Raw genomic sequence first — 57,132 nt, 5'->3', positions numbered from 1 at the left:
GACTCTGGACGCCGACACCGGCGCCGACCTGCCGTCCCCGGTGGTCATCGCCGGAGCCAGCCGAGGCGCGCTGCGGGACAGGCTGCCGGCCGCGCAACGCGCCGAAGTCCTCGAGCTCGGGTCCGTCACCGACCTCACCGGCGGACGCGGTGCGCACGCGGTGTGGGCCCGGCGCCGGCTGCCGTTCCTCTCCGCCGACGACGTCCGGAAGATGGTGGTATCGCTGCCGGAACCGCGCAGGCACGCCAATCTCGCGAACTGCGTGTACCTCATCACCGGGGGGCATCCGGGGGCGACGGCGTTCCTGCTCGACGCGGCCGGCTCCCGCACGCCGCCCGGCGTCGACCCCGAGCACCTGCTCGATGCCGCGCACGGCGCATCGACCGTGCGGAGCGCGCTGACCGAGCACCTGCTCACCGGCTTCGGCGAAGACGAGATCGACATCCTGGTCACCTGCTCCGCGGCCCGAGACCGCCACGACGGCCAGCGGCTGCTCACCCGCGTCACCACCCGCGCCGACGGTCTCGACCTGCCGCGCACCCTCTGGGACCACACCGCCACGCAGCCGACGACCGTCCTGCGGGCACTGCTGCTGCGCCGGCTCGCGGCACGGCCCGATGACCACCCGTCGAGCTGGCGCCGGACGTTCGAGTTCCTGGCCGCACCCGGGCAACCCGACGACGCCGCGTCGGTGCGCCGGCTGCACTACGCACTGGCGCTCGGCCAGACCGAGGCGGTGCTGGATGCACTCAGCCTCAGCCTGGGCACCCGAGCACTGCCCGAATGGCTGGCCACACTGCTCGACGTCACCGCCGCACCGCGGCGCGGCGAGCCGACGGCGGCCACGGGCAGCTGGCCGGCGTTCTTGCCGTCGCTGGTGAACCGGCTGCAGACCGCCGCCGACCCGTTGTCCTGCACCCACCGCCGGACGCTGCACACGCGCATCGCGGGCGGCCTGGATGAACTCGCCACCCACCTGGACGACACCTGCGACGAGCTGTCCGACCTGGTTACCACCCACCGGGCGCACGCCCGCCGATGGCGCCCGGCTCGCTCCCACACCACCACGACGCCGGGCACGCCGGCGCGCTCTGCCGAAGGAGCTTTGTGACCGACTCCGACTACACCTATCCGCGCAGCAAGAAGACCGGAGCGCGAACACGCCGTCGAGTGCTCGTCGTCGTCGCCGTAGTCATTCTCGCGTTGGGCGGCGTGACGTGGTGGGTTCTCGGTGGCCTCGCCGACCAGGCCGCGCAGTGCACCGGTGTGCCGGCACGGACCGGCGACGGCTACAGCCTCAACCGCCAGGAGACGGATGGGCAGTGTGTCGGCTGGCTCACCGACCTCGACTTCGCGTTCGGCTCGGACGACCCCGTGATGACGAAGGTGGTCGGCAAGATCGTGGCGGAAAATCGGCGTGTCGCCGGTTCGGGGCAGCCCTACGTACGGGTGGCGGTGATGATGCCGATGACCGCGAAACCGGACAGCAAGCTCAGCGCCGGCCCGATCGCGCACGCGCTCGAAGGCGCCTACACCGCGCAGATCTACAGCAACGGCGGCCCCACGCCCTACGGCGACCCCAAACCGCAGATTCAGCTGGTGCTGGCCAATATCGGCAACGATCAGGGAGCGTGGCCCACCGTCGTCACCGGACTGGGCACCCTGACCACGGGTGAGCACCCGCTGCTCGCGGTCGCCGGCATGGGCGTGAGCGTGCCGCAGACCCGGGACGCCGCGAAAGAACTGAACACCCGCTGGCAGCTCCCGAGCATCGGCAGCGTCCTGACCGCCGACACCATGACCACCCGGAAAGCCGACGGCGGTGCCGAGAAACCCGGCCTGTTCAAGGTGTCCCCGTCCAACCACGCCTACGTCCGGTCGCTGGCAGAGGCGCTCGGCAGCTCGGCCACGACCGGTTTCCTCGTGCGGGACCGCAATCCCGACGACTACGTCCAAACCCTCGGCGACGACTTCGTCGACGTGTTCGCCCCGCTCTCGCTCAACAACCACCAATCCTGGTTCAACGGCAGCACTCCGCCCAGCACCGGCTCGACCGCGCTCTTCCAGGAAGCGGTCGAATCGATCAGCATCGAAAACCCCGCGGTGGTCTTCTACGCCGGTCGTGACGCCGACTTCCCGCGGCTCGTGCGAAGCCTGAAGTTCCGCCGCGGCGCCAGCGCGGCACGGCAGCTCGTGATCGCCGCCGGCGTGACCGGCCTCGTGGTGGTTCCGGGCGACCAGCCGGGCACCGATGCCGCTCCGCTGACCACCCGCGACCTGGCCGACGCCAAGGTCACGATCTTGGCCGCGTCGTCGACGGCGCCCGACGACTGGGCGCAGGGCAAGTCCGCGCCGAGCCAGTACGCGGTCTTCCGCAACGCGTTCATGACCGGCGCAGCGGGGTTCCCGAAGGACGACCTGGCTGACGGTTACGCGGTCATGCACCACGACGCGGTCGCCGCGGCGGTCACTGCCATCCGCTCGATGTACGCGCAAAAGCAGGCGCTTCCCGTACCTGCGGACATCCGCGACCAGCTGACCGGGTACCGCGACAAGCCCATCCGCGGCGCGGCGGGCGAATTCTATTGGTCCGAGCAGCAGCCGCTGAACGACCTGTGGCCCATCGGCCGTCCCGTTCCCATCCTGGCCTTTCCCGGGGGAGTGGCCCAGGGAGCTGTCTACGCCACGCAGTGCCAGCGGCTCGGCAACCCGGGTAATCGTGAGAACTACCAGGTGCTCGACTGCGCGAGTTGAGGCCGGCGTGGTGAGGCGCGCCAGCCGTGTTCGAGGATGGCGAACGCGGCTTCGACGGTGCGGGCCGGATCTTCGGCGCGGATCGCGAGTGCCGAGGTTTCCAGCGCGAAGTGGGCCAGAGCGGCGCATCCGGGATCGGTTTCGGGGCCGCAGGGCCGCGTCGGCCAGCGCCTGGTGGGTAGCCGCCTTCTTGCGCTCCCGCCGGCTCGTCCCGGTAGTCACGGATGTTCCGGTTCTGATCAGCGGCGCCGACATCGCCGGGTTGACCGCCGCCGCGCCGCGAAGGGGTGGATCCGGTGCTGGTCGAGAAGCACGCCGGTGTATCGCCGCAGCCGAAGGCGCGCCGGTCCAACCCGCGCAGCACCGAGGTGTTCCGCCTGCTCGGCCTCGCGACCGAGGTCGCCGAGGCGAGTGCGCCGCTGGCGTCGTTCACCGAAGTCCTGGCCGGTCCGACACACTGGCCGCCGCCCGGGTACGGGAAATGACCGGCACCATGCGGCAACGGCGACTGCAGCAGGCGAGGATTCCCGAGCTGAGCCCGGGACTGAACGTGCTGTGCCCGCAGGTGTGCTGGAGCCGATCCTGCGCCGGGCCGCGACCGACCGGGGCGAACCGTACGAGTTGAGCGCGGACGACCTGATCGCCGCCGACGGCGCACGCAGTCCCGTCCGCACCGCATTGGGTATCGACCGCAGCGGCCACGGCCACCTCACCGACAACCTCGATCTTTATTTCCGCGCCGATCTCACGGATTTGGTGCGGGAAAAGCCGTTCAACCTGTGCGAGATCAGTAATCCGGTCGCGTCGGGCGCCTTCCTCTCGGTCAACGGCACGGACCGGTGGCTGTTCTCGACGGCCGATTTCCCGGAGGCGTCCACGCTCGGCGATGGCGACTGGCACGACCTCCTGCACATCGTGATCGGCCTGCCGGATCTCGACGTCGAACTGCTCAGCCGCTCGCCCTGGGAGTCGGCGATGCGCGTGGCCGACCGGTTTCGCGACGGCCGCGGCCGGAGCCAACACCGCCATCGCCGACGCGGCCAACCTCGCCTGGAAGCTCGCGGCCGTACTGGCCGGGCAGGCGGCGCCCGCCCTGCTCGACAGCTACCACGCCGAACGCCATCCGGCCGGCTACGCGATCGCCGAAGCCTCTAGCACGGTCCGCGGGCACGTCGGCGACATGCTGGCCGCCTTCACCCAGCCCGACAGCCGGCACGACGCCCTGCCGGCCACGATGTTCGGCACCCAGTACGCGGAAGGCGCGTTCGTGCCCGACGGCCGCGGCCCCGCGCCCGTCGACCACTACGCCCCGGCGGGCCGTCCCGGCACGCGCGTGCCCCACGCCTGGCTCGACGCCGAGACGTCCACTGTGGACCTCGCCGGGCCGGCCTGACCCTGCTCACGCCGAGGTCTGCCTGCCCGCCGACGGCGCTCTGCTGCTGCGCCCGGACGTCATCGTCGCCTGGCACTCGGCATGCCGCACGCCACTCGCCGAGGCAGTGACCCGAGTGCTCGGCGCCGTCCCCGCATGACGGGCAAATCAGCTCCAGCGGAATCAGCCGTCGGTCCGGTTGTTCTCGAACGGCAGCGCCATCAGTGTTGGAGCGCCGCGGCCTTGCCCGTCGTCACGCTTGGTCGAGGCGTGGATAGAGCACCTCCTTGACCAGCAGGAGGACCGCCGCGGCGACGGGGATGGCGACCAGTGCCCCGATGATGCCGAGCAGCGCGCCACCGAGCAGGACGGCGACGACAGTGACCAGAGCGGGCACCTTGAGCACGTTCCCGATGATTTTCGGCACCAACAGGTAGTCCTCGGCGAGCCGGTAAACGACGAAGAACCCCACCGTCGCCAGGCACACCGGAAGTGAGACGGTCAGCGCGACGAGGCTCACCAGGACGCCGCCGATCACGGAGCCGATCACCGGGATGAGGTCGAGCACCGCGACCGCGATGGCCAGGAGCGCGGCGTAAGGGACGCCGAAGATCAGCGACCAGACCAGGGTGAGGACGCCGGCGATGACGGAGACGGCCAGGTTGCCCAGGACGTACCCGCCGACCTTGGAGAAGATGTCGTCGCCGATGAGGATCGCGCGCGGCCGCCGGGAGTGCGGGATGAGCCGGTACATCGTGGCGCGGATGCGCGGCAGGTCGGCGACGAAGTAGATGGTGAGGACGACCACGATCAGCGCGTCGGTCACGACGTTGAAGACCGCTTTGCCGGCGCCCAGCACCCCGCTGGTGAGGCCGCCGCCGGAGCTGAACGCCGACTCGATCGCCTGCTGCAGGTGGAAGCGTTCGTTGAGCCGGCCCAGGAAGGTGTTGTGGTCTTGAGCTTCGCGGAGGTACTCCGGGGCCTGCTTGACCAGCGCGGCGGCTTGTTCGACGATGACGGGTATCGCGGCGGCGAGGAATCCGCCGACGGCACCGAACGCGACGAGGAACACGGTGGTGACGGCCAGCCAGCGCGGAAATCGGCGGGTGACCAGCCACGACACGGCCGGTTCCGCGCCGATGGCGAGGAACAGCGCAAGTCCCACCAGGACGAGGATCTGCTCGGCGCCGGCGAGGAGCCGGATCAGGCCGTAGGTGACGGCGACCCCGGCCGCGGCGGTCATGCCGATGAAGAACGGCGATCGGCGGTCGATCCGCTTGCCGATTCCGCCCAGCGGTCGTTCGGGAGTGCGGATTTCCGCGGCTTCGGCTTCGGCCTCGGCGACCGTGCCCTCTTCGTCGTCGCTGTGAGGCTGCCCGACCAGCGGGTGGTGTCCTTCGGCGGCGGGATCGGATGGTGAAGTCATGGGCACCGCGCTGTCTCGCACCGAAGGTGCGTGGAGGAAGGCCGGCGCGACCCGTGGTGACGGAATCCGCGCGCGAGTGATCGGCTGTGTGTTCAACCGCGGGCAGGGTAACCATCGGAGCCGGGTTTGAACCGTAGGATGGGCTTTCACCCGAACAGTACTGATTCGAATGCGGTTCGAGTCGTCGCCCCCCGCAGCGCCGCCGGTTTCGGCGATCGCGACTCCGCCCCGTCCACGCGTGAGGCGGCTCCGCCGCACGGGCCCCGTCCGGCGATGGTGGTCGCCGTCGCCGCACTCTCAAGTCTTACCCGCGTGCGACGGCCTCTTCCTCAACGAGGTCCGGCGATCGGGTTGAGTAACGTCAACACCGGAAAGTACCTGGAAGTGGTCTGCAAGTTCATCGGGGAGCTCGGATGACACGTCGGGGAGCCAAGCAGAAGTATCGTGAAGGCGATTGGTTTACGGTTCCGCTTCGGGACGGGCAGCACGCGATCGGACTTATCGCCCGAACCACGACGAAGACGCCTTCGATCCTCTTCGGGTACTTTTTCGGGCTGGCGCGCGAGGTTGTACCGGAGCTGGCGGACACGGCCGGGCTGCGCCCTGGTGCCGCGGTCTGGGTGCACAGGTTCGGAGACGCCAGTCTGCACGACGGCACTTGGCAGGTGCTCGGGCAGACGCCGGACTGGCAGCGTGATGTGTGGCTGATGCCGGGGTTCGTCCACAAGGACTCGTTGGATCCGAACGCCGCGGCCCAGGGCATGGCCAACCAGCAGGGCATGGCCAACAACAACGGTGCGGCCGACAGCGGCCATGGCATGGCGACCCAGAACGGTATGGCCGCAGACCAGAATGGTGCGGTCGCCGACAACAGCGCCGCCGCCAACGGTGCCGATTGCGCTGCCATCGCGGCCTGCCTGGCCAACGCCGCTGCTGATCCCAATGCCGGGGACAACGGAATGGCCGCCGATCAGAACGGCATGGCGAACAACAACAGTATGGCCGCCTAGAACGGTATGGCGAACCATAGTGGCATGGCCGCCGATCAGAACGGTGCGGACGCCGACAACAACGTAGTCAACGCCGCCGACTGCGCTGCAATCGCGGGCGTGCCAGGTGACCGCCGTCGCCGCTGACCCGAATGCCGGCGCCAACGGGACGGCTGCCGACCAGAACGGCATGGCTACCCAGAATGGTATGGCCGACCAGAACGGCATGGCGGCCAAGGACAAGAAAGCCACCAAGGACGCCGCCAAGAACAACAAGGACGCCGCGAAGGACAAGAAGGCCGCCGCCAAGGACAGCGCCGCGTCCGCGGACCCGAACGCCGCGGGCGGCGGAGCGGCTGCCGTCGCCAGTTGTGCCACGGCGGCAGATGCAGGTCTGGCACAGGCAGAGAGCACGACGGACCAGTCCCCCGCCGCGGCCACGGGGGTGACGTTGTCGGCAAGGCTCGACCGTGACGCTGTCCGGAGAGCAGGGCGCGTCCGCCGCGTCGAGCAACCAGTTCCCGGCCGGCACCATGCTGAAGGTCACCAACCTGGACAACGCCAAGTCCATCACCGTGCCGGTGACCGCCAAGTCTGGCAGCTGCGCTCTGTTGAACAACTCGGCGTTCGCGAAAGGCGAAGATCGAGAAGGTCGGCTGACGACACTGACCGCGGGCACAATCCTCCGGTGTCCAGGGGATGCCGGTGATACCGCCGCGGATGACGGGTTCAGGGCCGACCTGTCATCCGCGGCGGGGCTCAGCGTTCGATGGGGAGCCGGGACCGGGTGAGCAGGCCGGCGCCGAGCATGGCGATGAGGGGCACGACGACGAGCGCCGCGCCGATGTTGAGCCAGGGCACGATGATCGGCAGCAGCGGCTGCGCCGGCCACATGTCGGCGGTGGCCTGGTTCAACGCGACCAGGACGGCGATGGCGGTGCCGAGGCCGGCGAGGGTGCCGAGGAACGAGCCGAGCCCGGCGATCACGCCGGCCTGGCTCAGCAAGAGGGCCCGGCGCAGGCGCGGTGAGGCGCCGAGCGCGGCGAGGGTGGTCAGGTCGGCGCGTCCGTCGGCCGCGGTCAGGCCGGTGGCCAGAGCGGCCGCGGCGAGGGTGACGACGGCCGCGACGATGGCCAGGATCATCAGGGGCTGACCGTCCTGCTGGGTGCCGCGGTCGACGCGGACCTCGAACTCCTGCCCGAGGACGGCTTGGAGCCGGTCTTGTTCGTCGGCTGTCGGCATCCGGCTGGTGGTTGCCGCGACGGTGTACGGGATGGTGCCGAGCCCGAGGGTGGTCGCCGTGGCGGTGGTCAGCAGCGCAATCGGTGCGCGGGGCGGGTGGGGGAGGACGAAAGCCGGTGCCGTCGCGGTCTGCTCGACGGGGCCGTTCTGCGGGGCGACGGCCAGCGTCACCTGTCCGGCGTCGACGTAGCGGGCGTCGCTGACCACGATCGCGCCGGCCCGGAGGGCGGCGGCGGCCTGGCTGCCGTCTCCGGCGGGTACGTGGGCCACGGCGGTCACCGCGGTGTCGTCGACGACGAAGACGACGGCGTCGTTCGCGGTGAACGACCGGGAGCCGCGCAGGCCCACCGCGGAGCCGCCGAAGTAGCTGGACTTGCCCCCGACGCCGGTGCAGCGCGGATCGGCCCTGGCGGCGCGTTGTTCGTCGGCGGAGGGCTGCGGCGGGCGGTTTCCGGGGTGGAAGTACGGACACGCCTGTGCGGCCGGGGTCTGGACGGTGACCAGGCACTGGCCGCCGGTGGCGCAGGTGGGCAGCCGGACCTCGTGGAGTTCCCGCACGGGCATCGTGGCGCGCAGCGCGCTGATCACGTCGGGCGGAATCGCCTGCCGGGCAGGTCCTTCCCCGGTGGCGTACAGACTGACGTCACCGGGCTCGGACAGGGAATTCCCCGCGCCGGAGGCGGATTGCGCGCTCAAGATGACGCTGACGGCCAGGCTGCCGATCACGACGGCCATCACCGCCGAGATCGCCGGTGCGGCCGCGGTGCGGTTGCGGGCGGTGTCGCGCAGCGCGATCCGCACGGCCGGCGGCGTCCAGCGAGCCAGCCGGGCCACCAGCCCGACCAGGACGGGGGTGCACAGGACGAGACCCAGCTCCACCGCGATCACCCCGGCGAGCACGACGACCAGGTCGTCGCCCGCCGCGCCGGCGACCGTGCCCGCCGCCCCCGCCGCGGCGAGCGCGACGCCGAGGGCCGGCCACCGTCGCCGGGACCGGGTGATCCCGCGGCGTCCGCGCAGTGCGGCCACCACGTCCTGGCGGGCGGAGATCGACGCGGGGACCAGCGCGGCCAGCACCCCGGTCAGCACGGCCAGACCGAGGACGGTCGCCTGCGCCGCGGGGTAGATCCGGAACGCGCCGGCGCGCTGGCCGAGGAACGTTTCCAGCGGCGAACGCAGGACGGCGGCGAGCGCGATGCCGAGGACGACGCCGGTGCCCGCGGCCAGCCCGCCGAGGACCAGCCCGTCGGCGAGCACGATCCGGCGGACGTGGGCCGGGGTGCCGCCGGCGGCCGAGACCAGCCCCAGGTCCCGGCGGCGCCGGCGGGCGCCGACCGCGAACGCGGGCCCGGCGAGCAACACGATTTCCAGCACGGCGAGGCCGGCGATCAGCGCGAACGTGCCGGCTGGCGGGCCGTCGTCGTTCTCCAGCACGTCCGGGTACCGGTCGGCCGGGCTCGGCGGGGTGGCCAGCACCTGCCGGGAGACGGCGGTGATCCCGTGGGTGTTGAGCGCCTTGACGGCGTCCCAGCTCAGGGGCGCGGGGGTGGCGACCAGCCAAGTCGGACCGCCCGGCCCGCCGCCGGGCCGGCGCACGATCGTCGCGGCGGCGAGGTCGCCGGGCTGTTCCACGGTGCCGACCACGCGCAGGGTGTCGCGACCGTCGGCGGAGGTGACGGTGTCACCGACCCGCGCGCCGGTGCGCGCGGTCGCGGCCGGAGTGAGTGCCACTTCGTCCGCGCTCGCGGGTGCGCGCCCGGACAGCTGGTGGAGTATCCCCCGGGCCAGCGGGTCGGTGTAGTCCAGCGCCAGTGTCGCCAGGGTGCCGACGCCGGCCGGGGTCCGGACGGCCTCCTCGCCGGTCGCCTGCGGGATCGCGCGTGAACCGGGTGGCAGAAACGCCAGCAGCCGCTCGGCGCTCGGCCGGGGCGCGGGGCCCGGCGTGCCGGTGGTGTAGGGGGTGAGCCGGTCGGGGCGCTGCTGCACCGGCGTCGAGGCGGTCCAGCTGAGCACGGCCTGTCCCGTCCCCATCATCCGGTCGGCCTGCTCGCCGGGGTTCAGGGTGAACGTGTCGTAGCCGGCGGCGGTGAAGGCCAGCGCCGTGACCGGCAGCGCGATCAGAGCCAGCACCAGTGCCGCGCGGCCCTTGGCCCGGCGGGCTTCCCGGCGGGCGATCCGGATCGCGGGGCGCCAGCTGCTCATCGTTGACCGTCCCGAGTGGACAGCAGGTCCTCCGGCCGGTCGAGTGGCCCGGTGGTGTCGACGATGCGCCCGTCCCGCAGGAACACCACCCGGTCGGCCCACGCGGCGTGCCGGGCGTCGTGGGTGACCAGCACACCCGCCGCGCCGCCGTCCACTTTGGAACGCAGGAGCCGCAGCACCGACTCGCCGGTGCTCGAGTCCAGGGCGCCGGTGGGTTCGTCGGCGAGCACCAGCCGGCGCCGGCCGATCAGCGCACGGGCGATCGCGACCCGCTGCTGCTGACCGCCGGAGAGCTCGTCGGGGAACCGGCCACCGAGCCCGTCGAGGTCCACATCGGACAGCGCGGTCTCCGCCAGTTCGCGCGCCCGGCGGCTTTTGACGCCGTCCAGTTCCAGGGGTAGCGCGACATTTTCCGCCGCGGTGAGGGCGGCGAGCAGGTTGAGGTCTTGGAAGACGTAGCCGATTCGCTGCCGGCGCAGCGCGGCCAGTTCTCGCCGCCGGCAGCCGGCGAGCACGATGCCGTCGACCGTTACGGTGCCTTCGGTGGGGCTGTCCAGGCCGCCGCTGAGGTTGAGCAAGGTCGATTTTCCGGACCCGGACGGCCCCATCACCGCGACCAGCTCCCCGGCGCCGACCGTCAGGCTCACGCCGTCGAGCGCGGTCACCGCGGTCTCGCCGCTGCCGTGAACGCGGCGGACTTCGTGCAACGACAACACGGTCATCGGGTTCTCGCCTCCTCGGCCGGGTCTTGCGCGGGCGACGACGTGGGCAGCGGGGCGGGGGAGTGGCGGACCAGCGTCGCCTCGCAGTGATCCAGCCACCGCACCTCGGTTTCCGCCTGGAACAACATCGAATCCAGGACCAGCCCCCACGCCAGGTCCCGCGGCCCGCTGGCTTGCGTCTTGAGCCGGGTCAGCTCCTGCAGGGTCTCCATCGTCGCCCGCCGCTGGACCTGCATCACCGCCTGGACGTCCACGCCCGGCGTGGTCAGCGCGAGGGCGAGCTTGATCGCCAGTTCGTCTCGCGGACGTTCCCGGCGAGCCGCCGGAGAGGCGAACCAGCCGGCCACTTCGACCCGGCCGGCGTCGGTGATTTCGTAGGGCCGCTGACCACCGTCCTCCTCGGGTAGTGCCCGCACCAGCTCGTCGCGTTCCAGCCGCGACAACGTCGTGTAGACCTGCCCGATGTTGAGTGGCCAGGTGCCACCGGTGGACTCCTCGAACGCCATCCGCAACTGGTAGCCGTACATCGGACCCCGCTCCAGCAGGGCCAGCAGACCGTGTTTGACCGACATGGATACCAAGTATGCATACCCGGTATGGTCGCGGCAAGGGTTGCTCCCTCACCTGTCGCGCCACGCGGACCTCAAGACGAACCGTGCCGGCGGTAGCGGTTCGCGGAGGTGGTCGTGCTCGACGACTCCATGGCGCTGCGAACGGGTGCTGCCCGGCGGGCCGAACCGGCTCGGGGCCGGGCCGGTCGGACGGCGGAGGTGGTGCCGTCGCCGGGGCGTCAAGCGGGCGGCGACGGTGCCGCCCGTCGGCCGTGACGAGTTTCCTTGACCACGGCGAGCCCAGGAATCGGGGGCCCGCCGGCCGCGCCGGCGCCGTTCGAAGACGTGCGGTTTCTCGGCGGCGCATTCTGAGTTCCGGCGGGGGGCCTGGTGGCCACGAAGGACCCGATCATGGGCCGCCGGACAGGACCTGGTCCGCAGCCGGTGGCTGCGGACCAGGTCCTTCCAGACGGCGGACTATCGGGTCAGCGTGCCCGAGTCGGCCTGGGCCGCCGGCTGCGCCGTCTTGGCGGCCACTTTGCCGCCGGAGGCCAGCACGCTCGTGTCGAAGGCCATGTCGACCACCATGGTGGCGAATCCCCGGGAGATGAACGTCATGACTTTCGGATCGTTGTTGGCGAGGTTGTCGCACCAGCGGAACGGGTTGTCGACGCAGCCGCCGTCGGTGCCCGGGACGTTTCCTTCGAAGTTGCCGAGCGAGCCGCCGAAGAGATCGACGTCCGATTGCAGCTTGCAGCAGTCTTGCCCGGTCAGCACTCCGCTCGCGGGAATTCCCGCCTGGTTGAAGCTGAACGCGTCGGTGCCGACCGGCGAGAACAGGATGTTCTTCTTCCCGATCGAGGTGAAGTACCCGATGCCCTGGTCTCGCGCGACCTTCGAGGGCTCGTACACCTGGGGCGGGAACTGCGTGGAAACGGTGCGGCCGAACAGGTCGACGCCGGCCGGGTCGAGGACGCCTACGACGTAGTTCGGCGTCGCGGTCACGTCCGCGTCCAGGTCGTAGCCGATCTTGGAAAGTTCGGTCGGGCTGAGGTTGTTGACGTAGAATTTCGAGCCCAGCAGGCCGAGCTCCTCTCCGCCGAACCAGATGAACCGCAGCTTGTTGCGCGGCTTGACCTTGTGCATCATCTGGGCGATGTCGAGGATCGTCGCGGAGCCGGACGCGTTGTCCAGCATGCCGGCGCCGTAGATCGCGTCGAGGTGCGCGTCGACGACCACGACGTGGTTCGGGTCCCCGCCCCGGGATTCGGCGATGACGTTGTAATCGTCGGCGTTCGGGTTGACGACCGCCTTGACGGCGAGGTTGATCACCGGCAGCGCGGTCCCACCCTGGACCGCGGTGGTGTATTGGCCGAGCAGGTCCTGGCCCGTCGCGAACGAGGTGAACGAAACCGGGATCGTCGGGACGATCCGGTTGCCGGCGGCGTCGGTCAGGTTGCCGTTCAGCACTGCCGTCCGTCCCGGGTTGCCCTCGTTGAAGATGACCACACCGGACGCCCCGGCCGCCTGCGCGTTCTGGACTTTGACACCGAAGGGGCACGTGCCCCGCTGGATCAGCGCGACGCGGCCGGCGACGAACCCGGCGAAGTCGCTCGCCGTGCAGCCGCTGGCAGAGCTGGGTGCCGGCGTCGGCGGGATGACGATGCCTCCGGCGGGCTGCAGGGCCGCAGTCGTGGACCCGGTGGCCTGGCCCGGGTTCCAGTCGGTGACGACGGTGTAGTCGTGCGCTGTGGGAGATGTTTCCCTGAACACGGGCAAGGCTGTGTAGGCGAAGTAGAAGAACTTGTAGGTTTGGATCTTGACGTCATAGCCGGCTTGGCGCATCACCCGGGCGACGTAGTCCGCCGACGCCTTGTAACCCGGCTCGCCGGAGTTGCGCGACGGATGACCGTCGGGCCCCGGATTGGCGTTAGCGATCGCCTGGAAGGCTCGCATGTGGTGCCAGAGATCGTCGGTTCTGATGCAGGGCACGAGCTTGCGTGCTGTGTTGTTGACCCGGTCGGCGCAGCCGGCCGAACTCGGCCCCTCACCCCCGTTCGGTGTGGCCGCCGGCGCGGGCGCCGCCGTGACTCCGGCGACAAGCGCGGCAACTGCAGCCACGACTGTGACTCGACCAGATAATCCTCGCAAGAATCCGGACATTCGGCGCTCCCATCGTAAGCGACCCAAATTCGCGAACCCGACCGAACCTTCCCACCGTCCCACACGCCGGACAGCGTGACCAGATGCACACTTCGTAACGAATGGTCACTACATGAATTCGCGTGTCCGAGGTGTAGTTATTGCGATCGTCCCGCGTGATCAATGGATGTTCCGAGCGCACTGCGATGTCGAGTGTGCGTAGCTGCGATCATGATTTGAATGTGTGTCAAATGTGGGTTATGACTGCTTTGGCGGCTCACTTTGACCTATTTGCCCGTTCCGTCGCGCGGTGGGTCAGGCGTTGCCGAGGTCCGCGATCATGGAGCGCAGGGCGTTGGCCGGCAGTCGACCGCACCTGATGGGCGCACTCTCGCTCAGCTCGAGTGCATGGTGTTGTCCACGGGGAGCGGGATCGCTGCGCTGGCTTCTTGTTTCGCCGGTCCGGCGCAGCAATGCGGCAAGAAAATTCCGCAAAGCTGGACTGGTTCGTTGGTGCATTACCCATACTATCGGCTGAAACAACGCTTCTTCGGCGGCGTCAGCACCATTTCTGCCAGCGGGGTTCGATGCGCAGTCCGGCTGCCTCCTGGTGCGAGCACGGGTCGCCGGGGCGGGCGGTGCTCCGACCCGAGCCCAGAACGCGGCCGCATCGGCATCCTCCGGCGGATTGGCACTCCAGCTGAACCCGCCGCCGCTGCGCGAGCGAGCACGCGCCCGACACCGCGTCGCCAATGGCGGGGCTCGACGGGTAGGCCCAGCAGCAGACCGCGCCGCTCAACCGGGCACAGCGACAGCTCGATCTGGCCGTAGATCGTGGCACCCCACCGCAGCTGGATCAGCCCGACGCCGCACGGACGGCAGGTGGGACGACGACCAGCTGCAGCCGTCGCGGCTGCACGCGGTCTTCGGTGATCTGCGCGGCGGCCGAGGGGTCGATCAGCGCCCACCGGCCGCTGCCGGACTGGTTTTCGCAGTGCCGGCAGAGTTGTGCACTGCCGGTCATGACCCGATCTCGTGCCACGTCCGGCGGTGGACGTCTGCAACATCCGGGTTCGCTCAGGCGACGTAGACGAACATGACCGACGACACGACGCAGCCAGCACAGTCCATCGGCAAGAGGTCCACGCAGCCACGATGGTTCACCAGGACCGGGTGGCCCGCGCCGCCGATCACGATGCCGCCCAGCGGCGGCTGAGCTTGCTGTACCTCAAGGCCGTCGAGCAGCTCGGGGCGCCGCAGGCCGCGGTCCGCCACGGTGGCCTTTACGCGCTCGGCCGAATTCGTCGACTGGCTTCTCCGTACGACAAGACGGGCGGGCGCCACTTCGCCGTCCGAATGATCCGCGGGCCACTGGCCGCCTGGGCCGCGCGGAGCCGACGAGCTACCGCGTGCCGGAGCACACTGGCGGTGTGGGCCCGCTCGGTCGGGTCGACGATGGAGCCGACGAGTTCGTGATGGTCGCGTCCCTTCGATCCCGTTGGCGAGGAGCGCGAAGCCGTCGGTCATCGGCCAGGCGTAAGCCGCGGTGCAGTCGTTCTTGCTCGACCATATGGTAGATCTTCGCCGGGTATGCCCAGCACACGCTCCACGAACCCCACGGCGCCACGTGGTGTTGGCAAACCGGACGCCTATGGCGCGAAGCACCGCATCGAGGTCACCAAGGGACCGGGCTCACGCGCGGCCGGGCCGGCGATGGCGGTCAAGGACCGTGGCGCGCGGTCGGCGCGCCCCACCTGGTCGCCGGCGCCGGCGGCTGATGGTTGAGATCGGTCGGGAGCCTGACTGGCTCGGCAGGCTTCCCCCGCGCTCGCACGGGAAACGGGTCGACGCGGTCCGCGCCGGTCGCGTTCAGGCTGCGACTGGAGAGGCCCAGTTGTGGCTTGACCCCGGGGTCGTCACCTCCGGTTCGCGCAGCTGATGCAGATCCGCGTGGCCGGCAGGGCGAGCAGGCGGTCCTCCGCGATCGGGCCGCCACAGCGTTCGCAGACGTCGTAGACACCGGCTTCGACCCGTTCGGCGGCCTTCCCGAGCGCCGCGAGGTCGTCCTGCGCCTGCCGCAGCAGGGCCTGGACCTGTGCCCGCTCGAAAGCGATGGTCGCGCCTTCGGGGTCGTGTTCGTCGTCGCCGCTGTCGAACTGCGACGCCGCCACGATGTCGTCGCGTTGCCGCGCCAAGGCCGTGACCAGCCGCTCGGTCTCGGCGCGGGCCCCCTCGATCAACTCCGTCGCGACGCGCTTCTCCACGCTTCCGACGATACGCCCTGGCGCCCGGTGGCCTCCGACCTCGAGCGCCAGAGGTGAAGACGCCGAAGTGCTCGGCGATCAGCGACCGGGTGAGACGGCGGTGCCCCTCGGACCTGACCTGGTCCGAGGGGCACCGCGGTTCTCACGTGCAGTTGTGCGACGCGCTGACCGTCGAGCCGACGGTGATGTCGACCAGGCTGCCGGTCAGCCCTGGCAGCACGATGTGCACCGCGGTCTCCGCCAGTCCGAAGTCGGCGTCCGGCACCGGTTTCTGCTCGTTGACCACGATACGCCCGCCACCCGCCAGGGGGATCGTGCTGTTCGGCTGGGTCGGCACGGTCACCTGCTCCCCGGCGACGGACAGCCGCATCGTCGCCGAGCCGCTCGCGCCGGCGCAGGTGCTGACCGAGGTCGCGGTCAGCCCGGCGATGTCGATCACCGGCAGGCCGGGTAGCCCCACGTGGACGTCGTCGACGCGCACGGTGGCGGTGATCGTGCCCGGTTTGAGGGTGGTGGCGACCTGCGGGCACAGCGCGTGCGCGTTGACCACCAGAACGCCGAGCGATGCGGTGCACGGCGTGCTCGTCCGGGACGTGGTGGCGGTGCGGACCGGCCCGGTGTCCGGCGCCGGGCCCAGTTCGAGCGGGAGCAACGGCAGGTTCACCGCGGCCTCGAGCCCGACGGCGCGTCCGGTGTAGTACTGCAGCCGGGCCGTCGCCGAGTCGCTGGAGGGCAGGTAGAACGCGTCGCCGGCGAAGCTCGCCCCGACCGGCACGGTCGCGGTGTCGTTCAGCGGCTGGTCCGCCGCCGGGGTGTCGCACTGCGCGGTCCCGGCGGCGTCCGACGTCGCGTCGCACGCCTGTTGCGTCGCGCCTTGGCCCAGGGTGAGGTGCACCGCGCGGCCCTCGAGCGGGCCGGTCAGGCGCCCGTTCTCGGTCAGCACGGCGGCCAGGTGGGCGGGCTCGCCGTTGGCGATGTGCTTGGTGCCGGTGTAAGCGAGTTTCGTCGGTGCCTTGGTGATGGTGAAGGGCGCGCTCGTGGAGCTGGGGAAGAAATCGGCCGTACCCCCGTAGCTGACGCGCATCGTGGCCGCGCCCGGCGTGTCCGTGACGTCGAGCGCGCACGACGCGGTGCCGGACGGGCTCACGCCGGCGACGCAGCTGCTCCGGCCGAGCGCGAAGGTGACCAGACCGGCGCCGACGGGCGTTCCTTCACTGGTGACCTTCGCCGAGGCGGTGACGGAGTCGTGGTAGGCGGCCGTGGCCGGGCCGGTGTAGGCGACGTTGGTCGCCTTCCGAACCGGCGGCGGCGGTTCCTGCGGCGGGCCCAGTTCGAGCAGTGCGTAGTACGGGTAGAAAGAGGCCTCGAGCCGGGCCCGGCTGCTCCCGCTGTTCGCCGCCTCGATCTTCTGACGGCAATCGGGATCCAGCCGCGTTTCGCAGCGCCAGTAGAAACCTTGGGCGAACGGGACCGTGAGCTTGTACTGGCCGCTTTCCAGATTCGTGCAGTCCTTCGCGCTGCGGTGCCAGTGAAAAAGGATGTTGTGCTGGTGCGCGCCGTAGTTGGCGTACATGACCTGGCCCTTGGGAATGATCGCGTGGAAGGGCAGTTCGACGGTGTAGGTCATGTCGTTCGTGACGCCTTCGGTGATGGTTCCCGACGCCGATGCCTTGAACTGCCCGACGGCGAATTCCGCGCCGACCGAGGCGGACGTCGACGCCGTGATGTGCGTGCCGACGCCCCTGGTCACCTTCCAGTCCCACGGGCCGGCGAGGCCTTCGGTGCTCTGCTGCGTGTCCTGGATCTTCGTCCAGTCGTCGTCGAGGACCTGGTCGATCCGCATCTCCAGCGGGTCGGGATCGCAGAGGCCCTCGGTCAGCTGCGTGTCCCACAGCTGCTCGTCCAGCCCGATCGGGGCGTAGGCGTGCACCGCGTGCTCGTCGACGGCGCTGACGGCCAGCAGGGTCTTCCGGTTGCCGACGACGTGCTCGCCACCACCGCCCCACTGCTGGTACTCGCCGTTGTTGCAGACCAGCGTGTAGACGTCGCCGGCGTCGTTGCTGTCCAGGCACCGGCCCGTCTGGACGTTCACCAGCGTGTGGCCGACCGCCTGCCACTGCTGGTAGTAGTTCCGGGTGCCGCAGGTGTTGAGGTAGACGTTGCCGTTGTAGTCGCTGTCGAGGCAATTGTGGTTTGCGCGGTTCACGATGGTCGCGACCACCGCATCCCCGATGGCGTTGCCGCTGAAACCGGCCGCGGCCGCCGGCTGCACAATGGTGAAGGTTCCGGTCAATGCCAGTAACGCGGCCAATAGAATGGCCATGGGAAAGCGTTTCCGATGGAACAACTCCACTACCCCCTAGTGGCTGTATTCAGTTAGCGCACGACAGCGTGCTGGATCCCCCATGCGCCCCCGGCCGGGCCCCTCGTCCGGCATTACCAGGCAACGCGTGCACCCGGTCGGCGGTCAACACGGTTCAGCCGCTTCCACCCGGATGGACCAGCGGGGCTGGCCGGATGCCGGAGCGTTAGGCTGCTGGTGACCAGGACATCGGGAGGGGCCGATGACAGAGGCCGGGCCGCGGTGGCGGCGGTGGTTGATCGGGGGCGCGGCGCTGGCCGTCGTCGTGGTCGGTGCCGCGTCCGCTGTGGCCCTCCGTCCATGGCTCAGCCCGTGGTGGCCGGGCCGGTACGAAGCGGCGACGCTGCCCGCCGGCTGTCCCCGGCTGCCCGGCTTGCCCGACGCGGGAACGCCGGTCCGCCTGACGGGCCCCGGTGACGTCGAGGGCGCGGACTGCGTCTGGGGTGGCTCGTCCGCGGTCGAGGCGCAGTATTCGCTGTACCGGCGGGCGGGGAACACGAGTGGCACAGGCGAAGCCGAACAAGAGGCCGCGTCGAGGGTGACCCGCTACCACGGGCCGTCCGCGGGGTACACGCTCGGCGCGGACACCCCGGTGCGCGGACTCGGTGAAGAGGCGAGGATCAGTGCGCACGGCAGTCTGGTGACTCTCGTGGCGCGGAAGTCCAATGTGGTCTTGGTGGTGAACCGGACTTCCGCGGCCCACGAAGGAACCGATCAGGCCGAGGCGGCTGTGACGGGTTACGCGCGGACGCTCCTGGACCTGGTCGAGCTTTCTTAGCGCGGGGTGAGGGCTCAAGTCCACTCGGACAGTGTTACCCCACGGATCGCGAAACGCGATCTTGGAGCTGGGCGGAGTCCGGGCGTCGTCGGCGGGTCGTGCCGCTCTGCAGCGCGGCGAGGAGGTCCTGCTCGGTGACGAGTGCCGGATGGGCGACCGTGCGCAACGTCCAGCCGCCGACGACGACGCCGGTGGCGGCTGTGGCGATCAGTTGGCGTGCGAATCGCCGGTCATCGCTGTGCCTCCAGCAGCACGGGTCGGTCCCTCGGGCGACTGCGACGACCGTGGCTCGCACATTGCCACCACCGCGCGGGCGTGCGGCGCTACCGGAACTCGTCGGCGCGAGCAACCCCGGCTCACCGCACTGCCGATCTCGCTCGACCTCGTCGGGATCACCCTCGCGGCCGGACGTCGGCTGAGCCCGGCCTCGGAGGCCATGATGCAGTCGCTCGTCACGGTCACGGTCGCGGATTCGGTGCGACCGCGGCCGCGGTGGAGGGCACCACGGTGAGGGCCGCGGGACCGACCCGCAGGATTCCGTCGTCGAGAGGGGTGCAACGCACGCCGCCGTGCCCGCGCAGCCCGCGGAACGCGCCGGGCGCCAGCACCACGTCCATCCAGGCGCACGGGTGGGCCGGGCGGTAGGCCTGGAACCGGACTTCGCCGGCCCCGGAGTCGACGCCGAAGACGGCTCCGGTCCCGCCACGCGGCGCGGCCAGCTCGTCGACGGGAAACCCGCGCACGACGATGTTGCGTCGCGGCAGGTGCGGGTCCGGCACGGCGGCGAGGCCGAGGTCCCGCGCGAGAACGTCGAGTGACTCGGCGGCGAAGAGGGTGACGGCGGCCCGGCGGTGGGCGGGCTGGTTGAAGTACCGGTCACCGACGAGCCCGAGCCCGGCGCGCACGGTCACCTCGTCGCGCTCGACGGGTTCGGGGTCGGGCCGCGGGCCGTCCGCGGGACGGCCTTCGAAGGCGTGCACGGGGGAGAGCAGCAGCGCGACGATCTCCACCAGGGCCGAGACCGTGGCTGGCATGGGCTCTCCTCGGTCGGGCCGGCGCACGAACCGCAGTTCGCGCGCCGGTGTCCTCACTTGCCGTCGGTGTCGCTGGTGAACAGGGTGCGGTAGTCGCCGTAGCCCGCGTCTTCCAGGTCGTCGAGGTGGATGAAGCGCAACGACGCGGAGTTGATGCAGTAGCGCATTCCGCCCTTGTCGAGCGGGCCGTCATTGAAGACGTGGCCGAGGTGGCTGTCCCCGCTGAGCGAGCGGACCTCCGCCCGGATCATGCCGTGGCTGAAATCTTCCCGCTCGACGACGTTCGCCTTGTCGATCGGCTTGGTGAAGCTCGGCCACCCGGATCGGCTGTCGTACTTGTCGACCGAAGCGAACAGCGGCTCGCCGGACACGACGTCGACGTAGATGCCCGGCTCGTGGTTGTCCCAGTACGCGTTCGCGAACGGGCGCTCCGTGCCGTCCTGCTGGGTCACGCGGTACTGCTCCGGATCCAGCCGCGACACGGCTTCCGGGTTCTTGTGGTACTCGGCATGCTGAGGCACAGCTCTCCCTTCCCCGCCTTGCGGCGCGAAGCTGGGGCGCCAGGTGAAACGCACCTGGACGTGCAGATGTACCTACGCGCGGCGCATCCGCGCTATTCCGCGGGCGGCCGGTCGGCGCGGGCGCCCGCCGATCACCCCCACCACGCCGCCCGCCGGCTGCGGTGGCGTCGCGACCCGGAGTGCCCACGTGCGGAACGATGTTGTCTCGTACAACAGTCACAAGTGGACGTCCAAGTGGTACTCCACCGGCGCGGAGCCGGGAGACCCGGGCTCCTGGGCGATCCGGGGGCGCACGTGCCGGATGTCAGGCTGCTTCGAGTGTTCAGCCGAGGGAATTCCGGCCACGGTGGCGGCGTCGGGCGATCATCGCCGCGGCCGCGGCCGCCACGATGACGGCTGCGGCACCCGGCGGCCACCAGCGGGCCAGCGTCGACCCCGCGGCGGGAGCAGCCGCCGGGTGAGCTGCCACCTGCTTGTCCGCGTATCGGTCGTGGACCTGGCGCTGGTAGTCGGCCAGGGAGACGAACGCTCCCACCGCGCTTTGCGGCAGGCTGGCGCGCAGCAGGCGGACGCCGGTCGCGCCGAGCTCGTACCAGCCGTTGATCTGGGGTTCGTTCAGCAGCACCGTTCCCGGGTGCAGCTGCCGGGCCAGCCGGGTCTCGTCGTCGCCGGAGAGGACGCTGTCGACGCGCCAGCCGGAATCCGGCCGGGCGGCCGTCGACGGGGCGGCCTCGATCGTGCTGGTGCGCCCGTCCGGGGTCCGCGCCACGACCGCGACGTAGCGCAGGACCGCCGCCGGGCCGGTCCCGTCGCGGACGAAAGCCGGGGCGAGGGTGTAGGCGGGGATTCCCGTGTCCGCAACGGTGATCCCGGCGGGGTCCGGCTGACCAGGTCTGCGCAGGTTCGTCCGCGCGTAGCCGAGCGCTCGCGGGGTGTGGGCCGCGACGACGGCCGCCGAGAGCTGGCTCGCCGTCGTCGGTTCCCACGCCGGTGCCGCGGCCGCCGCCGGGCCGGGCACGCCCAGCGCCAGCACTGCCGCCGCCACCACGGACCACGCAGACCTGGCCACGGCTACCTCACCGTCCGCCGGCGATGTCGACGACCGTGTCGCCCCACGTGAAGTCGCTGTTCTGCAGGTAGCTGTCGTAGGACTGGGTGCGGTAGCGCTGGTAGGTGGGCCACGGGTCGCCGACGTCCATCGACTGGTTGGCCGCGTCGTAGCCGTAGATCACCTCGGCGTGGCCGCCGCCGGAGGTCCAGTAGATCCCGGTCAGCGCCGGGTTGCCGGCGTCGATCTGCTGGGTGATCGTCGAGTAGGACACCGCGCCGCCGGCGCTGTCGGCGGAGAAACCGGTGCCGTGGAACCCGTTGACGATTTCGTCGATCTGCGCCGCCTCGTTCGGGCAGTACCCGGGGGTGGCCCCTTTCCCGGCCGCGCAGAAGGCATCCTGGGACGTCGCCGCGCCGTGGAACTGCTCGATGCTCGCGCCGTCCGCGGCCCAGCACCATTCGTCGTTCTGCTGGACCTGCTGGCTGTAGTTCAGGCTGACCGCGGCCTTGGCGGCCCGCGCGCTCATCGCGCCCAGCTTGAAATGGCTGTTGTCGGCGAGCGGGTGGGTCAGCGTCAGGCCGTTCGGCACGGGAGCGCCGTGACCGTTCACCGTCGCCGCACCGGCGGCCGGGCTCAACGCCAGCGTGACCGTCGTGGCGACGACGCCGCACGTCAGCGCCATTCCCATCAATTTCTTGTCGAGTGCGATGGCCATGGAATTCTCCTTCACGCCGAAAGGGGACTCGTTTATTCGGGGAAACCGTGTCCGATACTGTGCGGCGGTGGGAAATTTCCGACAACCGACGAAGGTCGGTTAGTGCCGATGTTATGGCAAGAGTTATGCCGCCGATCCGGCTGTCCTTCTCGGTCCTCTCCGTTCGTCTAGAAGGTGAATGACCAGAGGTACGAGGAGGGACTCGGATCATGCGACTCCACAGAATGGCCATCGTCGCGGCCGTGGCCGGCGCCGTCATCAGTTCGACCGCCGCGGCCACCTGCGATGTGACGGTGTCCGACGCCCATGTCGTGGCGCACCTCGACGAGAGCGCCGGGCAGACGCCCGAGGCCGTCGCGGTCGAACCCGACGGCTCGGCGGACATCTCGTTCTCGGCCGCCGGCCAAGTGGCCCGGGTGACGCTCGGCGGACAGGTCCAGGTGCTCGGTCGGCTCCCGCGCACGGGCAACTGCCCGGTGGCCGGCGCCCCCAGCAGCATGGGGCTCGCGCGCTCGTCGGACGGCGCGCTCTACGTGCTCGACTGCACCGGTGACGCGAACACCGGCGTCTGGCGGATCAGCCGCGGCCAGGCGCCCGTCCAGCTCGCCGCGCTGCCGCCGAGCGGGTTTCCGAACGGCATGGTCCTCGACCAGCTCCGCGGGCAGCTGTACATCGCCGACTCCACGCTGGCGACCGTGTGGCGCGTCCCGATCGGCGGCGGAACGCCCGTGGCCTGGGCCACCGATCCGGCGCTGGCGAGGACCTCGTTCCTGGGCGCCAACGGCATCAGCCTGCACGGTGGCGCCGTGTGGGTCAGCAACACCGACCACGGCACGATCCTAAGGATCCCGATGCGGCCTGACGGCAGCGCGGGAGCCGTGCAGACCGTCGCCAGCGGGTTGGGGCTGGTCGACAACTTCACCTTCGTGCCCGGCACCGATCTCATCCTGCTGGCGCTGCCCCTCGCCGACCAGGTCGTCCTCGTCCACCCGGACGGCCAGGTCCGCACGCTGCTGACCGCCGCCGACGGCCTTTCCGGCCCGACCGCGGTCAAGGTGTCGAACGGCACCGTGTACGTGTGCGACGGGGCGGTGGTCAGTCACACCGATCCGAACCTGCTCGTCGCGCACATCGACTACTGACGCCCGCGCTGTCGCCACACTGTTGGATACGACAACAGTTCGTCGGTCCCCTCGCTGTTTGACCGACGCGTCCCGGGTACTCGTCTGTACAGCCGCCGGGAGAAGGGTTCGAGATGTGTCGTCTGTTCGGTTTGTCCGCCGCGCCACAACGGGTACACGCGACGTTCTGGCTGCTCGAAGCCCCCGACAGCCTCGCCGCGCAGAGCCGGCGAGAACCGGACGGGACTGGCCTGGGCGTCTTCGACTCCCAGGGCCGGCCGCACGTGTGGAAGCAGCCGCTGGCTGCTTACGCGGATGAGAAGTTCGCCTACGAAGCCAAACAATGCGAGTCGGTGACGTTCCTCGCACACATCCGCTACGCCTCCACCGGCGGCCTGGAACTCCGCAACACCCACCCCTTCGTGCAGCGCGGCCGCCTCTTCGCGCACAACGGCGTGATCGGCGACCTGCCGGGCCTGGAGGAACGGCTCGGCGACCAGCGGGACCTCGTCGAAGGCGACACCGACTCGGAGCGGTTCTTCGCCTTGATCACCAAGGAGACGGACGCGCGCGGGGGCGACGTCGGCGCGGGAATCGCGGCTGCCGCCCGGTGGGCCGCGGAGCACCTGCCGATCTACGCGCTGAACCTGATCCTGACCACCGCCACCGAGCTGTGGGCGCTGCGCTACCCCGACACCCACGACCTGTTCGTGCTGCGGCGCGCGCCCGGCGGCCCGCACGGCGACCGCCACCTCGAGCACACCAGCACGGCAGGCCGCATCCGGGCCCGGTCCGGCCCGCTGGCCCACCACCGCGCCGTCGTCGTGGCGAGCGAACGGATGGACGAGGACCCCGGCTGGCAGAACCTGGAGCCCGGGCAGCTGCTGCACGTCGGCGCCGACCAGGTCGTCACCCGCCGGACCGTCCTCGAGCACCCGCCCCGCCACCAGCTCACCCTCGACGACCTCGGCACGCACGCCGCAGCGTCCCAGCACGGCCGGTGACCCCGGCGCAACGGTCCGTCGGCCGCGGGTTTCGACAGCGGGGGCCGCGGAAATCGCGACGGGGTTCACGAGCGGGTTGGCATGGCGGCGACACCCGAATGGCCATCGCCCAGTGCTTCGGCGCGCTCATCGGCGCGGGCAGTCCCTGGAGGAGAACGCCCGACCACTGTCGGCGTCCGGCCGTCGTGGCCGCCCTCGCGCTCAAGGCGCGTCCTCCCCGTTCTCGACGTAGTGCTCACCGGCACGCGGAGTTCAGGCACCGGCCCGCGGCAGTGGCCGTGACCAGGCCGGTAAAGCGCCGCTAAGGACTTCCTACGGCTCGGCCGGGCACCTTGATCGGCGGGCTGCCGCTGGGCAGCACCGGTGAGCCAACCGGGCCGGCCGCTTCGGCTCCGGCTGTCCGGATGATCCGGTTGGCATCGAGAAAGGGGAGAACATGAGACGCGGTCTGATCCGTGCGGTCACCGCCGTTGCCGTCGCCCTTGCCGCAGCGGCCGGGGTCGCGGTCCCGGCGACGGCGGCGACCTCCGGGAAGGTCTCGCCGGCCGGGGTCGTCGCCGACGGCACCTATCGGTGGGCCAACGTCAACAGCGGGCTGTGCCTGGCCTACGCCCCGGACGCGCGGGGCGCGAACCGTCAGGAGGGCTGCGACAGCGGCGACTACACCATCTACTGGGACGCCGTGAACGTCGGCGGCAACAACTACCGGCTCGTCAACGAGCACAACGGCCAGTGCCTGTCCATCTGGCGCGGCGACACCAACGACAACGCCCAGGTCGGCATCTACGCCTGCGTCGACACCCCCGCGGAGGTCTTCACCCTGGTGCCGGCGACCTCGCCGGCTTTCGCGGGTTCCTACCAGTTCGTGAACGTCAACAGCGGCAAGTGCGTGGCGGTCGGCGGTGGCCGGACGAACAACGGTGCCTGGGTGATCCAGTGGAGCTGCGCTCAGAGCGGCGAGTTCATGTGGCGCCCGTACAACTGAGCGGTCCGCGTCGGGGGCCCATGAAGGTGTGAACCAGCGGACGAGGATCTCCACGACGCGTGGTGGAGATCCTCGTCAGCGGCCGGCGTGGTCGTCGAGGGCTTCCAGGCGCTGTCGGACCTGGGCTGCGTCGGCGTCGCGTCCGTGCGCGCCGTACAGGTCCGCGGCTTCCCGCCACACCACCCGGGCCTGCTCGTGGCGGCCGAGCGCGGTGTAGGGGTGGCCGAGCCGGTCGAGGGTGGCGGCGGATTCGTAGGTGTTGCCCAGGCGCTGGAAGAGCGCGAGCGCCTCCCGGTAGTTTTCGATGGCCCGGTGGTGCCGGCCGGTCAGGTGGTCGATGTACCCGAGGCTGTCCAGCGTGTCCGCCTCGCCGGCGGGGTTGTCGTGCCTGCGATGCAGGGTGAGCGCGGCCAGGCAGTGGCCGCGGGCGGCTTCGTGGTCGCCGAGCCGGGAGCTGAGCCAGCCCACCCCGTTGAGCGCATGGGCTTCCCACGACGGCCGGCCGAGGGCGCGGCACAGGTCCAGCGCGTGGGTGGCGTGCTCCAGCGCCCGGCTGTGGTTCTCCCGCCGCTCCCAGTCCCGGGCGAGCTGGTGGTGGGCGAGTGCCTGTTCGGCGGTGTCGTGCCGGCGTTCCGCCAGATCGAGGGCTTCGTGCAGGTGCCGGCTCGCGTCGTCGTGGCGGTCCAGCTCGGAGTAGGCGCGACCGAGGTAGCGGTGCGCGCGGACGGCGGCGCCGTGGCCGGGCAGGTGGGCGGCGGCGGTCACCGCGGCCCGCCACGCGGCGAGGTCGTCGTGGCGGTGCCCCCGCCGGGCGTGGAAGGTGGTCAGCACCCAGGCCAGCTGCCAGACGGCGGGCTGCCAGGCGTGGTCGACGGCGCTTTGCCTGGCGGCCACCAGGTTGGCGTGCTCGGCCTCGAACCAGGCGATCGCCGCCGGCAGGTCCGGCAGCTCGTGCGGGTGCGTGCCCGGAGCGGGCGTCTCGAGCCGGACAGCCGGGCGACCGGGATCCACCAGCCGGTCGGCGGCGTGGGCGGTGTGGAGGTAGAAGTCGAGCACGCGCCGAAGTGCCGCGTCCCGTTCGGCCGGGCTGTGCCGCCGGGTCGCGTGTTCCGTGGCGTAGAGCCGGATCAGGTCGTGCATCCGATACCGGCCCGGGGTGTGCTGCTGGACCAGGCACGCGTCCTCCAGCTCGTTGAGCAGTGCCCGGGTCGTGCCGGGGGAGTGCGCCAGCAGGCCGGCGGCGGCGGGCAGGCCGATGTCGGGGCCCGGTGCCAGGCTCAGCAGGCCGAACGCGACGCCGGCCGCCTCGGACAACGCGTGGTGGGACCAGGACAGCACGGTGCGCAGGGCGGCCCGGGGATCGCCGGGGTCCAGGGCGTCCAGGCGAGCGGACCGGTCGCGGAGCTCGTCCGCGAGGACGGCCAGCGGAAAGGCGGGGTGGCGGGTCGCGCGGGCGGCCACGATGCCCAGCGCCAACGGCAGGCCGGCACAACCGGCCACCAGCTCGTCGACCGCCTCGGGTTCGGCGGCGACGCGGTCGTGGCCGAGGTGGCGGGTGAGCAGGAGCCGGGCCTCGTGCTCCGGGACGACATCCAGGTCGACGCAGTGCGCGCCGTGGGCGGTGACCAGTCCGCCGAGACGGCGGCGGCTGGTGACCACCACCGTGCAGGTGGGACTCCCCGGCAGCAGCGGGCGGACCTGGTCGGTGTCGCGGGCGTTGTCCAGCACGATCACCATGCGCTTGGCCGCCACCAGGCTGCGGTACAGCCCCACCTGGGCGTCCGGGTCGATCGGGATCGCGGCCGCGGCCACGCCGAGGCTGTCCAGGAAGCCGCGCAGCGCTGTGACGAGCGGAACCGGCTGCCCGGCGGGGTCGAAGCCACGCAGGTCGACGTGCAGCTGCCCGTCCGGGAACCGGTCGAGGTGCGTGTGGACCCAGTGCAGCGCCAGCCAGGTCTTGCCGATCCCGCCGGTACCGCCGATCACGTGGATCGGCACTCCGCCGCCGGTGTCCGGCGGCGCGTCCAGGCGGGCCAGTTCGGTGGCGCGGCCGGTGAACGGCCGAGGTGGCGCAGGCAGTTGCCGCGGCACCGGCCGCTTGATCGACGGCCCGGCGGCGGCCGCGCGCACGGCCAGGTCCGGGGCGGCGTGGAGGATGCGCTGGTGCAGCTGCCGCAGTGGTGGGCTCGGGTGCACGCCGAGCTCGTCGGCCAGATCGCGGCGCAGCCGCTCGTACCGCGCCAGCGCGTCGGCCTGGCGGCCGCTGCGGTACAGCGCGAGCAGGTACTGACCGGCGAGGCGCTCGTCCAGCGGATGACGCTCCATCCGGTCCGCCAGCTCGGCGAGCAGGGTGGCGTGCTGCCCCAGCCGCAGCCGGACGTCGGTGACGTCGAGCTCGACCGCGTGGCGCTGCTGGAGGAGCGTGGTGCGCAGCGAAACGACCCAGGCCGTGTCGGTCACGCCCGCGAGGGGTTCTCCTCGCCACAGCCCGAGCGCCCGGGTGAAAGCCGTGACGGTGTGGTCGTCGTGCCGGCCGGCGCGGGCTTGCCCGGCCAGCGTCCCGAACCGGTGCAGGTCGACCAGTTGCGGATCGACGGCGAGCCGGTAACCGCCCGGGTGCGTCGTGATGGTGGCGTCCGGCGCGGCGGCCAGTGCCTTGCGCACCAGGGCAATGCGCTGGTGGACCGCGCCGCGCGGGTGCCGGGGCAGGCGGTGGGGGTGCCAGGCTCGGTCGAGCAGCTGGTCGACCGACACGATGTGGTTGGCCTCGACCAGCAGCACCGCCAGCAAGCACCGCAGCTGCGCGAACCCGATCGCGATCGGCGCGCCGTCGACGGCTGCCTCGACCTCGCCGAGCAGGCGGAACTCCACCCCCACACGAGCCTCCCCCGAAGCCGGCCCCCCGACTCGATCTACGAGTACATGCTCTTCGGTTCTGGGCCGTCGGCACAACCAACGACCGGGCGAACCGTGTCTCGCCGCGGTGGGGCAAACAGCCGTACGGGCAGGGATGTCCGCGTTGACCCGCGCTCGCCGGCAGCGCCATTTCGGTCGGTTCGGCCGGCGTAGAGCGAGAACCCGGGGCCGGCCCGCAGGTGCGGTACTCGGCCCGGCCGCCGGCTGCCGTGCACCCTCCGGCCGGGTCGGCTCGGGTTGCCTTCGACGCTGGGATTTCCGGTGCCGATGCGGCGCTGAGCCCGGTCCCGCGGCCGCCACCGGCGCGCCGGGGCGGATCCGGCTCGACGAGGCCGGCCGGCCACTGGGGCCGGGGACTCAACCGCTGGCTGGTTCAACGAGCGGTTCGGCCGGTTCTGGGGCTGGTTCTCCGCGGGGGACCTGTTCCTGCTCAACTTCCTCACCATCGTCACCGAGTTCATCGGCATTTCCCTGGCGCTGAGCTCCCTCGGGGGCGTCGGTGCCCGCCATCGCGGTGACCGGCAGCTTCCGCCGCTGGAGACGTGCCGTCCTGGTGTTCATCGCCGCCAACGCGATCCTGCTGTTCGTGTCGCGGTTTCAGTTGCTCTCAGACGATCAGGGGGCGTTGATCGAGGACTTGCTGCCGGGCCGCACGGGAAAGCGAGACGGGCAGTTCTCCGACGCGCGGGCGATGGTCGAGGGGATCCTCTACCGGTATCGGTGCGAGCTGGGGCGTCTGCTCACCCGGGCGGACGCGGCCGTCCTGGTCGAGTGGGCGGTGTCGGTGGGTTCCACGATCGCGTGGGCGCATCAGCACGCCACGAACATCACTCGCCTCACAGGGGGCTGGGTCGAACTACACGGAACTGCTGACCGAGCCGCCTGACCATGCGATCGGCCGCTGGTGGCTTTGGTCGGGCCCGGGCAGGCCGGGGATGCTCCGATGTTCCCGCATCTCATGCGGCACCTGCAGATTCGCCGGGCGGGACGCGGTCGGGCCCGGACCCGGCCTGACCGTGTCCGCGGTGACAAGGCTTGTTCCTCGCCGGCGATCCGCGGGCATCTGCGCGCTCGCGGCATCACCGCGGTGATGCCCGAGCCTGCCGATCAGGCCGGGCATCGCAAACGCCGAGGTGCCCGCGGTGGGCGCCCACCCGCCTTCGATCCGGTGGACTACCGAGGCCGCAACGCGGTCGAACGGCGGTTCTAGCCCGCCGGGTCCGCTTCGGTGTCCGGCGCGGCCTGCCTGGTCAGCCTGGCCGCCGCGGCCTCCGGGGGACTGGGGTCAGCCCGGGAAGTAGCTTGGTGGCTGCCGGCGCAGGGTGGTCGCCGCCCTGGCCAGGTCGCTTTCCGGGATTGCCGCTGACCCCGTGCCGATCTCGATGACCCGGTCGCCTCTGCGGGCGACGTAGCGCGACACCCACCCGTTGGAGGGTTTGGTGACCCGCCAGACGTCAGGTCCGGCCGCGGTGCACGGCACGGCGGCTTGGCTGTCGTTGCCCGAGCCGGGGAGCGCGCAGTCGGCCGGGGGGTTGAACCGCGCGGGCACGGGCGTCTCGAACACCGCGATGTTCGGCGAGGCATCGGCCGCCTGCTGGGGCGCCGACGTGGGCCGAAGCCAGAAGGCGAACAAGGACCCGGAGTCCTCGAAGTGGTACTCGGTGATCGTGTAGCCGGGCAGGTCCGGGGCGAACAGCGGATGCGGGAAGGCCGCCAGCTGGGCGGCTTTGCCGGCGGCCTCGTCGGCCCCGCGGGCGGCCCGCTGCATCGGAGCCACCACCAGCTGCGCCGGGATCAGCGCGAGCACCGCCGCGGCCACGATGACCCGCCACTGGGTCCGGGCGCCCGGACCGCCGACGAACGCGGCCGCTGCATAGCCGCCGGCCGTCACCACGGCTACCGCGAACACGGTGGCCGCCTCCAGCCACTGGCCGAGGGCTGGGGTGTAGGGGTCGAGCATGGCCAGCCCTCGCGTCAGCGCCACCAGTGCCACTGGGGCCAGCAGGGCAGTCAGCAAGGGCCGCCGCACCCGCACGATCCGCAGCAGCGGCCAGGACAGCGCCCAGGCTGCCAGCACCGCGACCGCCAACTTGGCCAGCACCTCCAGTTCCTCGTTGCGGAGGGTGAGGGCGACCACGGTCACCGCCAGGCCGAGCGCGCTGCCGACAGCCGCGGCCCGAGCGCACTGCCCCGCCAGCCCACGCGCGGGAAGGATATGTTCGGGCGACGCGGCTACTCGCTTGTTCACGGCGGGAATCCTCGCGCCTGCCCGCCAGGCCCGGCATCCGGGCAACTACTCAATTCCCAGCCGTCCGCACGGTCAGACAACGCGTCCGCCATGTGCCGCAGGCTTTGCTGCAGAGCGGTGACCTCGCCGAGCCACCGCATCCGGTGCGCTTCGTCGAGCCGTTCGATACTGAGCGCCTGGTGGCCACGCCGGTGCAGGCGCTTCGAGCCGCGATGCGGCTTTATGAGTTGGGTCTGGGCAAGTCGGGGTTCGTGCTGTGCCTGATGGATGTCTATACCGGCGCCCGATGGGGTGAACTTGTCGGGCAGCAGCGGCACGAGTACGACGCCGAGAAGCGCGGCATCGAGATTGATGATCATCACGAGGAAGCCAGGAGGCGTCCGCCGACGAGGCGGGGCGAACCCTCGGTCGAAGAAGGGGCGGACCAAAACTCCTGCGGGAATCCGGTTCTGGCGGCCGGCATGGGACGGGATCGAGCTCGACGACAGCATGTGGCTGACGGAGGACTGGGTCCCGGAGGCATCGCGCCGGTCTACGACCACGTGACCCCGGCGATGGTGAACCAGATCCTGGACACCCCGGAGTAACGCTGGCTGCGATCGCTGGCGTCCTTGTACCCCCGGGACCGAGCCAACCTGGTTCCCGCACATGCGGTCCGGCGGGCGATCGGGCCGGGTTCGGGGGCCATCGCCGGATCGTCGCCGACTGACGACTGAAGCCCTGTCCCAAGGAGGGGCAGGGCTTCAGATGGCGCGCGATACTGGGATTGAACCAGTGACCTCTTCCGTGTCAGGGAAGTGCGATGCCTAGCTCGACCAGGCAAAACACGCACCACTGCAGGTCGTGGGTCGGTCTGCTCCTCGGAGGGCTGCTTTCAGCGTCATCGGCGCGGGTCGCCGTCGCCGAATGATCGCCAGACGAAGTCCAGCGGGACTTGCAACGACTAGGCCCTATCAGCGGCCGTCCGGCCGCGCCCGATCGGTGTGACTGTCGACGGACCGGATGGTAGCGACTTCATAACGGAGTGTCGCCTTGTGGGAGTTCGTGCCTCCGACCAAGTCGGCCTTTTCGAGCACTTGGGGGTGCAGGCGGGCCCGGGTCGCCGCGACCTGGGCCGTCGCGTGCGCACCCGACTCCGGCGGCACGGCGTCGAGCGCGCTGAGAAAGTCGTTGTGGGTTCGCCACACGAGGCTGTAGAGCTCCGCTGTGCTGACGCACGAGGTCATGACTTCCGAGCGTGGGGCGCGGCACCCGGTCTGGGTCATCTGACGCTCGAGTCGGGAACGGAGGACTTGCGCACCTCTTTGTCGGCCAAGGACCGAACCGCTTTCAGCAGGCCCTCGAAGTCGCCGACCTGGCCGCGCGTCCTGGTCGCTCCGGGCCGAGCCGGACGCGCTCGAGCAGCTGCGCGCCAAGGTCCGCGCCGCAGACCCGGAGCGTGAGCTGAAGACGCCGTCGGCTCTCGTTCTGGCGGTGGCTGGACGGCCATGGACGGTCGAGAAGCTGTTTACTCTGTCCCAGATCGGTTTGCTGCGGCTGAATGCGGAGGCCCGCTTTCCCGGAACGACGCTGAAGTTCGCCGAGATCCCCTACGTGGACAAGAAGACAGCTAAAAAGCTGCGCGACGAAGCGACTTAAGTCATGAGCAGGTGCGGAGCTGTGACGATTTGAGCATCTGACGACGCTGTGTAACGATCGTGCGGGTGAGGTAGCCGCTGGCAAGCGTCAGTCGTCGATCCGGATCGACCAGACGCTGCGGCCGAAGGTGGCGGCGTAGAGGGTCTGGCCGTCACCCGTGGTCTTGATGTCCAAAATGGACGTGTTCGGCAGTCCGCGACCCAGGCGACGCCAGTTGCCGCGGCCGTCACGATTGACGAACACACCGAGGTTGGTGGCCGCGTAGAGCCGTTTCCGCGATTGGTCGTAGGTGATCATCTCGACCGGTGCGTTCGGCAGCCGGCCGCTGATGTTGTTCCACGAGTTCCCGCCGTCGGTGGTTTCCCAGACGTTGGCGGCGAGATCGCCCTCGCGGTAGCCGGAGAATGCCACGAACGCATGCTTGGCGTCAGTGGGGTCGACGACGATCGCATTGACCCACCGCGTCGGCAGTCCCTTGCCGGTGAACTCGGTCCACGTCGCGCCGAGGTCCGTGGTCTTCCACAGCCGGCCGGTATCGGTGCCGACGTAGATCGTGTTCGGGTCGGTCTTCGCCGGCGCGATCCACGTGATCGTCGCGTATTCGTTGCCGTAGAACGGACCCTGGTCGTTCTCGTTCGGCGGCACCGGACCGGTCAGGAAATCGCCGGGCGGGCTGATCCGGGTGAACGTGACGCCACCGTCAGTCGACCGGTCCAGGACGTTGCCCCCGAAGTAGACGACCTCGGGGTTGGTGGGATCCAGCACGACCGGTGCGTCCGTGGTGATGCGGTCGGAGTGCCGGGTGCCGAAGCTGACCGACTGCGAGTTCCCACCCGAGTCCACGTGCCGATGGCAGACACCGACCTGCGAACACTCGTAGTAGACGTTGTGGTCGCGGTAGTCGATCAGCACCTCGTGCCCGTCTCCGCCGCCGTAGGCGTTCCACTGGGTCAGGTCACCGGGTGGGGTCGTCGGTGTCCACGTCCGGACGCTTCCGTTGTCCTGCAGGCCAGTGGCCAGCCGGGTGGGATCGTCCTGGGCTACGGCGAGGTGATACGACTGGTTGAACGGCTCGTACGTGGCGTGGACCCAGCCGCCCGACGCGCCGTTGGTGTCCGACCGGTAGACGCCGCCGTCGTTGCCGAGGTAGATCCGGCCGGTCTTGTTCGGATCCCACTGCATCGCGTGCTGGTCGGCGTGGACTCCGTTGGACACCTGCCAGGTCGCGCCGCTGTCGTTGGACTCCCGCAGGTTGACGTCCGCGGCGAACAGGTGGTTCTCGTGCTGCGGGTCGACCCACATCTTTCCGAACCACCACGCGTAACCGCTGCTGCCGCCGGCGTGCCCACCCGGCGTGAACGAGTTCCCGCCGTCGTTGGACACGTAGAAACCCTTGTCCGGGCCGTATTGCGTGGCGGAGATGACGTAGACCCGGTTCGGGTCGTTCGGTGCGACGGCGACGCCGATGCGGCCGAGGCTCGGATCGCTGTGCAGCCCGGTGCCGGCCTGGTCGGTCGACGCGGTGCCGATCACGTTCTCCAGCCGTGTCCACGTGTCGCCGCCGTTGTCCGAACGGAACAGCCCGGAGCCGACGCCGCCGTAGACGCGCGCGCCGTTGTTGCGCTGGTGGTCCCATAGCACGGCGTAGATCCGGTTGTGGTTGGCCGGGTCCATCGCCAGGTCCACGCCACCGGTGGTCTGGTTCGGCGCCGGCAGCACCAGCCGCCAGTCCCGGCCGTTGTCGGACAGCCGGTAGATGCCACGCTGCTGAGCCGTTCCGGACAGGTTGCCGGTCGCGGCGACGTACACGCGCCGTTGATCCACCGGGTCGGCCAGGATCCTGCCGATCGAGCCGCTGCGGGTCAGGCCCCAGGAGTCCCAGGAACGGCCGCCGTCGGTTGACCGGTACACACCGTTGCCGAAGAACGTCAGTCCGCCACCGGACGGATTCGCCTCGCCCGTGCCGGCCCACAACGTCCCGTCCCGTCCCATTTCCAGCGAGCCGATCGCCTGCGGCAGCCCGGCCGGCCAGGCCGGCTGGAACGTGGCGGCGGCGTCCGTGCTGCGCCACACCCCACCGCCTGCTGCCGCGACGTACATCGTGTCCGGACGGCGTGGGTCGACCACGAGGCCGGTGATCCGCCCACCGACGTTGGACGGTCCGACCAGACGCCAGCCGTTGCCGTTCTCGGGCAAGGCCGCGGCCTGCGCCTCCGCCTGCCGCACCTGATCGTCGGTGACGGTCCGGAACGACGTGAACTTGTCGTCGAGATAGTCCGCGGGCGCCTGCGGACCGCCGACGTCCTTGTCCTCGTCGACGTGACCGCTGTCGGCGTCGTGATCCTCGCCCTCGAGCCCGGTCACGTGCCCGGTCGCCGAGGTCAGCAACACCGCGGTGACCACGGCCACGACGAATATGCCTATGAGCCGTGAAAACCGCCGGAAACCGAACATATAGCGCACCTCGCCCGGGTGACCCTCTGATCAGCAAGGCACGCTAACCCGTTCCAAACCCTGGTGTCATCGGACGATCGACGGAAATCCAGGCGTACTCGGCCATTCGGCCCGCGTCGAAAGTAGGCGGAGGCATCAGTTCCGATCGATGTCCATGTAGAAGGAGCGGAGGGCGGCCGCGAGCTGGCGGGGGGCTTCCATCGCCACGTAGTGGCCGATCCGTTCGATGTGAACGGCGGTCACGCTGCCGGCGACCTGCCGTAGCGTGGCGGGCGTGAAGTTCCCCGAGCCGCCTGCCACCGCGAGGACGGGCATGTCCACTTCGCGGGCCGCGAGCGCGGAGTTCGTCGCCCTCGGAGAGCAGTGACCGGTACAGGCCCGCGGCGTCGGTGAACGCGTCGGGGTTCGCGGCGAGCGAGGGGATCGCGTAGTCGGTGAGGAACTCGCGCTCGCGTCCGGTGAGGAGCATTTCCGGGATGCCGGGGGCGGTGAGAACGCCGATGTGCCAGGCACCGCCGTGGGTGACGTCGGCGAGCATCTCGGCGCCGAATCCCGGGAGCCCGGTCTCGATTCCGGTGTAGCTGCGGACGAGTTCGGGGTGGGTTGCGGCGACCCGGAACGTCGTGGGGCCGCTGATGTCCTGGCCGGTGAGGTGGACGGGGCCGACGTCCAGGTAGGCGATCAGGTCGCTGAGGTCTTTCGCCGCGGTCGTGCTCGCGAGTGGCGGTGGCGGAGTCGCCGAATCCGCGAAGGTCGACGGCGAACACTCGGTGGTGCTCGCTGAGCAGGGGGATCAGCTTGTGGAACAGCGTCATTTTCGTTGTGGCAGCGCAAGCCTTGACGATCCCAGGAGGCTTGCGGCGACTCCGGACGTCGGCAGCCTGCTCGCAACGCTCTCCACCGGCTGATCAACGCGCCGCGGCCGGTGCCTCCAGCACGGCGCGCAGGCCGGGGAGTACCAGCTTTCGCCACGTCCCGGCCAACCAGGCCGGGTCGTGGCAGAAGTCGTGCATGACCCACCAGCCCAACAGGCCGAGCGTCGTGTTGGTGTAGTGGTCGACGACCAGGTCGACCGGCAGATCCGAACCGGACTCGGCCAGCGGTTGGCTCAGGTGCTCGGTCAGCACCTGGCCGACCATCCGTTGCAGGTGGCCCGCGACCAGGTTGCCGCCCTGCCGGCCGCACAGCGCCCGGTACACCGTGCGGTGTTCGTAGGCGTGCTCGTAGAGCAGCTCGGCCGGCCGCGCGGTGTCGGTCGGGGACAGCGTGCCGACCGCGTCGCGCAGCTGGCCGAGCATCTCCTCGAAGCAGCTGAACAGCAGCGCGTCCTTGTCCTGGTAGTGCGCGTAGAACGTGGAGCGGACCACGTCCGCGCGGTCCAGGATCTCCCGGACGCTCACTGCCTCGTAGCCCTTCTCCAGCACCAGTTCGATCAACGCCTCGTGCAGCGCGCGGCGGGTGCGCCGGACGCGTCTGTCGTCGGGCATCGCAGCCTCCCGGTTTCCGGTCAGTTTCGCCGATCTGTTCGTTTCCGGACAGTCGGCCCGGATCGCACGTTGACGACCGCCTGGTCCCGAACACCATACTCGAACAAGTTGTTCGATATCAGACTGACTGTTCGATGAAGGGTGCGTCATGGTCATGTGGGTACTGGTGCTCGTCGGGGCGGTGGCCACGCCGTCCGTGGCCGCCGTCGCGCTGTATCGCGGTGGGCCGGCCGCCGGGCTGTCGCCGCGCAGATCGGCCGGGGTCGCGGTGCTCGTCGGCGTGGTGTGGGGCGCGTGGGTCGTGGCGAGTGCGGCCTTGGCCGCGAACGACGTCTATCACGACCCGGACGCGGTGGTGCCCTGGCTGGGGGTTGCCGCGCTCGGCGCGCTCGTCGCCGCGTTGCTGGCTGCCCGGATTCCGGTGCTGGCGCGCATCCTGGCCGCCTCGGGCACGACGACGCGGCCGGCGTGGCCGCATGCGGTGCGGGTCTTGGGCGTGCTGTTCCTGATCGCCATGGTCCAGGGCACGCTGCCGGCCGTGTTCGCGCTGCCCGCCGGGCTGGGCGACATGGCGATCGGCGTCGCGGCCATTCTGCTGGCCCGCCGCTGGAACCGGCGTCGGGCGATCTGGTTCAACGTGTTCGGCCTCCTCGACCTCGTTGTCGCGGTCACGCTGGGTCTGCTCGGCGGTCTCGCGACCCAGCCGGTCCTGGCGGTTTCCCCGTCCACGGCGGCCATGTCGCTGCTGCCGCTCGCCCTGATCCCGACCACGGTGGTGCCGCTGGACGCGGCGTTGCACGTGCTGTCGTTGGCCCGGCTGCGTCGCGCGACGCGCTCGGCCACGCTGCCGGTGCCGGCCGTCAGCGGGTGATTCGGCAACGTCGGGTGCCCAGGGAGCCTCATTCCCGCACCAGGGCCCGGTACGATTCCGCGGCTGAGCGGAAGCACCGACGGGGGAAGAAGAATCATGGACGTCGCTGCAAACGCGGACAGAGTCCGCGTTCACGAACCCGCGCCGCACGTGCCGTCGGGGGCCGAGCCGCTGTTCGCCGGGTACATCCGGCAGCTGACCAGGACGACCGTCCTCCGCACGGGACTCAGCTGCGCGCTCGTCGGCTTCGGTCTGCTGCTCGCGCTGACCGAAAAGCGGGGGAGCGGCGGCTCTTCGCGGAGCCGTACCACCGGCTGGACGTCGCCCCGGACGGCTTGCTCGTGAAGGGGTCCCGGGTGTCCGTGCGGCTGCCGGACGGGCGGTGGCTGCGGACCCGGCTCCACGACGGGCAGCGGGTGCAACTGGCCGGCGAGCGCCGGTTGTGGGTGCTCGGCACCGGGCGGCGGGTGTTCGTCCGGCTGCCGGGCGCGATGTGGTTGCGGGAGGGGCGGATCGAGGACGCGCCGGTGGCCGGCGCGACGCCCGCGGAGCCGGTCTCGCGCCACCCGATGCCGCCGCGACGTGACCCGGTGCTCGCCGCGCACCGGGCGTTCCAGATCCGGCGGACGCTCGGGTCCGCGGTGACGTTCGTGGCGCTGGGCGCGGCCGGTTTCGTCTTCGTGTCGACCGTGTCGTTCGACCCCGGCAGCATCGCCGGCGCGCCCGCGGTGGGCGGCGTCGCCGGTGGCAGCGCGGTGTTCCTGTTGCTGGGCCTGCTGATGCTCGTCGGCGCGCTGCGGATCCGCCGCCCGATCACCGAAGACACCTGGGTCGAGCTGCGGGTCGCGCTCGACACGCAGTTCGTGCCGCGCAATCGCGGGGCGACCCGGCTGACCGGCTGGGCACTGCACCCCGACGACCGGGCAGCTGTGGCTGCAGGGTTGTCCGCGGCCGGGAAAACCGGTGAAAGCGGGTCTCCCGGGCTATCCCTGCGTGGGCTGGTTTCGCTTGACCTGAGCGCGGCTCAGCTGGAATGCCTCAGGCGATCGAGATCGAGCCCGAGCGACGGAATTGCGCGAAAGGGCAACAGTGCATCACCGGGTCAGGGAGATGAGTTCGTCGATCGCCGCTTCCGGACCGTCGTAGGTGAGGTGGGCGATGGCGAACATGGGGGCGATCGCCCGGCTCCAGGCGTCGAGCCGGTCGCCGTCGAGTCCGCAGGCGTTCGCGACTCGTTGACAACGCACCTCGACGCCTTCGTGCGCGGCGCCGGTCACCACGTAGTCGATGGCGTCGAAGCAGGGATCGCCGTTGCACGACTTGGGATCGATCGCGACCAGACCGCGCAACGGCCCGCCGTCGAGGACGTTGCCCAGGTGCAGATCGCCGTGCAACAACACAGGCCGGGTCTGGGTGTCCAGCGCCGCGCAGCGTTCGATCGCCGCAATGTGCGATAGCCGGCACCTGAGCTCGGTGACCTGCCCGCGGTCACCACCGGGAGTGGTGACTGCGGGCGCCGGACCGGTCATGCCGGATCAACCGCACGCCGTGGCCGCGAGGCCAGGTTGCCCGGTCCGCCTATCGGAGCTGCGGAGTCCACGGAGTGGAACCTGCTTCTAGGGAAATCCGCGCTGAGGTCGCTATGGTGGCGGTGCAGCTGGTTCGGCCGTCACGAGCACCATGGTGGCGGCCGAGGCAAGAGGGAACCCGGTGAGAATCCGGGACTGCCCCGCAGCGGTGAGTGGGAACGAACGCCGTCAGTCCCTTCGAGGGACAAGCACTGAGCCACCCGGCTTGGGAAGCGATGGCCAGTAGGAACCCGGCGCACGCGCCGGAACGCCCGCGAGTCCGAAGACCTGCCGGCTGCGCACCCCACGACCGTGGGGTGCTGGCTGCGACCTCGCGGGCAGGTCACGCCGGATCACGACCGGAACGGTCGCGGTTTGCCGTGCGCTCCCGCAGGTCCACGCGGACTCGCGAAAGAGAGCCCCCGTGACCAGTACCACCCCGACCAGCCGCGCCACCGTGTACGGCTATCCCCGACAGGGCGCCGACCGGGAGCTCAAGAAAGCCATCGAGGCCTACTGGAAGGGCCGGATCGACGCCGACGCCCTGCTCGGCACGGCCCGTGAGCTGCGGCTGCGGAACCTGGCGGAGCTGCGCGACGCCGGCATCGACGACATCCCGAGCAACTACTTCTCGTTCTACGACCACGTCCTGGACACCGCGGTCCTGCTTGGTGCGATCCCCGAGCGGCACCGCGGACACGCGAGTGACCTGGACCGATACTTCGCCATGGCCCGCGGCACCGCGGACGCGCCCCCGCTGGAGATGACGAAGTGGTTCGACACGAACTACCACTACCTGGTGCCCGAACTCGGCCCGGACACCCGGTTCACACTGAACGCGGCCAAGCCCCTCGCCGAGTTCGCCGAAGCCCGCGAGCAGGGCGTCACGACCCGGCCGGTGCTCGTCGGCCCGGTGACCTTCCTGCTGCTGGCCAAGGACCCGACCGCGACCGACGGCTTCGCACCCCTCGACCTGCTCGACCAGATCGTCCCGCTCTACGTGGACCTGCTGCGGCAGTTGCACGAAGCAGGCGCCGAATGGGTCCAGCTCGACGAGCCCGCGCTCGTCACCGACCAACCGGCCGACGTCCTGGCCGCGATCGCCGACACCTACGCGACGCTGGCCGCGGCCACCGCGCGGCCGAAGATCCTGGTCGCGTCCTACTTCGACCACCTCGGCGACGCCCTGCCCGTGCTGGCGAAGTCGCCGGTCGAAGGCCTGGCGCTGGACTTCACGAACAACGCCGCGGCCAACCTCGACGGCCTCGCGCGCGCCGGCGGGATCCTGGACAAGCGCCTGGTCGCGGGCGTCGTCAACGGCCGCAACATCTGGGCCGCTGACCTGACCGCCGCGCTGAGCATCCTCGGCACGCTGCTCGGGCTGGCCGGCTCGGTGGACGTCGCGGCGTCCTGTTCGCTGCTGCACGTGCCGTACGACGTCACCCTCGAAACCGCCCTCGACCCGGAGATCGCCGGCTGGCTGGCCTTCGCCCGGCAGAAGCTCGCCGAGATCGTCACGCTGCGCCGTGGCCTGACCGAGGACCGCTCCGCGATCGAAGACGCTATGCGGACCAACGCCGAGCGCCTGTCCTCGCGCGCGGCCTCGCCGATCGTGAAGGTGCCCGCCGTCCGGGAGCGCGTCGCCGCGGTCACCGACGCCGACCTGCACCGCGTCAGCCCGTACGGCAAGCGCCGCCAGGCTCAGCAGGAACGCTTGCACCTGCCGGAGCTGCCGACCACGACCATCGGGTCGTTCCCACAGACCGCCGAGCTGCGCCAGGCCCGCGCCGCGCTGCGGGCGGGCAAGCTCGACCAGGCCGCCTACACCGAGGCGATGCGCGCCGAGGTCCGCGCGGTGATCGCCGAGCAGGAGCGGATCGGACTGGACGTGCTGGTGCACGGCGAGCCCGAGCGCAACGACATGGTCCAGTACTTCGGCGAGCAGCTCACCGGGTTCCTGGCCACCGAGCACGGCTGGGTCCAGTCCTACGGCACCCGGTACGTGCGGCCGCCGCTGATCGTCGGCGACGTCGCCCGGCCGGAGCCGATGACCGTCGAGTGGGCCACCTACGCCCAGAGCCTGACCGACAAGCCCGTCAAGGGCATGCTGACAGGCCCGGTGACCATGCTCGCCTGGTCGTTCGTCCGCGACGACCAGCCCGAGGGCGACACCGCCCGCCAGGTCGCGCTCGCCCTGCGCGACGAGGTCGTGGATCTGGAAGCGGCGGGGATTTCGGTGATCCAGGTCGACGAGCCGGCGCTGCGCGAGACCCTGCCGCTGCGCACCGCCGACCGCGCCGCGTACCTCGACTGGGCGGTGGCGTCGTTCCGGCTGTCGACCGCGGGCGTCCGTGACGACACTCAGATCCACACGCACATGTGCTACGCCGAGTTCGGCGACGTCCTGCAGGCGATCGTCGACATGGACGCCGACGTGATCAGCCTGGAGGCGGCCCGGTCGAACATGGCGATCGTCGCCGACCTCGCTCGCGCGGGATATCCGAACGAGGCCGGGCCGGGGGTGTGGGACATCCACTCGCCGCGGGTGCCGTCGGTCGAGGAGATCGCCGGGCACCTGCGCGTCGCCGTTGGCGCGTTCCCGGCCGAGCGGCTGTGGGTCAACCCGGACTGCGGGCTCAAGACCCGCGGCTACCCGGAGGTCCGGGCGACCCTGGCCAACCTGGTGGCGGCCACCGGGCAGCTGAGGGCTCGGGCGTGACCAGCGTTTCGCCGCGGCGGGCGAGCACCTCGCCCGCCGCGGTACCCGCGCCGCGCGCCGGCCGTCCGCGCACGGTCCGGCGGCGCCTGGCTGCCGGAACGCCGGTGCTGTCTCTCGAGTTCATGCCGCCCCGGCCCACGACGACGCGGGCCGGATCTGGCAGAACGTCCGCAAGCTGGAGTCCCTGCACCCGGGTTTCGTGTCCGTCACCTACGGCGCTGGCGGGTCCACAAGGGACAACACCATCGCCGTCGCGGCGCGGATCGCCCGCGAGACCACGATGCTCCCGGTCGTTCACCTTACGGCGGTGGACCACGCGCCAGCTAAGATCGTTCGTCGGCGCTCTCGCCGATGCCGGGGTCGTCAACGTCCTGGCGTTGCGCGGCGATCCACCAGGCGACGTCGACGGTGATTGGGTCCGCCACCCGGAAGGGCTCGAGTACGCGAGCGAGCTGGTGACCTTGCTGCGCGAGCACGGCGACTTCTGCGTCGGCGTGGCCGCGTTTCCCTTCGGTCACCCGCGTTCGGTGTCGCCGATGGAGGACACCGCGCACTTCGTCGCGAAGTGCCGGGCGGGCGCGGACTACGCGATCACGCAGATGGTCTTCGACGCCGATGACTACCTCCGGCTGCGCGATCGCGTCACGGGGGCGGGCTGCGACACGCCGGTCATCCCCGCGTTGATGCCGGTGACGACGACGAAGACCATCGCCCGCTCGGAGCAGCTGTCCGGCGCGCCGTTCCCGTCGCACCTGGCGGAGCGGTTCGCCGCGGTCGCCGACGATCCCGCGGCGGTGCGGGCGTTGGGCATCGAGCAGGCGATCCTGCTGGCGCGGCGGCTGCTGGCCGAAGGCGTGCCGGGTCTGCACTTCATCACGTTCAATCTCGCCCGGGCCACCACGGAGGTTGTCGGGGAACTGCCGGTGTTCTTCTAGTGCCCCGAAGCCGCGCCGGATCCGGGTCGAGGTGACGAGCTGGTGGTGCTCACCGGCCGCGCCTACGAGAGCCCTGGCCGGCCAGCGTCGCCAGGTCGGCGCGCAGGCGGTCCGGATCCGTGCGCTGGCCAATCGTCCACATCAGACAGGACCCGATGAGCCTCATCCGATCGCCCTCGCCCGGTCACGCCCCTGTGGCCAGACCGGACGTGGGGCCGCTCAAGGTGATGGGCGTCCTCAACGCCACGCCTGATTCGTTCTGGCCGGGCAGCCGGTTCGCCGCGACCGAGCAGGCGATCGCCGCGGGGGAGGAGATGTTCGCGAGCGGCGCCTGGGCCGTGGATGTCGGCGGGGAATCGACCCGGCCGGGCGCCGATCCCGTGTCGGCGGAGGAAGAACTGGAGCGCGTGGGCCCGATCATCGCGGCGCCGGCGAAGCGACGCCGGGTGTCGGTCGACACCCGGCACGCCGACGTCGCCGAGGCGGCCGTGCAGCTGGGCGCGTCGATCGTCAACGACGTGTCCGGCGTCTTGCACGGGGCGGCCGCGCGGCTCGGCGCCGGTCTACGTCACCGCGCTGCGGGTCGGTGCGTTGGAGATCAAGCTCGGCCGGGGACGTACTCACCGAGGTGGTCGACACGCTCGAACCCGGAATCTCGGACCTTGACCTGAAAGTGGCGGACGACCTGCCCAACGTGAACACCGATCCCGATCTGCTCAGGAAGGTCCTGGCCGGTCTGATCACCCGGGCAGTGCATCGCAGCCCGGCGGTGACAACAACACATCAAGAACGGCTGCCGCCCCGTCCCGAACACGTAAACGGCATCGCCACCACGCCCGTGACCGGCTGGACTCGCCTGTATGCGCACAGCTCCGCCCGTCCCAGCGGGGTTCGGGATCCCGCTCGGAATGGCGCTCGGCGCGGCCGCCACAGCGCTGTCCGTTGCCGCAGGTGCCACGAGCGTGCCGATCATCTCGCTCGTCGCGATGGTGGCGGTAATTGACGTGACCGCCATGATCACGACCGTCCGGGCCACCTTGGTGACCGCGACCGTCTGCTGGGCGCTCCACGTCGGCTTCGTCCTCGACAGGCACGGCGAGCCGGCCTTCACGCCCCAAGCCGGTCATGCCGTGCTGGTGCTGGGGTTGTGCGCCCTCACCGCGCTGGGGTTCGCGTCCACTTTGCGCGCGGCCCGCCTCCAGTCACACGACCGCGAGCACGATCCCGCCCAGCTGGCCATTCCGCTGCCACGACTGGGCGACTCGGTACCACACACGAGCAGGTGAGCAGCGGCAGATCAGGATTGGCGCTGGGTGGTGACGCCGCGGCGAATGTCGCCGGGGAGGGGGCGGACGCGCTGGAGGTCGCGGCCGGCAGTGGAGCTCAGCTGCCAGGGGACGCTGGTCACCATGACCGCGGGCTCGAACAGCAGCCGGCCCTTGAGCCGCAGGGAGCTCTGGTTGTGGAGGACGTTCTCCCACCAGTGGCCGACGACGTATTCGGGAATGTAGATGCACACCACGTCACGGGGACTGTCCCGCCGGAGGTTCTTGATGTACTGGACGACCGGCCGGGTGATCTCGCGATAGGGGGATTCGATCACCTTCAGCGGGATCTTCATCGAGCGCCGTTCCCACTGCCGTTGCAGTTCGCGGGTGTCGGCGTCGTCGACGTTGACGGTGATGGCGCTGAGCGTGTCGGGGCGGGCGGCGCGGGCGAACGCGATCGCCCGCTGGCTCGGCTTGTGCAATGTGGAGACCAGGACGATCGCGTGGACGCGGCTGGGCAGCAATTCGCTCTCGTCGTCGGGCTGCAGCTCTTCGCGGACGTGCGTGTAGTGCCGGTGGATCGCGCGCATCAGCCCGTACAGCGCGGGGATGGCGATGACGACCAGGTACGCGCCGTGACTGAACTTGGTGATCAGCACGACCACGAGCACGATCGCGGTCAGGGCGGCGCCAAGGGCATTGATCAGGCGTGACCGGTGGATCGCGCGCCGTTCGCGGGGGTCGGTGGTGTCGGCGAGGACCCGGTTCCAGTGCCGGACCATCCCGGCCTGGCACAGGGTGAACGAAGTGAACACACCGAGGATGTAGAGCTGGATCAGCCGGGTGGTCGAACCGTCGAAGGCGAAGACCAGGATCCCGGCGACGAGCGAGAGCGCGACGATGCCGTTGGAGAACGCGAGCCGGTCGCCGCGGGTGTGCAGCTGCCGCGGCAGGTAGCGATCCTGAGCCAGGATCGAGGCCAGCAAGGGGAAGCCGTTGAACGCCGTGTTCGCCGCGAGGATCAGGATCAGCGCCGTGGCGGCCTGCAGCACGTAGAACAGCACGGCGTGATCACCGCCGAACACCGCCGCGCCGATCTGGCTGATCACCGTGCGCTGCGGGTCGTTGGCGCAGTCCCCGCGGAAGCCGACGAGGTCGCACGTGTTCTCCGCGATGTGCACCTTCGTGATCAGCGCCAGTGCGGTGATGCCGCCGAACATGACGACGGCGACCGTACCCATCGCAGTCATCGTGCGGGCCGCGTTCAGGGCCTTCGGCTTCCGGAAAGCGGGAACGCCGTTGGAGATCGCCTCGACGCCGGTGAGGGCGGTGCAGCCGGAGGAGAACGACCGCAGCAGCAGGAACACCAGCGCGAGGCCGGTCAGCCCGACCTGTTCGGGGTGGATGTCGTAGCCCGCGCTTTCGGCGACCGGGGCGTGCCCGGTCGCCACGCGGGTGAAGCCGACCACGATCATCAGCATGACGGTGGCGATGAACAGGTAGGTCGGGGCGGCGAAGGCCCGGCCGGACTCGCGGATGCCGCGCAGGTTCATCGCCATCAGGACCACGATGAACCCGATGTTGAGCAGGATCCGGTGGTCGTTGAGCTGCGGGACGGCGGAGATGATGTTGTCGACGCCGGAGGCGACCGACACCGCGACGGTCATGATGTAGTCGACCATCAGCGCGCCGGCCACGACGAGCCCGGCATGGGACCCGAGGTTGCGGGAGGCGACCTCGTAGGAGCCACCACCGCTGGGGTAGGCCCGCACGACCTGCCGGTAGGACACCACCACGACGGTGAGCAACACCGCGACCGCGAGCCCGACCCACGGCGCCAGCGTGAAGTAGGCGAGCCCGCCGATACTCAGGATCAGCAGGATCTCCTGAGTCGCGTACGCCACCGAGGAGAGCGGGTCACTGGCGAAGATGGGCAAGGCGAGCCACTTGGGCAGCAGGGTTTCGCCGAGCGTGTCGCTCCGGAACGGCCGTCCTAGTACCAGCCGTTTGAGCCATGACGTTGGTGCTGGCACACCCCGCAGCGTGCCCGCTGCCGATGCGAAGCGGCGTAGGGAAAACATCAAGATCCGGGCGCGCGCGTAGGGAAACCGTAAACGTCTGGTGGCGGCTCGTCAGGGGCGCGTCAACGACGCTGGTGCTCGGCGGCCGGCCGCCTACGGTTCCGGCACGTCTTCCAGGGGAGCTGCCATGGCCGAAGCCGGTCTCACCCGGGTGATCTGCTGCCCCGGTGCGGTGGAGCTGCTCGACGAACTCGCGTCCGGTGCTCGTTCCTTCACCGAACTGCGCCGGGCCCTTCCGCGACGCGTGGTCGAGCCCGCCCTGCGGGTCCTGGCGGCCGAAGGCGCGCTTCGGCGTTCATCGTCCGGCACCTGGGACAGCCGGCCGGGGCGTGAGGTGGGGTTCTCCCTCACCGCCACCGGCCTCGAGTTCCTCGACCGGTTGTCCGATTTGGACGTGTGGGTCGCGGTGTACGACGACTACCTCGACGGCTGACCGGTACCGGGGTCGAACAGGGCCTGGGCGGAATGGATGCACTCGAGGATGTCCCGGGCCAGCTGGGCCGCGGGGCGGGTGGTCACGGTGTCGGCCAGCTGGAGGTCGCGGACCTGGCCGTCGAGGGTCACCACCACGGCGATCGCGCCGTCGTGGCTGCTGTGGCTCACCTGGACGGTGTTCCGGCGGGGAACGGACGTGCGGAGCTCGGGGTCGGCTGCCAAGGAGAACTCCCGGGATGAGATCCGATCGGCGTGGGCGAAGACGTGATCGTCCAAGGGTGGCCCCGGATTCCCGCCGTGGCGAGCCGTTCATCCCGCCGAGGCCGAGTTGTGACCAAGTCCGAAATGGACACCGAGGGGGTGTCAAGAACGCGTCAACGCACCGTGAAGGCGCATCAAGACTCTGTCAGATGACATCCGGTCGGGAGTTCCGGCAGGCACGCTTCCCCAGGCCGGGTCACCATTCGGTCGACCTCGGCTTGTCGTGCGTGAGAAAGGAGCAGTGCCATGGCCGACCTGGCCTATGTGCTGCTGGCGATCGTCGTGTTCGCCGTGCTGGCGTTGACCCTGCGTGGATTGGAGCGGTTGTGAGCGGCACCGGCGTGTTCGCCAACGTCCTCGGCGGCGTCCTGGCGTTGGCCTTGATCGTCTACCTGTTCATCGCGTTGATCAAACCGGAGAAGTTCTGATGTCCTCGACGTGGGCCGGCCTGGGACAGGTCGCCCTCCTGCTGCTCGCCCTGGCGCTGGTGTACCGGCCGCTGGGCGACTACATGCACCGGGTGTTCACGAGCACGAAGCACTGGCGGCTGGAGAAGGCCGTCTACAAGATCGTGCGCGCCGACCCGGAGTCCGAACAGCATTGGAAGACCTACGCCTCCGGCGTGCTGGGCTTCTCCTTCGTCTCCGTGCTGTTCCTGTACCTGCTGCAGCGCATCCAGCCCTTGCTGCCGTTGAACTTCGGCCGCACCGTCGACCCCGGGGTCGCGTTCAACACGGCGATCAGCTTCGTGACCAACACGAACTGGCAGTCCTACATCCCCGAGGGCGTCATGGGCCACGTGGTCCAGATGGCCGGGCTGACCGTGCAGAACTTCGTCTCCGCGGGTGTCGGCTTGGCCGTGGCGATCGCGTTGACCCGCGCGTTCGTCCGGTCGAAGAGCGACCGGCTCGGCAACTTCTGGGTCGACCTGACCCGCGGCACGGTCCGCGTGCTGCTTCCGCTGTCCTTCGTGTTCGCGATCGTCCTGGTCGCGCTCGGCGTGGTGCAGAGCCTCAAGTCCGGCGTCTCGGTACTCAACCCGGACGGCTCGGCGAGCACCATCGCGCTGGCGCCGTCGGCGAGCCAGGAGTCGATCAAGGAACTGGGCACCAACGGCGGCGGCATCTTCAACGCCAACTCCGCGCACCCGTTCGAAAACCCGAACTCGTGGTCCAACCTGATCGAGATCTTCCTGCTGCTGGTCATCCCGGTCAGCCTGACCCGCACCTTCGGCAAGCTCGTCGGAAACACCAAGCAGGGCTACGTCCTGCTGTCCGTCATGGGCGCGCTGTGGGCCGGCATGCTCGCGGTGATCTGGTGGGGCGAGACCCACGCCAACGGCGCCGCCGCGCGCCTGGCCGGCGCGGCCATGGAAGGCAAAGAGACCCGGTTCGGGCTCGCGGGATCGGCGTTGTTCGCCGATTCGACCACGGGGACGTCGACCGGCGCGGTGAACGCGATGCACGACAGCTTCACCGGCCTCGGCGGGTTCGGGACGCTGCTGAACATGATGTTCGGCGAGCTGTCGCCCGGCGGCGTCGGCACCGGCCTCTACAGCATCCTGGTGATGGCGATCATCGCGATGTTCCTGGCCGGCCTGATGGTCGGGCGCACCCCGGAGTACCTGGGCAAGAAGCTCGGCAAGCGCGAGGTCACCTGCGCCTCGATCGCCATGCTCGCGATGCCGGCGGTCGTACTGATCGGGGCCGGTGCGGCGCTGCTGATCCCGGGCAACACCGACGCGATCAACAACCCGGGCGCGCACGGCTTCTCCGAGCTGCTCTACGCCTACACCTCGGCCAGCAACAACAACGGCAGCGCCTTCGCCGGCATCACCGTGACCAACGACTGGTACCAGTCGACGCTCGGCGTCTGCATGGCGCTCGGCCGGTTCATCCCGATCCTGGCCGTGCTCTGCCTGGCCGGTTCGCTGGCCGCGCAGAAGAAGACGCCGGAGACCGCCGGCACGCTGCCGACCACCAGCCCGCTGTTCGCCACCATGCTCGCCGGCACCGTCGTGCTGGTCGCGGCCCTGACCTTCATCCCCGCCCTGGCCCTCGGGCCGATTGCCGAGGCTCTCGCATGACCATGACCACCGATCGCACCCCCGAGGAAGTGACCCAGCACCACGTCGAGAACGCGGGCCGGGTCAGCGCGGGCGTGTTCAACCCCCGCCAGCTCTGGACGTCCCTGCCGGACGCCTTCCGCAAGCTCAGCCCGGTCCACCAGCTGCGCAACCCCGTCATGTTCGTGGTCTGGGTCGGGTCGGTGCTGGTCACCGTCTTCGCGATCACCGACCCCGGCGTGTTCAACATCGGTGTCGCGCTGTGGCTGTGGTTCACGGTCCTCTTCGCGAACCTCGCCGAGGCGGTGGCCGAAGGCCGCGGCAAGGCCCAGGCCGAGTCCCTGCGCAAGACCAAGAAGGAGACCGTCGCCCGGCGGCTCACCGAGGACGGTTCCGAGGAGCGCGTGCCGGGCGTCGACCTGCGGATCGGTGATCTGGTCGTCGTCGAAGCCGGCGAGGTGATCCCGGGCGACGGGGACGTCGTCGAGGGCATCGCGACCGTCGACGAGTCGGCCATCACCGGCGAGTCCGCCCCGGTGATCCGCGAGTCCGGCGGCGACCGGTCGGCGGTCACCGGCGGTACGACCGTGCTGAGCGACCGGATCGTCGTGAAGATCACGACCAAGCCCGGTGAGTCCTTTGTGGACCGGATGATCGCGTTGGTGGAAGGCGCGTCGCGGCAGAAGACGCCGAACGAGATCGCCCTGACCATCCTCCTGGCCGTGCTGACGATCATCTTCGTCCTCGCGGTCGTGGCGTTGCAGCCGATGGCCGGCTACTCCGGCGGGCTCGTATCGGTGATCGTGCTGACCGCGTTGCTGGTCTGCCTGATCCCGACGACCATCGGCGCCCTGCTGTCCGCGATCGGCATCGCGGGCATGGACCGGCTGGTGCAGCGCAACGTGCTGGCGACCTCCGGCCGCGCGGTCGAGGCCGCGGGCGACGTCTCGACGTTGCTGCTGGACAAGACCGGCACGATCACCTTCGGCAACCGGCAGGCCACCGAGCTGCTCCCGGTCGGCTCGTCCACGATCGACGACCTGGCCATCGCGGCCCGGCTGTCCAGCCTGGCCGACGGCACCCCCGAAGGCCGCAGCATCGTCGACCTGTGCGCGCGTGAGCACGTCTTGCCGACCGAGGCGAGTGACGCCGAGAAATCCGGCGAGTTCGTTCCCTTCACCGCTCAGACGCGGATGAGCGGCATCGACCTCAACGGGCGGATCGTGCGCAAGGGCGCGGCGAGTGCCGTGCGGGCCTGGGTCGAGGAGCACGGCGGCACGGTCCCGGCCGAGGTGCACACCGTCGTCGACGGGATCGGCGCCGAAGGCGGCACGCCGCTCGTCGTCGCCGAGCAGGTCGAGGGTGTCACCGTGGTGCGCGGCGTGATCCGGCTGTCGGACGTGGTCAAGCCCGGCATGAAGGAACGCTTCGCCGAGCTGCGCGCGATGGGCATCAAGACGGTGATGATCACCGGGGACAACCCGCTGACCGCGCGGGCGATCGCCGAAGAGTCCGGGGTGGACGACTTCCTCGCGGAAGCCAAGCCCGAGGACAAGATGGCGCTGATCAAGAAGGAGCAGGAGGGCGGCCGGCTGGTCGCGATGACCGGTGACGGCACGAACGACGCTCCCGCGCTGGCGCAGGCGGACGTCGGGGTGGCGATGAACACCGGGACCATGGCGGCCAAGGAGGCCGGCAACATGGTCGACCTCGACAGCGACCCGACGAAGCTGATCGAGATCGTTCAGATCGGCAAGCAGCTGCTCATCACCCGCGGCGCGCTGACGACGTTCTCCATCGCCAACGACCTGGCGAAGTACTTCGCGATCCTGCCCGCCATGTTCGCGGCGATCTACCCACAGCTCGACACGCTGAACATCATGCGGCTGCACTCGCCGGACTCGGCGATCCTGTCCGCGGTCATCTTCAACGCGCTCATCATCGTGGCGCTGATCCCGCTCGCCCTGCGCGGCGTGCGGTACAAGCCTTCCACCGCGAAAGCGTTGCTGCGCCGCAACCTGCTGGTCTACGGCCTCGGCGGCATCGTGACGCCGTTCGCCGGGATCTGGCTGATCGACCTGCTCGTCCGACTGATCCCGGGAATGTGACCATGAACGTGCTGTTCAAGCAGACCGTCGCCGGCCTGAAGATGCTGCTGGTGCTGACCGTGCTCCTCGGGGTGGTCTACCCGCTCGCCGTCTGGGCGGTGGCCCGCATCCCGGGACTCTCCGGCAACGCCGAAGGCTCGATCGTCACGCAGAACGGCCAGGCCGTCGGCTCGTCGCTGATCGGCGTCGACCCGGTCGCCAAGGACCCGGCGCACGACCCGTTCTTCCACAACCGGCCCTCGGCCGGTTCGAAGGACCCGCTCGGCCCCGGCGACCCGTCCACCTCGGGCGCCTCCAACAAGGGCACCGCCAACGAGGATCTGCTGGCCACCGTCAAGCAGCGGCAGGAGCTGATCGCCAAGCGCGAGGGCGTCGACGTCTCGCAGGTCCCGGCCGACGCCGTGTCCGCATCGGCGTCGGGGCTCGACCCGCAGATCAGCCCGGCCTACGCGGAGCTGCAGGTGCCGCGGGTCGCGCGGGAGAACGGCCTGAGCGAGGACGCGGTCCGCAAGATCGTCGCCGACAACACCACCGGGCGCGGGATCGGCGTGCTCGGCGATCCCGCGGTCAACGTGCTGCAGCTCAACCTCGCTGTCGCGGCGGCCAGGCACTGACCCGTGACGACAGCGGACGCGGGCAAACGCCGCCGCGGTGAGCTGCGGATCTACCTGGGGGCCGCCCCGGGCGTGGGGAAGACCTTCGCCATGCTCGGGGAGGCCCGCCGCCGCATGGACCGCGGCACCGACGTCGTCGTCGGCCTGGTCGAGACCCACGGCCGCCGCAAGACCGCCGAGCTCCTGGACGGTCTCGAAACCGTGCCGCGGCGCACCGTGACCTACCGCGGGCACAGCTTCGAGGAGATGGACGTCGACGCGATCCTCGCCCGGGCCCCGGAGGTCGCGGTGGTGGACGAGCTGGCGCACACGAACGTGGCCGGGTCGCGCAACGAGAAGCGCTGGCAGGACATCGAGGAACTCCTCGAGGCCGGGATCGACGTGCTGTCGACGGTGAACGTGCAGCACATGGAGAGCCTCAACGACGTCGTCGAGCGGATCACCGGCATCGCCCAGCAGGAGACTGTGCCGGACGAGGTGGTCCGCCGCGCCGAGCAGCTCGAGCTGGTCGACATCACCCCGGAGGCGCTGCGGCGGCGGCTTGCGCACGGCAACGTCTACCCGGCCACCCGGATCGACGCGGCGCTGGGCAACTACTTCCGGCCCGGCAACCTCACCGCCCTGCGGGAGATCGCGCTGCTCTGGGTGGCCGACCAGGTCGACGTCGCCCTGCAGCGCTACCGCTCCGAACGCGACATCACCGACACCTGGGAAGCCCGGGAGCGGGTGGTGGTCGCGATCAGCGGCGGCCGGGAGAGCGAGACGCTGATCCGGCGGGCCCGGCGCATCGCCAAGCGGGCCGGGGCCGAGCTGATGGTGCTGCAGATCCTGCGCGGCGACGGCCTGGCCGGCGTCTCTCCGCAGGCGCTCGCGGAGTACCGCAAACTGGCCGAGGACGTCGGCGCCACGTTCCACACCGTCGTCGGCGACGACGTGCCGACCGCCTTGCTCGACTTCGCCCGCGGGGTGAACGCGACGCAGGTCGTGGTGGGCACGTCCCGGCGCTCCCGGGTGGCGCGGCTGTTCGACGAGGGCATCGGTGCCACCGTGGTGCAGGAGTCCGGGCCGATCGACGTGCACATGGTCACCCACGACGAGTCGGGCGGCCGGCTGCGCGCGAAGCTGTTCCCGCGCAGCTCCCTGGCCCGGCGGCGGCAGCTCCTGGGCTGGGCGCTCGCGCTGCTGCTGCCCGCGGTGGCGACGCTGATCGGCGTGGTGCTGCGCCAGACGCTCATCCTCTCCACCAACGTCATCGACTACTTCCTCGCGACGATCGTGGTCGCCCTGGTCGGCGGGCTGGGTCCGGCGCTGTTCGCCTCGATCGCCAGCGCGCTGCTGCTCAACTTCTTCTTCACCCCGCCGCTGTACACGCTGACCGTAGACGCCCAGCAGAACGTGATCACGCTGATCGCGATGGTCGTCGTCGCGGTGGCGTTCGCGCTTGTCGTCGACCGGGCATCGCGCCGGGCCGATGCTGCGGCGCGGGCTCAGACGGAGGCGGCGCTGCTGGCTTCCTATGCCCGGACGGTCCTCGGGCACGACGAGCCGTTGCAGCGGCTGCTGGAGAAGGTCCGGGAAAATTTCGGGCTCGAGTCCGTTTCTCTGCTGGAGAAGCGGGACGACGAGTGGGTCCGGGCGGCCTGTACGGGCGAGCGGCCGTGCGACGAACCGGACGAGGCCGACGTCGACGTCCCGGTCACCGACGACGTCCACCTGGCGCTGCGCGGCCGGACCCTGCCCGCGCACGACCAGCGCGTGCTCGAGGCCGCGGCCGGTCAGGCACTGCTGGCCCTGCGGCAGCAGCGGATGGCGGTCCAGACCCAGGAAGCACAGCGCCGGGCGGAGACGACGGAGCTGCGCACGGCCCTGCTGTCGGCCCTCGGGCACGACCTGCGCACCCCGCTCACCTCGATCAAGGCCGTCTTCGGCGGCCTGCGCGCCCACGACGTGAGTCTGTCCGAAGAGGACGCCGAGGAGCTGCTGGCCGCGGGGGAGGAGTCCACCGACCGGCTCTCCGGGCTCATCGACAACCTCCTCGACTCGTCCCGGCTGGCGACCGGCGCGGTGCAGCCGGTGCTGCGCCCGGTCGGCTACGACGAGGTCGTTGCCACCGCTCTGTCCGCATTGGACGCCCGAGAGCCGATCGACCTGGACGTCGACGCGCGTCTGCCCGCGGTGCAGGCCGACGCGGGCCTGCTGGAGCGCGCGATCGCCAACGTCATCGACAACGCCCTGCGCCACGGCGCGACCGGCCGCGTGCCCTCGGCCATCGCGATCCGGGCCAGCGCCTACGCCGGCCGGGTCGAGCTGCGCGTGGTCGACCACGGCCGCGGGCTGCCGAAGGGGGCCGCCGACTCGGCGTTCGCGCCGTTCCAGCGGCTCGGGGACCGCAACACCACCACCGGCGTCGGGCTCGGCCTGTCCGTCGCGAAGGGGTTCGTCGAAGCGATGGGCGGGACGATCCGCGCCGAAGACACCCCTGGCGGCGGGCTGACGATCGTTCTCTCGTTACCCGCCGCCACCCGGGAAAGCGAGGTCGTGCGATGACGTCCGTGCTCGTGGTCGACGACGAAGCGGCTCTGGTGCGGGCGTTGCGGATCAACCTCACCGCCCGCGGCTACTCCGTGGTCACCGCGGCCGACGGTGCCTCCGCGCTGCTGGCCGCGGCGACCGAGCACCCGGACCTGGTGCTGCTCGACCTCGGGCTGCCCGACATCGACGGCATCGAGGTGATCCGCGAGCTGCGCACCTGGAGCGCGATGCCGATCATCGTGCTTTCGGCCCGCGACCGGGCCGCCGACAAGATCAAGGCGCTCGACACGGGAGCGGACACCTACGTCACGAAGCCGTTCGGCATGGAGGAGCTGCTGGCGTGCCTGCGCGTCGCGGAACGCCGGCTGGCCCTCGGAGCGCCGCCCGAGCCGGCTCCCGTCGTCGAGACCGCCGCGTTCACCGTCGATGTCGGGGCCAAGATCGTCCGCCGGGACGACCGGGTGGTGCACCTGACCCGTACCGAGTGGGCGATCCTCGAACAGCTCGTCCGCAACCCCGACTCGCTGATCAGCGCCACGCACCTGCTGACCACCGTCTGGGGCCCGGACTACGCCGACCGTGGGCACTACCTGCGGGTCTACATGGCCCAGTTGCGCCGTAAGCTCGAACCCGAGCCATCCCAGCCGCGTTATCTGATCACCGAGACCGGTATCGGGTACCGTTTCGCCCCGGAGGAGTCGCCGTGACCGATCCCGCGGAAGCCATCGAGCCGGCCGACGAGGGCAGCCGGACCGCGGCCGAGGTGCCGGCAAGGCTCGAAGACGAATAGCCGGAGCTGTCGCCGCAAACGGCGGCCTGGTTCCGCTCGTGGCGAGCCGCACGCACGTCGCCCCGGCTTGGGTGAGCTTCGCACCACCGTTCCGCCGTGCGCAGCACGAGCGCCAGCACGACGAAACCGGCTATCAACATCAGCGTGTAGGCGAGGTCGCTCATCGGAACCCTTCGGCTCGGGGACCGGCGTCACCGAACGATGCCGCCGGACGAACCCGAGCGCAGACTGCATCAGTGTTTCCTTCACGCCGCGCGGATGGACGTTGACGCCGTGTTGATCCGGTGTCGAGTTTTCGTCAATCCACTGGACTTCACCTGTCGGCTTTGGACAGTGTGGACTCATGCGCAACCCTTTCGACGTGGCGGATCTGGTCCGGCTCACCCGGCTGACCGCGGCCGCCATGGAGCGGGCGACCGTCGCCGTGGAGGAAGCCGATGTCGCGCTGGCCGACGACGTCGTGGCGGATTCGGTGCGGCTCGACCGCTCGCGTGACGAGCTGGCCCGGCAGGCGAACACGGTGCTTGCGATGCGCGCGCCGGCCGTCCGGGCGCTTGCCACGATTCACGCACTGACCGAGCTGGAGCGGATGAGCGGGCTCGTCCTGCAGGTCGCCCGGACCGTGCAGCGCGCCTACCCGCATCCCGTGGTGCCGCGGGAGTCGACGCCGGACTTCGTGGAGCTGGGGCGGATCGCGGTGTGGCTCGCGGAACTGGCCGCGGGCGACGGGCGCGTCCGCTCGCTGATCAGCGTCGAGGACGACCTCGCCGACCTGCACCGGATCCTCGCCCGGCTGCCGGAGCACGGTGTGAGCCGTCGCTACGAGCGGTTCGCCGGCCACGCGGTCCGGCTGGGCCGCCTCATGGAATCCGCGGCCCCGCGCAGCCACGCGGCCTGAGCCGGCCACCCCTCGGGTCAGCCGGGCACCCGGAACCGCATCCGGCAGACGACTGCCTCGGAGCGGCGCCGCAGGGCTCGTGCGAGGACGGCGCCTCGGCGGTTCTGCAGGATCCGCTGCCACGGGTGCTCGGGCTCGACCTCGGCGATGAGCACGAAGACGTGGCAGCCGGCGTGCTTGCGCAGGTGCTCGACGAGTGGTTCGCCGAGCCGTCGGCGTTCGTCGTGCAGCTGAACGAGGGTGACGCCGGGATGCCAGCGTTCCCAGGCGTCGATGAACCCGGCTCGGTCCTCGTCGGGGTCGACGACGTGGACGGCTTCGACGTGGTCGCCGAGTGACAGCGCGGCGGCGAGGGCCTCGCGCGTCAGCCGGGACACGGTGTGCACCGGGACGACGACCAGGGAGCGGTCCGGCCGGGGTGGCGCCGGGGTGCGGCCGAGTTCGAGGCGGTCGCCGATGCGCCGGTAGTTGCGGTGCACCCATTCCATGGCCAGCACGATCAGCGGCAGCGCGACGACGATCAGCCAGCCGCCTTCGCCGAACTTGGTCGCGGTGACGACGACCGCGGCGATCCCGGTGAGCAGCGCGCCGAAGCCGTTGAGGGCCGCTTTGCCGTGCCAGCCGCGGGGCCGGTCACGCCGCCAGTGCTGCACCATGCCGATCTGCGACAGGGTGAAGCCGACGAACACCCCGATCGCGAACAACGGAACGAGGGTGTTCATGTCGCCGTCCGAGACGATCAGCAGCAGCGCCGAGGTGACCGCGAGGAAACCGACGCCGTAGCGGTAAACCTGGCGTTCGGCGCGCAACGCGAACACGTGCGGCAGGTTGTTGTGCTTGGCCAGCAGCTGAGCCAGCACGGGCAGCCCGCCGAAGGAGGTGTTGGCGGCCAGCGCGAGCAGGACGACCGTGGAGAACTGCACGACGTAGAACCCGAACCCGTTACCGAGCGAGGCCGCGGTGACCTGGGAGAGCACGGTGACGCCGTCCACGGGGTGGATCGAGAACTTCTCGATCAGCACGGCGAGACCGAGCAGCATCACCGCGAGCAGCCCGCCCAGGGCGACTTCGGCGCGCTGCGCGCGACGCACCCGCGGCTTGCGGAACGAGGGGACGGCGTTGGCGATGGCCTCGACCCCGGTGAGGGCGGCGCAGCCGTTCGCGAACGCTTTCAGCAGCAACAGGATTCCGACGGTCTGCAGGTTCGTGCCGTGTTCCGACACGGCGACGGCGGCGACCGGCCCGGTGCGGAACAGGCCCACCACGACGACGGTCAGGATCGCGCCGACGAAGACCGCCGTGGGCACGATGAAAGCCCGTGCGCTTTCGGCGATTCCGCGCAGGTTCACCGCCGTGATCAGCGCGAGCACACCGAGGCACAGCCACGGCGTGTAGGGCAGGAGCTCGGGAAAGGCTGACGTCAGTGCCGCGACCCCGGCGGCGACGGACACGGCGACGTTGAGGACGTAGTCGACGATGAGCGAGGCGGCCGCGACCAGGGAGGCGCGCCGGCCGAGGTGCGCGCGGCTCACGCCGTACGCGCCGCCGCCGTCCGGGAACGCGGCGATCACCTGCCGGTAGGACAGCGTCAGGACGCCCAGCAGCAGCGCGATCGCCAGGGTGACCGGCAGGGTGAAGCCCAGCCCGGTGCCGCCGGCGACGGCCAGCACGATCACGATGGCCTCGGGTCCGTAAGCCACCGACGCCATCGCGTCGAGCGACAGGGCGGCCAGGCCGCCGACGACGGAGAGCCGGTGCCGCTCAGTGGTGTCGGACGATTCCGGGCGCGAGAGGGTTGCGGTCACCCGGCCAGCGTGTGGCCGGGTGGGTTCCTCCTTACGCCCGTTGATGATTTCTTGATGGATACCGCGTCGGTCCCGACGAAACGTCAACGCCGTTCGTGCCCAGTTCACCCCTAAGGGATGTCTCGTAACCCGGTGTCGGAGCGGCCGGGCCGGTAGTTGATCATGTTGGTGTGGTGCAGGTGATCACAGCGTCGCGGCCGGAGT

The 57,132-nt window shown here is 70.5% G+C and carries 50 protein-coding genes, 1 tRNA gene, 2 pseudogenes and 1 riboswitch (1 of these 54 only partly in view); of the genes and pseudogenes, 29 read left to right on the top strand and 24 right to left on the bottom strand.

Annotated elements, in window-relative coordinates:
* From ACZ7OH_RS47450 to ACZ7OH_RS47430, 5 genes and pseudogenes are all read left to right on the top strand, one after another.
* On the top strand, nt 1-1,111 hold the 3' portion of the coding sequence (locus tag ACZ7OH_RS47450; RefSeq protein ID WP_470286956.1) for a dioxygenase family protein. It extends 1,622 nt beyond the left edge of the window; only the last 1,111 of its 2,733 coding nucleotides appear in the window; its start codon lies off the left edge, out of view; its stop codon occupies nt 1,109-1,111.
* Complete coding sequence (locus ACZ7OH_RS47445; RefSeq protein WP_470286955.1) at nt 1,108-2,754, top strand: hypothetical protein; 1,647 nt, start codon at nt 1,108-1,110, stop codon at nt 2,752-2,754. The genes ACZ7OH_RS47450 and ACZ7OH_RS47445 overlap by 4 nt, the downstream gene beginning before the upstream one ends.
* A 296-nt stretch (nt 2,755-3,050) precedes the next feature.
* Complete coding sequence (locus ACZ7OH_RS47440) at nt 3,051-3,239, top strand: FAD-dependent monooxygenase (RefSeq protein ID WP_470286954.1); 189 nt, start codon at nt 3,051-3,053, stop codon at nt 3,237-3,239.
* Nucleotides 3,166-3,841, top strand: a pseudogene (locus tag ACZ7OH_RS47435) (FAD-dependent monooxygenase); the annotation flags it as partial. The gene ACZ7OH_RS47440 and the pseudogene ACZ7OH_RS47435, both read left to right, overlap by 74 nt.
* 93 nt (nt 3,842-3,934) lie before the next feature.
* A complete protein-coding gene (locus ACZ7OH_RS47430; RefSeq protein ID WP_470286986.1) occupies nt 3,935-4,147 on the top strand; it encodes a hypothetical protein in 213 nt (70 codons plus the stop codon).
* A gap of 232 nt (nt 4,148-4,379) precedes the next feature.
* Here the strand turns inward: ACZ7OH_RS47430 and ACZ7OH_RS47425 are convergent, their stop codons facing one another.
* Nucleotides 4,380-5,552 (bottom strand): AI-2E family transporter, encoded by a 1,173-nt coding sequence (locus tag ACZ7OH_RS47425; RefSeq protein WP_470286953.1) that lies wholly within the window; start codon nt 5,550-5,552, stop codon nt 4,380-4,382.
* Nucleotides 5,553-5,965: 413 nt separating this feature from the next.
* Here ACZ7OH_RS47425 and ACZ7OH_RS47420 point away from each other — a divergent pair, with 413 nt between their 5' ends.
* The gene (locus tag ACZ7OH_RS47420) at nt 5,966-6,562 is read left to right on the top strand and encodes an Imm26 family immunity protein (RefSeq protein WP_470286952.1); all 597 of its coding nucleotides are present in this window, start codon (nt 5,966-5,968) and stop codon (nt 6,560-6,562) included.
* Between the two features lie 106 nt (nt 6,563-6,668).
* Nucleotides 6,669-7,250, top strand: a complete 582-nt coding sequence (locus ACZ7OH_RS47415) for a hypothetical protein (protein ID WP_470286951.1) — start codon at nt 6,669-6,671, stop codon at nt 7,248-7,250.
* 50 nt (nt 7,251-7,300) lie between these two features.
* On the opposite strand, the gene ACZ7OH_RS47410 is transcribed toward ACZ7OH_RS47415, so the two are convergent.
* From ACZ7OH_RS47410 to ACZ7OH_RS47375, 8 genes are all read right to left on the bottom strand, one after another.
* Nucleotides 7,301-9,985 carry an ABC transporter permease gene (locus ACZ7OH_RS47410; protein WP_470286950.1) on the bottom strand — a complete coding sequence of 895 codons (2,685 nt, stop codon included), beginning with the start codon at nt 9,983-9,985 and terminating at the stop codon, nt 7,301-7,303.
* The gene (locus tag ACZ7OH_RS47405) at nt 9,982-10,707 is read right to left on the bottom strand and encodes an ABC transporter ATP-binding protein (protein ID WP_470286949.1); all 726 of its coding nucleotides are present in this window, start codon (nt 10,705-10,707) and stop codon (nt 9,982-9,984) included. The genes ACZ7OH_RS47410 and ACZ7OH_RS47405 overlap by 4 nt, the downstream gene beginning before the upstream one ends.
* On the bottom strand, nt 10,704-11,279 hold the full coding sequence (locus ACZ7OH_RS47400; protein WP_470286948.1) for a PadR family transcriptional regulator: 576 nt from the start codon (nt 11,277-11,279) through the stop codon (nt 10,704-10,706). The genes ACZ7OH_RS47405 and ACZ7OH_RS47400 overlap by 4 nt, the downstream gene beginning before the upstream one ends.
* Nucleotides 11,280-11,735: 456 nt before the next feature.
* Complete coding sequence (locus tag ACZ7OH_RS47395) at nt 11,736-13,421, bottom strand: M28 family peptidase (RefSeq protein WP_470286947.1); 1,686 nt, start codon at nt 13,419-13,421, stop codon at nt 11,736-11,738.
* An 835-nt stretch (nt 13,422-14,256) separates the two neighbouring features.
* Nucleotides 14,257-14,424, bottom strand: coding sequence for a hypothetical protein (locus ACZ7OH_RS47390; protein WP_470286946.1), 168 nt, complete (start codon nt 14,422-14,424; stop codon nt 14,257-14,259).
* A 53-nt stretch (nt 14,425-14,477) separates the two neighbouring features.
* Nucleotides 14,478-14,744, bottom strand: a complete 267-nt coding sequence (locus ACZ7OH_RS47385; RefSeq protein WP_470286945.1) for a hypothetical protein — start codon at nt 14,742-14,744, stop codon at nt 14,478-14,480.
* 572 nt (nt 14,745-15,316) lie between these two features.
* Nucleotides 15,317-15,664, bottom strand: a complete 348-nt coding sequence (locus ACZ7OH_RS47380; RefSeq protein ID WP_470286944.1) for a TraR/DksA family transcriptional regulator — start codon at nt 15,662-15,664, stop codon at nt 15,317-15,319.
* A 142-nt stretch (nt 15,665-15,806) separates the two neighbouring features.
* A complete protein-coding gene (locus ACZ7OH_RS47375) occupies nt 15,807-17,957 on the bottom strand; it encodes a choice-of-anchor P family protein (protein WP_470286943.1) in 2,151 nt (716 codons plus the stop codon).
* 271 nt (nt 17,958-18,228) lie between these two features.
* On the opposite strand from ACZ7OH_RS47375, the gene ACZ7OH_RS47370 reads away from it, so the two are divergent.
* Nucleotides 18,229-18,804: a hypothetical protein gene (locus ACZ7OH_RS47370; protein ID WP_470286942.1), complete on the top strand. Its 576-nt coding sequence runs from the start codon at nt 18,229-18,231 to the stop codon at nt 18,802-18,804.
* Between the two features lie 458 nt (nt 18,805-19,262).
* Here the strand turns inward: ACZ7OH_RS47370 and ACZ7OH_RS47365 are convergent, their stop codons facing one another.
* The 4 genes from ACZ7OH_RS47365 to ACZ7OH_RS47350 all read right to left on the bottom strand — a co-directional run bounded on the left by ACZ7OH_RS47365 (nt 19,263) and on the right by ACZ7OH_RS47350 (nt 22,125).
* Nucleotides 19,263-19,838, bottom strand: a complete 576-nt coding sequence (locus ACZ7OH_RS47365) for an MOSC domain-containing protein (RefSeq protein WP_470286941.1) — start codon at nt 19,836-19,838, stop codon at nt 19,263-19,265.
* 53 nt (nt 19,839-19,891) lie between these two features.
* Nucleotides 19,892-20,359 (bottom strand): peptide-methionine (R)-S-oxide reductase MsrB, encoded by a 468-nt coding sequence (msrB, locus tag ACZ7OH_RS47360; protein WP_470286940.1) that lies wholly within the window; start codon nt 20,357-20,359, stop codon nt 19,892-19,894.
* A gap of 322 nt (nt 20,360-20,681) precedes the next feature.
* Nucleotides 20,682-21,428 carry a hypothetical protein gene (locus tag ACZ7OH_RS47355; RefSeq protein ID WP_470286939.1) on the bottom strand — a complete coding sequence of 249 codons (747 nt, stop codon included), beginning with the start codon at nt 21,426-21,428 and terminating at the stop codon, nt 20,682-20,684.
* Between the two features lie 7 nt (nt 21,429-21,435).
* Nucleotides 21,436-22,125 (bottom strand): papain-like cysteine protease family protein, encoded by a 690-nt coding sequence (locus tag ACZ7OH_RS47350; protein ID WP_400898488.1) that lies wholly within the window; start codon nt 22,123-22,125, stop codon nt 21,436-21,438.
* Nucleotides 22,126-22,334: 209 nt separating this feature from the next.
* Here ACZ7OH_RS47350 and ACZ7OH_RS47345 point away from each other — a divergent pair, with 209 nt between their 5' ends.
* From ACZ7OH_RS47345 to ACZ7OH_RS47335, 3 genes are all read left to right on the top strand, one after another.
* Nucleotides 22,335-23,267 carry an SMP-30/gluconolactonase/LRE family protein gene (locus ACZ7OH_RS47345; protein ID WP_470286938.1) on the top strand — a complete coding sequence of 311 codons (933 nt, stop codon included), beginning with the start codon at nt 22,335-22,337 and terminating at the stop codon, nt 23,265-23,267.
* A 113-nt stretch (nt 23,268-23,380) separates the two neighbouring features.
* Nucleotides 23,381-24,250, top strand: coding sequence for a class II glutamine amidotransferase (locus tag ACZ7OH_RS47340; RefSeq protein WP_470286937.1), 870 nt, complete (start codon nt 23,381-23,383; stop codon nt 24,248-24,250).
* 436 nt (nt 24,251-24,686) lie between these two features.
* Nucleotides 24,687-25,235, top strand: a complete 549-nt coding sequence (locus ACZ7OH_RS47335; protein WP_470286936.1) for an RICIN domain-containing protein — start codon at nt 24,687-24,689, stop codon at nt 25,233-25,235.
* A 75-nt stretch (nt 25,236-25,310) separates the two neighbouring features.
* On the opposite strand, the gene ACZ7OH_RS47330 is transcribed toward ACZ7OH_RS47335, so the two are convergent.
* The gene (locus tag ACZ7OH_RS47330) at nt 25,311-28,112 is read right to left on the bottom strand and encodes an AfsR/SARP family transcriptional regulator (protein WP_470286935.1); all 2,802 of its coding nucleotides are present in this window, start codon (nt 28,110-28,112) and stop codon (nt 25,311-25,313) included.
* A gap of 538 nt (nt 28,113-28,650) precedes the next feature.
* On the opposite strand from ACZ7OH_RS47330, the gene ACZ7OH_RS47325 reads away from it, so the two are divergent.
* Both ACZ7OH_RS47325 and ACZ7OH_RS47320 read left to right on the top strand, forming a co-directional pair.
* Entirely contained in the window at nt 28,651-29,037 is a 387-nt protein-coding gene (locus ACZ7OH_RS47325) for a hypothetical protein (RefSeq protein ID WP_470286934.1), read from the top strand.
* A gap of 18 nt (nt 29,038-29,055) precedes the next feature.
* Nucleotides 29,056-29,361 carry a transposase gene (locus ACZ7OH_RS47320; protein WP_470286933.1) on the top strand — a complete coding sequence of 102 codons (306 nt, stop codon included), beginning with the start codon at nt 29,056-29,058 and terminating at the stop codon, nt 29,359-29,361.
* 75 nt (nt 29,362-29,436) lie between these two features.
* On the opposite strand, the gene ACZ7OH_RS47315 is transcribed toward ACZ7OH_RS47320, so the two are convergent.
* Nucleotides 29,437-30,399 (bottom strand): hypothetical protein, encoded by a 963-nt coding sequence (locus ACZ7OH_RS47315; protein WP_470286932.1) that lies wholly within the window; start codon nt 30,397-30,399, stop codon nt 29,437-29,439.
* 92 nt (nt 30,400-30,491) lie between these two features.
* Between ACZ7OH_RS47315 and ACZ7OH_RS47310 the strand changes: the two genes are divergently transcribed.
* Nucleotides 30,492-30,986 carry a hypothetical protein gene (locus ACZ7OH_RS47310; protein WP_470286931.1) on the top strand — a complete coding sequence of 165 codons (495 nt, stop codon included), beginning with the start codon at nt 30,492-30,494 and terminating at the stop codon, nt 30,984-30,986.
* 161 nt (nt 30,987-31,147) lie between these two features.
* On the opposite strand, the gene ACZ7OH_RS47305 is transcribed toward ACZ7OH_RS47310, so the two are convergent.
* Nucleotides 31,148-31,229 (bottom strand) — tRNA-Val (locus ACZ7OH_RS47305).
* A gap of 643 nt (nt 31,230-31,872) precedes the next feature.
* Between ACZ7OH_RS47305 and ACZ7OH_RS47300 the strand changes: the two genes are divergently transcribed.
* Nucleotides 31,873-32,037, top strand: coding sequence for a hypothetical protein (locus ACZ7OH_RS47300; RefSeq protein ID WP_470286930.1), 165 nt, complete (start codon nt 31,873-31,875; stop codon nt 32,035-32,037).
* Between the two features lie 87 nt (nt 32,038-32,124).
* Here the strand turns inward: ACZ7OH_RS47300 and ACZ7OH_RS47295 are convergent, their stop codons facing one another.
* From ACZ7OH_RS47295 to ACZ7OH_RS47285, 3 genes are all read right to left on the bottom strand, one after another.
* Nucleotides 32,125-34,446 carry a WD40/YVTN/BNR-like repeat-containing protein gene (locus ACZ7OH_RS47295; RefSeq protein WP_470286929.1) on the bottom strand — a complete coding sequence of 774 codons (2,322 nt, stop codon included), beginning with the start codon at nt 34,444-34,446 and terminating at the stop codon, nt 32,125-32,127.
* 180 nt (nt 34,447-34,626) lie between these two features.
* Nucleotides 34,627-34,806, bottom strand: coding sequence for an alpha/beta fold hydrolase (locus tag ACZ7OH_RS47290; RefSeq protein WP_470286928.1), 180 nt, complete (start codon nt 34,804-34,806; stop codon nt 34,627-34,629).
* 593 nt (nt 34,807-35,399) lie between these two features.
* Nucleotides 35,400-35,978, bottom strand: coding sequence for a TetR/AcrR family transcriptional regulator (locus tag ACZ7OH_RS47285; RefSeq protein WP_470286927.1), 579 nt, complete (start codon nt 35,976-35,978; stop codon nt 35,400-35,402).
* A gap of 148 nt (nt 35,979-36,126) precedes the next feature.
* Between ACZ7OH_RS47285 and ACZ7OH_RS47280 the strand changes: the two genes are divergently transcribed.
* Nucleotides 36,127-36,849, top strand: a complete 723-nt coding sequence (locus tag ACZ7OH_RS47280) for a hypothetical protein (RefSeq protein ID WP_470286926.1) — start codon at nt 36,127-36,129, stop codon at nt 36,847-36,849.
* A gap of 96 nt (nt 36,850-36,945) precedes the next feature.
* Nucleotides 36,946-37,194, top strand: a complete 249-nt coding sequence (locus ACZ7OH_RS47275; protein ID WP_470286985.1) for a hypothetical protein — start codon at nt 36,946-36,948, stop codon at nt 37,192-37,194.
* Here ACZ7OH_RS47275 and ACZ7OH_RS47270 read toward each other — a convergent pair.
* Nucleotides 37,076-37,705, bottom strand: a complete 630-nt coding sequence (locus ACZ7OH_RS47270) for a hypothetical protein (protein WP_470286925.1) — start codon at nt 37,703-37,705, stop codon at nt 37,076-37,078. The genes ACZ7OH_RS47275 and ACZ7OH_RS47270 overlap by 119 nt on opposite strands.
* Nucleotides 37,706-37,943: 238 nt before the next feature.
* Nucleotides 37,944-38,378 carry an aminoglycoside phosphotransferase family protein gene (locus tag ACZ7OH_RS47265; RefSeq protein WP_470286924.1) on the bottom strand — a complete coding sequence of 145 codons (435 nt, stop codon included), beginning with the start codon at nt 38,376-38,378 and terminating at the stop codon, nt 37,944-37,946.
* Nucleotides 38,379-38,490: 112 nt separating this feature from the next.
* A riboswitch (cobalamin riboswitch) is annotated at nt 38,491-38,727 on the top strand.
* Nucleotides 38,728-38,841: 114 nt separating this feature from the next.
* Here ACZ7OH_RS47265 and metE point away from each other — a divergent pair.
* From metE to ACZ7OH_RS47245, 4 genes and pseudogenes are all read left to right on the top strand, one after another.
* Nucleotides 38,842-41,136, top strand: coding sequence for a 5-methyltetrahydropteroyltriglutamate--homocysteine S-methyltransferase (gene metE / locus ACZ7OH_RS47260; protein WP_470286923.1), 2,295 nt, complete (start codon nt 38,842-38,844; stop codon nt 41,134-41,136).
* Nucleotides 41,137-41,258: 122 nt separating this feature from the next.
* Nucleotides 41,259-42,071, top strand: a pseudogene (locus ACZ7OH_RS47255) (methylenetetrahydrofolate reductase).
* Between the two features lie 194 nt (nt 42,072-42,265).
* Nucleotides 42,266-42,742 carry a dihydropteroate synthase gene (locus tag ACZ7OH_RS47250; RefSeq protein WP_470286922.1) on the top strand — a complete coding sequence of 159 codons (477 nt, stop codon included), beginning with the start codon at nt 42,266-42,268 and terminating at the stop codon, nt 42,740-42,742.
* Nucleotides 42,743-42,931: 189 nt separating this feature from the next.
* A complete protein-coding gene (locus tag ACZ7OH_RS47245) occupies nt 42,932-43,357 on the top strand; it encodes a hypothetical protein (RefSeq protein WP_470286921.1) in 426 nt (141 codons plus the stop codon).
* Between the two features lie 11 nt (nt 43,358-43,368).
* Here ACZ7OH_RS47245 and ACZ7OH_RS47240 read toward each other — a convergent pair whose 3' ends face one another.
* Nucleotides 43,369-45,372, bottom strand: coding sequence for an APC family permease (locus ACZ7OH_RS47240; protein WP_470286920.1), 2,004 nt, complete (start codon nt 45,370-45,372; stop codon nt 43,369-43,371).
* A 175-nt stretch (nt 45,373-45,547) separates the two neighbouring features.
* On the opposite strand from ACZ7OH_RS47240, the gene ACZ7OH_RS47235 reads away from it, so the two are divergent.
* A complete protein-coding gene (locus ACZ7OH_RS47235; RefSeq protein WP_470286919.1) occupies nt 45,548-45,853 on the top strand; it encodes a winged helix-turn-helix transcriptional regulator in 306 nt (101 codons plus the stop codon).
* On the opposite strand, the gene ACZ7OH_RS47230 is transcribed toward ACZ7OH_RS47235, so the two are convergent.
* Nucleotides 45,838-46,077, bottom strand: a complete 240-nt coding sequence (locus ACZ7OH_RS47230) for a hypothetical protein (protein WP_470286918.1) — start codon at nt 46,075-46,077, stop codon at nt 45,838-45,840. The genes ACZ7OH_RS47235 and ACZ7OH_RS47230 overlap by 16 nt on opposite strands.
* A 365-nt stretch (nt 46,078-46,442) precedes the next feature.
* Here ACZ7OH_RS47230 and kdpF point away from each other — a divergent pair, with 365 nt between their 5' ends.
* The 7 genes from kdpF (at nt 46,443) to ACZ7OH_RS47195 (ending at nt 55,123) form a co-directional block, all read left to right on the top strand.
* Complete coding sequence (kdpF, locus tag ACZ7OH_RS47225; protein ID WP_206794294.1) at nt 46,443-46,544, top strand: K(+)-transporting ATPase subunit F; 102 nt, start codon at nt 46,443-46,445, stop codon at nt 46,542-46,544.
* Entirely contained in the window at nt 46,544-48,202 is a 1,659-nt protein-coding gene (gene kdpA, locus ACZ7OH_RS47220; protein ID WP_470286917.1) for a potassium-transporting ATPase subunit KdpA, read from the top strand. The genes kdpF and kdpA overlap by 1 nt, the downstream gene beginning before the upstream one ends.
* Nucleotides 48,199-50,289 carry a potassium-transporting ATPase subunit KdpB gene (gene kdpB, locus ACZ7OH_RS47215; protein WP_470286916.1) on the top strand — a complete coding sequence of 697 codons (2,091 nt, stop codon included), beginning with the start codon at nt 48,199-48,201 and terminating at the stop codon, nt 50,287-50,289. The genes kdpA and kdpB overlap by 4 nt, the downstream gene beginning before the upstream one ends.
* Before the next feature lie 2 nt (nt 50,290-50,291).
* Nucleotides 50,292-50,903, top strand: coding sequence for a K(+)-transporting ATPase subunit C (gene kdpC / locus ACZ7OH_RS47210; protein WP_470286915.1), 612 nt, complete (start codon nt 50,292-50,294; stop codon nt 50,901-50,903).
* Nucleotides 50,904-50,906: 3 nt separating this feature from the next.
* Nucleotides 50,907-53,450, top strand: a complete 2,544-nt coding sequence (locus ACZ7OH_RS47205; RefSeq protein ID WP_470286914.1) for a sensor histidine kinase — start codon at nt 50,907-50,909, stop codon at nt 53,448-53,450.
* Complete coding sequence (locus ACZ7OH_RS47200) at nt 53,447-54,142, top strand: response regulator (protein WP_470286913.1); 696 nt, start codon at nt 53,447-53,449, stop codon at nt 54,140-54,142. Before ACZ7OH_RS47205 ends, ACZ7OH_RS47200 begins: the two co-directional genes overlap by 4 nt.
* A 426-nt stretch (nt 54,143-54,568) precedes the next feature.
* Entirely contained in the window at nt 54,569-55,123 is a 555-nt protein-coding gene (locus ACZ7OH_RS47195; protein ID WP_470286912.1) for a PhoU domain-containing protein, read from the top strand.
* Nucleotides 55,124-55,140: 17 nt separating this feature from the next.
* Here the strand turns inward: ACZ7OH_RS47195 and ACZ7OH_RS47190 are convergent, their stop codons facing one another.
* The gene (locus tag ACZ7OH_RS47190; protein WP_470286911.1) at nt 55,141-56,928 is read right to left on the bottom strand and encodes an APC family permease; all 1,788 of its coding nucleotides are present in this window, start codon (nt 56,926-56,928) and stop codon (nt 55,141-55,143) included.
* Nucleotides 56,929-57,132 lie beyond the last annotated feature (204 nt).

The sequence above is a fragment of the Amycolatopsis sp. NPDC114478 genome, from assembly GCF_055633805.1.
The sequence above is the reverse complement of the archived record's forward strand: the minus strand, read 5'-3'. Positions and strand labels throughout refer to the sequence as shown.

Bases quoted from the DNA above. Each gene is read 5' to 3' on its own strand.
- ACZ7OH_RS47195 (WP_470286912.1), top strand. From the start codon at position 54,569: ATGCGCAACCCTTTCGACGTGGCGGATCTGGTCCGGCTCACCCGGCTG.
- ACZ7OH_RS47335 (WP_470286936.1), top strand. From the start codon at position 24,687: ATGAGACGCGGTCTGATCCGTGCGGTCACCGCCGTTGCCGTCGCCCTT.
- kdpB (WP_470286916.1), top strand. From the start codon at position 48,199: ATGACCATGACCACCGATCGCACCCCCGAGGAAGTGACCCAGCACCAC.
- ACZ7OH_RS47420 (WP_470286952.1), top strand. From the start codon at position 5,966: ATGACACGTCGGGGAGCCAAGCAGAAGTATCGTGAAGGCGATTGGTTT.
- ACZ7OH_RS47405 (WP_470286949.1), bottom strand. From the start codon at position 10,707: ATGACCGTGTTGTCGTTGCACGAAGTCCGCCGCGTTCACGGCAGCGGC.
- ACZ7OH_RS47285 (WP_470286927.1), bottom strand. From the start codon at position 35,978: ATGCCCGACGACAGACGCGTCCGGCGCACCCGCCGCGCGCTGCACGAG.
- ACZ7OH_RS47245 (WP_470286921.1), top strand. From the start codon at position 42,932: ATGCGCACAGCTCCGCCCGTCCCAGCGGGGTTCGGGATCCCGCTCGGA.
- ACZ7OH_RS47340 (WP_470286937.1), top strand. From the start codon at position 23,381: ATGTGTCGTCTGTTCGGTTTGTCCGCCGCGCCACAACGGGTACACGCG.
- ACZ7OH_RS47430 (WP_470286986.1), top strand. From the start codon at position 3,935: ATGCTGGCCGCCTTCACCCAGCCCGACAGCCGGCACGACGCCCTGCCG.
- ACZ7OH_RS47290 (WP_470286928.1), bottom strand. From the start codon at position 34,806: ATGCCCGTCCTCGCGGTGGCAGGCGGCTCGGGGAACTTCACGCCCGCC.
- ACZ7OH_RS47350 (WP_400898488.1), bottom strand. From the start codon at position 22,125: ATGGCCATCGCACTCGACAAGAAATTGATGGGAATGGCGCTGACGTGC.
- ACZ7OH_RS47370 (WP_470286942.1), top strand. From the start codon at position 18,229: ATGACAGAGGCCGGGCCGCGGTGGCGGCGGTGGTTGATCGGGGGCGCG.
- ACZ7OH_RS47410 (WP_470286950.1), bottom strand. From the start codon at position 9,985: ATGAGCAGCTGGCGCCCCGCGATCCGGATCGCCCGCCGGGAAGCCCGC.
- kdpA (WP_470286917.1), top strand. From the start codon at position 46,544: ATGTCCTCGACGTGGGCCGGCCTGGGACAGGTCGCCCTCCTGCTGCTC.
- ACZ7OH_RS47280 (WP_470286926.1), top strand. From the start codon at position 36,127: ATGGTCATGTGGGTACTGGTGCTCGTCGGGGCGGTGGCCACGCCGTCC.
- ACZ7OH_RS47200 (WP_470286913.1), top strand. From the start codon at position 53,447: ATGACGTCCGTGCTCGTGGTCGACGACGAAGCGGCTCTGGTGCGGGCG.
- ACZ7OH_RS47395 (WP_470286947.1), bottom strand. From the start codon at position 13,421: ATGTCCGGATTCTTGCGAGGATTATCTGGTCGAGTCACAGTCGTGGCT.
- ACZ7OH_RS47235 (WP_470286919.1), top strand. From the start codon at position 45,548: ATGGCCGAAGCCGGTCTCACCCGGGTGATCTGCTGCCCCGGTGCGGTG.
- kdpC (WP_470286915.1), top strand. From the start codon at position 50,292: ATGAACGTGCTGTTCAAGCAGACCGTCGCCGGCCTGAAGATGCTGCTG.
- ACZ7OH_RS47400 (WP_470286948.1), bottom strand. From the start codon at position 11,279: ATGTCGGTCAAACACGGTCTGCTGGCCCTGCTGGAGCGGGGTCCGATG.
- ACZ7OH_RS47425 (WP_470286953.1), bottom strand. From the start codon at position 5,552: ATGACTTCACCATCCGATCCCGCCGCCGAAGGACACCACCCGCTGGTC.
- ACZ7OH_RS47365 (WP_470286941.1), bottom strand. From the start codon at position 19,838: ATGCCAGCCACGGTCTCGGCCCTGGTGGAGATCGTCGCGCTGCTGCTC.
- ACZ7OH_RS47265 (WP_470286924.1), bottom strand. From the start codon at position 38,378: ATGACCGGTCCGGCGCCCGCAGTCACCACTCCCGGTGGTGACCGCGGG.
- ACZ7OH_RS47275 (WP_470286985.1), top strand. From the start codon at position 36,946: ATGGACGTCGCTGCAAACGCGGACAGAGTCCGCGTTCACGAACCCGCG.
- ACZ7OH_RS47390 (WP_470286946.1), bottom strand. From the start codon at position 14,424: ATGACCGGCAGTGCACAACTCTGCCGGCACTGCGAAAACCAGTCCGGC.
- ACZ7OH_RS47345 (WP_470286938.1), top strand. From the start codon at position 22,335: ATGCGACTCCACAGAATGGCCATCGTCGCGGCCGTGGCCGGCGCCGTC.